The sequence below is a fragment of the Bacillus sp. FSL K6-3312 genome (assembly GCF_038007485.1).
GTDB lineage: Bacteria > Bacillota > Bacilli > Bacillales > Bacillaceae > Bacillus > Bacillus pumilus.
This window is the reverse complement of the sequence record NZ_JBBOXI010000001.1, coordinates 2,645,488-2,703,158: the sequence shown is the minus strand read 5'-3', so window position 1 is coordinate 2,703,158 and position 57,671 is coordinate 2,645,488. Positions and strand designations below refer to the sequence as shown.

57 protein-coding genes, 1 tRNA gene and 3 other annotated features (2 of these 61 only partly in view) are annotated in these 57,671 nt (G+C 42.0%); of the genes, 54 read left to right on the top strand and 4 right to left on the bottom strand.

All coding sequences use genetic code 11. The features are described 5' to 3' along the window. The 7 genes from MHI11_RS14080 to MHI11_RS14050 all read left to right on the top strand — a co-directional run. Nucleotides 1-268: the 3' portion of a MarR family winged helix-turn-helix transcriptional regulator gene (locus tag MHI11_RS14080; RefSeq protein ID WP_003216546.1), read on the top strand. Its footprint begins 173 nt before the window's first position; only the last 268 of its 441 coding nucleotides appear in the window; its start codon lies beyond the left edge, outside the window; the stop codon is at nt 266-268. 7 nt (nt 269-275) lie between these two features. Then, nucleotides 276-1,094, top strand: a complete 819-nt coding sequence (racE, locus tag MHI11_RS14075) for a glutamate racemase (RefSeq protein WP_340961251.1) — start codon at nt 276-278, stop codon at nt 1,092-1,094. 101 nt (nt 1,095-1,195) lie between these two features. Further along, complete coding sequence (locus MHI11_RS14070) at nt 1,196-2,257, top strand: GerMN domain-containing protein (RefSeq protein WP_106065712.1); 1,062 nt, start codon at nt 1,196-1,198, stop codon at nt 2,255-2,257. Between the two features lie 151 nt (nt 2,258-2,408). Beyond that, a complete protein-coding gene (gene rph, locus MHI11_RS14065; protein WP_044139960.1) occupies nt 2,409-3,137 on the top strand; it encodes a ribonuclease PH in 729 nt (242 codons plus the stop codon). 10 nt (nt 3,138-3,147) lie between these two features. Beyond that, nucleotides 3,148-3,750: an XTP/dITP diphosphatase gene (locus MHI11_RS14060; protein ID WP_268453021.1), complete on the top strand. Its 603-nt coding sequence runs from the start codon at nt 3,148-3,150 to the stop codon at nt 3,748-3,750. Nucleotides 3,751-3,764: 14 nt separating this feature from the next. After that, nucleotides 3,765-4,289 (top strand): YfcE family phosphodiesterase, encoded by a 525-nt coding sequence (locus MHI11_RS14055; RefSeq protein WP_126740787.1) that lies wholly within the window; start codon nt 3,765-3,767, stop codon nt 4,287-4,289. 120 nt (nt 4,290-4,409) lie between these two features. Further along, nucleotides 4,410-4,483: transfer RNA gene (locus MHI11_RS14050), tRNA-Arg, on the top strand. Between the two features lie 151 nt (nt 4,484-4,634). On the opposite strand, the gene MHI11_RS14045 is transcribed toward MHI11_RS14050, so the two are convergent. Continuing rightward, nucleotides 4,635-4,817 carry a hypothetical protein gene (locus MHI11_RS14045; RefSeq protein ID WP_113767524.1) on the bottom strand — a complete coding sequence of 61 codons (183 nt, stop codon included), beginning with the start codon at nt 4,815-4,817 and terminating at the stop codon, nt 4,635-4,637. A 234-nt stretch (nt 4,818-5,051) separates the two neighbouring features. Here MHI11_RS14045 and MHI11_RS14040 point away from each other — a divergent pair, with 234 nt between their 5' ends. The 9 genes from MHI11_RS14040 to MHI11_RS14000 all read left to right on the top strand — a co-directional run bounded on the left by MHI11_RS14040 (nt 5,052) and on the right by MHI11_RS14000 (nt 12,988). Further along, a complete protein-coding gene (locus MHI11_RS14040; RefSeq protein ID WP_340961247.1) occupies nt 5,052-5,231 on the top strand; it encodes a hypothetical protein in 180 nt (59 codons plus the stop codon). Nucleotides 5,232-5,746: 515 nt separating this feature from the next. Beyond that, the gene (locus MHI11_RS14035) at nt 5,747-6,388 is read left to right on the top strand and encodes a DUF4241 domain-containing protein (RefSeq protein ID WP_340961246.1); all 642 of its coding nucleotides are present in this window, start codon (nt 5,747-5,749) and stop codon (nt 6,386-6,388) included. A 237-nt stretch (nt 6,389-6,625) separates the two neighbouring features. Next, on the top strand, nt 6,626-7,942 hold the full coding sequence (locus MHI11_RS14030; RefSeq protein WP_340961245.1) for a Kelch repeat-containing protein: 1,317 nt from the start codon (nt 6,626-6,628) through the stop codon (nt 7,940-7,942). Between the two features lie 253 nt (nt 7,943-8,195). Next, nucleotides 8,196-8,345, top strand: coding sequence for a teichoic acid D-Ala incorporation-associated protein DltX (locus MHI11_RS14025; protein WP_024427820.1), 150 nt, complete (start codon nt 8,196-8,198; stop codon nt 8,343-8,345). 14 nt (nt 8,346-8,359) lie between these two features. Further along, complete coding sequence (gene dltA, locus MHI11_RS14020) at nt 8,360-9,865, top strand: D-alanine--poly(phosphoribitol) ligase subunit DltA (RefSeq protein ID WP_340961244.1); 1,506 nt, start codon at nt 8,360-8,362, stop codon at nt 9,863-9,865. Then, entirely contained in the window at nt 9,862-11,046 is a 1,185-nt protein-coding gene (dltB, locus tag MHI11_RS14015; RefSeq protein WP_065098549.1) for a D-alanyl-lipoteichoic acid biosynthesis protein DltB, read from the top strand. The genes dltA and dltB overlap by 4 nt, the downstream gene beginning before the upstream one ends. A gap of 21 nt (nt 11,047-11,067) precedes the next feature. Beyond that, on the top strand, nt 11,068-11,304 hold the full coding sequence (gene dltC / locus MHI11_RS14010; protein WP_003216498.1) for a D-alanine--poly(phosphoribitol) ligase subunit 2: 237 nt from the start codon (nt 11,068-11,070) through the stop codon (nt 11,302-11,304). After that, nucleotides 11,304-12,470 (top strand): D-alanyl-lipoteichoic acid biosynthesis protein DltD, encoded by a 1,167-nt coding sequence (gene dltD / locus MHI11_RS14005; RefSeq protein ID WP_340961243.1) that lies wholly within the window; start codon nt 11,304-11,306, stop codon nt 12,468-12,470. The genes dltC and dltD overlap by 1 nt, the downstream gene beginning before the upstream one ends. Nucleotides 12,471-12,565: 95 nt before the next feature. Next, nucleotides 12,566-12,988 carry a YkvA family protein gene (locus tag MHI11_RS14000; RefSeq protein WP_044139973.1) on the top strand — a complete coding sequence of 141 codons (423 nt, stop codon included), beginning with the start codon at nt 12,566-12,568 and terminating at the stop codon, nt 12,986-12,988. A gap of 83 nt (nt 12,989-13,071) precedes the next feature. Here MHI11_RS14000 and MHI11_RS13995 read toward each other — a convergent pair whose 3' ends face one another. Beyond that, on the bottom strand, nt 13,072-14,115 hold the full coding sequence (locus tag MHI11_RS13995; RefSeq protein WP_340961242.1) for a lactonase family protein: 1,044 nt from the start codon (nt 14,113-14,115) through the stop codon (nt 13,072-13,074). Nucleotides 14,116-14,547: 432 nt separating this feature from the next. Between MHI11_RS13995 and ilvE the strand changes: the two genes are divergently transcribed. The 14 genes from ilvE (at nt 14,548) to yihA (ending at nt 32,892) form a co-directional block, all read left to right on the top strand. Further along, a complete protein-coding gene (gene ilvE / locus MHI11_RS13990) occupies nt 14,548-15,462 on the top strand; it encodes a branched-chain-amino-acid transaminase (RefSeq protein ID WP_044139975.1) in 915 nt (304 codons plus the stop codon). Between the two features lie 8 nt (nt 15,463-15,470). Continuing rightward, nucleotides 15,471-15,717 (top strand) — a binding site (T-box leader). Nucleotides 15,718-15,838: 121 nt separating this feature from the next. Beyond that, nucleotides 15,839-17,563: an acetolactate synthase large subunit gene (gene ilvB, locus MHI11_RS13985; protein WP_340961240.1), complete on the top strand. Its 1,725-nt coding sequence runs from the start codon at nt 15,839-15,841 to the stop codon at nt 17,561-17,563. Further along, entirely contained in the window at nt 17,560-18,078 is a 519-nt protein-coding gene (ilvN, locus tag MHI11_RS13980) for an acetolactate synthase small subunit (RefSeq protein ID WP_340961239.1), read from the top strand. The genes ilvB and ilvN overlap by 4 nt, the downstream gene beginning before the upstream one ends. 18 nt (nt 18,079-18,096) lie before the next feature. Further along, nucleotides 18,097-19,125 carry a ketol-acid reductoisomerase gene (gene ilvC, locus MHI11_RS13975; protein WP_113767515.1) on the top strand — a complete coding sequence of 343 codons (1,029 nt, stop codon included), beginning with the start codon at nt 18,097-18,099 and terminating at the stop codon, nt 19,123-19,125. Continuing rightward, nucleotides 19,112-20,665: a 2-isopropylmalate synthase gene (locus tag MHI11_RS13970; protein ID WP_113767514.1), complete on the top strand. Its 1,554-nt coding sequence runs from the start codon at nt 19,112-19,114 to the stop codon at nt 20,663-20,665. Before ilvC ends, MHI11_RS13970 begins: the two co-directional genes overlap by 14 nt. Before the next feature lie 18 nt (nt 20,666-20,683). Next, nucleotides 20,684-21,781 carry a 3-isopropylmalate dehydrogenase gene (gene leuB, locus MHI11_RS13965; RefSeq protein WP_044139979.1) on the top strand — a complete coding sequence of 366 codons (1,098 nt, stop codon included), beginning with the start codon at nt 20,684-20,686 and terminating at the stop codon, nt 21,779-21,781. Nucleotides 21,782-21,821: 40 nt separating this feature from the next. After that, nucleotides 21,822-23,237, top strand: a complete 1,416-nt coding sequence (gene leuC / locus MHI11_RS13960) for a 3-isopropylmalate dehydratase large subunit (protein ID WP_044139980.1) — start codon at nt 21,822-21,824, stop codon at nt 23,235-23,237. 13 nt (nt 23,238-23,250) lie between these two features. Next, nucleotides 23,251-23,850 (top strand): 3-isopropylmalate dehydratase small subunit, encoded by a 600-nt coding sequence (leuD, locus tag MHI11_RS13955; protein WP_044139981.1) that lies wholly within the window; start codon nt 23,251-23,253, stop codon nt 23,848-23,850. A 125-nt stretch (nt 23,851-23,975) separates the two neighbouring features. Beyond that, nucleotides 23,976-24,983, top strand: a complete 1,008-nt coding sequence (gene ddcA, locus MHI11_RS13950) for a DNA damage checkpoint antagonist DdcA (protein ID WP_044139982.1) — start codon at nt 23,976-23,978, stop codon at nt 24,981-24,983. A 239-nt stretch (nt 24,984-25,222) separates the two neighbouring features. Beyond that, nucleotides 25,223-26,497 (top strand): trigger factor, encoded by a 1,275-nt coding sequence (gene tig, locus MHI11_RS13945; protein WP_044139983.1) that lies wholly within the window; start codon nt 25,223-25,225, stop codon nt 26,495-26,497. Nucleotides 26,498-26,748: 251 nt separating this feature from the next. Further along, on the top strand, nt 26,749-28,014 hold the full coding sequence (clpX, locus tag MHI11_RS13940; protein ID WP_044139984.1) for an ATP-dependent protease ATP-binding subunit ClpX: 1,266 nt from the start codon (nt 26,749-26,751) through the stop codon (nt 28,012-28,014). Nucleotides 28,015-28,150: 136 nt separating this feature from the next. Next, nucleotides 28,151-29,812, top strand: a complete 1,662-nt coding sequence (gene lonB, locus MHI11_RS13935) for an ATP-dependent protease LonB (RefSeq protein ID WP_340961238.1) — start codon at nt 28,151-28,153, stop codon at nt 29,810-29,812. Nucleotides 29,813-29,983: 171 nt separating this feature from the next. Next, entirely contained in the window at nt 29,984-32,308 is a 2,325-nt protein-coding gene (lon, locus tag MHI11_RS13930; RefSeq protein WP_106065699.1) for an endopeptidase La, read from the top strand. Further along, entirely contained in the window at nt 32,305-32,892 is a 588-nt protein-coding gene (gene yihA, locus MHI11_RS13925; RefSeq protein ID WP_003216344.1) for a ribosome biogenesis GTP-binding protein YihA/YsxC, read from the top strand. Before lon ends, yihA begins: the two co-directional genes overlap by 4 nt. 243 nt (nt 32,893-33,135) lie before the next feature. On the opposite strand, the gene MHI11_RS13920 is transcribed toward yihA, so the two are convergent. After that, entirely contained in the window at nt 33,136-33,621 is a 486-nt protein-coding gene (locus MHI11_RS13920; protein WP_044139987.1) for a hypothetical protein, read from the bottom strand. A gap of 242 nt (nt 33,622-33,863) precedes the next feature. On the opposite strand from MHI11_RS13920, the gene hemA reads away from it, so the two are divergent. The 8 genes from hemA to ysxE all read left to right on the top strand — a co-directional run bounded on the left by hemA (nt 33,864) and on the right by ysxE (nt 42,590). Then, a complete protein-coding gene (hemA, locus tag MHI11_RS13915) occupies nt 33,864-35,231 on the top strand; it encodes a glutamyl-tRNA reductase (protein ID WP_003216303.1) in 1,368 nt (455 codons plus the stop codon). Between the two features lie 7 nt (nt 35,232-35,238). Beyond that, nucleotides 35,239-36,069: a cytochrome c biogenesis protein gene (locus MHI11_RS13910; protein WP_044139988.1), complete on the top strand. Its 831-nt coding sequence runs from the start codon at nt 35,239-35,241 to the stop codon at nt 36,067-36,069. 41 nt (nt 36,070-36,110) lie between these two features. Then, a complete protein-coding gene (gene hemC, locus MHI11_RS13905) occupies nt 36,111-37,046 on the top strand; it encodes a hydroxymethylbilane synthase (protein ID WP_044139989.1) in 936 nt (311 codons plus the stop codon). Continuing rightward, nucleotides 37,043-37,834 (top strand): uroporphyrinogen-III synthase, encoded by a 792-nt coding sequence (locus tag MHI11_RS13900; RefSeq protein WP_044139990.1) that lies wholly within the window; start codon nt 37,043-37,045, stop codon nt 37,832-37,834. Before hemC ends, MHI11_RS13900 begins: the two co-directional genes overlap by 4 nt. Next, on the top strand, nt 37,831-38,802 hold the full coding sequence (gene hemB, locus MHI11_RS13895; RefSeq protein WP_034661673.1) for a porphobilinogen synthase: 972 nt from the start codon (nt 37,831-37,833) through the stop codon (nt 38,800-38,802). The genes MHI11_RS13900 and hemB overlap by 4 nt, the downstream gene beginning before the upstream one ends. A gap of 27 nt (nt 38,803-38,829) precedes the next feature. Next, entirely contained in the window at nt 38,830-40,122 is a 1,293-nt protein-coding gene (gene hemL, locus MHI11_RS13890; protein WP_044139991.1) for a glutamate-1-semialdehyde 2,1-aminomutase, read from the top strand. 133 nt (nt 40,123-40,255) lie between these two features. Next, nucleotides 40,256-41,521 carry a LysM peptidoglycan-binding domain-containing protein gene (locus MHI11_RS13885; protein ID WP_044139992.1) on the top strand — a complete coding sequence of 422 codons (1,266 nt, stop codon included), beginning with the start codon at nt 40,256-40,258 and terminating at the stop codon, nt 41,519-41,521. Nucleotides 41,522-41,558: 37 nt separating this feature from the next. Further along, complete coding sequence (gene ysxE / locus MHI11_RS13880; protein ID WP_044139993.1) at nt 41,559-42,590, top strand: spore coat protein YsxE; 1,032 nt, start codon at nt 41,559-41,561, stop codon at nt 42,588-42,590. Nucleotides 42,591-42,636: 46 nt separating this feature from the next. On the opposite strand, the gene MHI11_RS13875 is transcribed toward ysxE, so the two are convergent. Continuing rightward, nucleotides 42,637-42,825 (bottom strand): hypothetical protein, encoded by a 189-nt coding sequence (locus tag MHI11_RS13875; protein ID WP_003216497.1) that lies wholly within the window; start codon nt 42,823-42,825, stop codon nt 42,637-42,639. A 168-nt stretch (nt 42,826-42,993) separates the two neighbouring features. Continuing rightward, nucleotides 42,994-43,223: a binding site (T-box leader), on the top strand. A 59-nt stretch (nt 43,224-43,282) separates the two neighbouring features. Here MHI11_RS13875 and MHI11_RS13870 point away from each other — a divergent pair. The 16 genes from MHI11_RS13870 to rpmA all read left to right on the top strand — a co-directional run. Further along, nucleotides 43,283-45,925: a valine--tRNA ligase gene (locus tag MHI11_RS13870; protein ID WP_340961237.1), complete on the top strand. Its 2,643-nt coding sequence runs from the start codon at nt 43,283-43,285 to the stop codon at nt 45,923-45,925. A 71-nt stretch (nt 45,926-45,996) separates the two neighbouring features. Further along, nucleotides 45,997-47,295 (top strand): bifunctional folylpolyglutamate synthase/dihydrofolate synthase, encoded by a 1,299-nt coding sequence (locus tag MHI11_RS13865; RefSeq protein WP_340962328.1) that lies wholly within the window; start codon nt 45,997-45,999, stop codon nt 47,293-47,295. 147 nt (nt 47,296-47,442) lie between these two features. Further along, on the top strand, nt 47,443-48,162 hold the full coding sequence (locus MHI11_RS13860) for a prepilin peptidase (protein ID WP_340961236.1): 720 nt from the start codon (nt 47,443-47,445) through the stop codon (nt 48,160-48,162). Between the two features lie 168 nt (nt 48,163-48,330). Continuing rightward, nucleotides 48,331-49,350 (top strand): SPOR domain-containing protein, encoded by a 1,020-nt coding sequence (locus MHI11_RS13855; RefSeq protein ID WP_106065691.1) that lies wholly within the window; start codon nt 48,331-48,333, stop codon nt 49,348-49,350. A 177-nt stretch (nt 49,351-49,527) separates the two neighbouring features. Next, complete coding sequence (locus tag MHI11_RS13850) at nt 49,528-50,097, top strand: Maf family protein (protein ID WP_044139997.1); 570 nt, start codon at nt 49,528-49,530, stop codon at nt 50,095-50,097. 48 nt (nt 50,098-50,145) lie between these two features. Then, the gene (gene radC, locus MHI11_RS13845; protein WP_044139998.1) at nt 50,146-50,820 is read left to right on the top strand and encodes a RadC family protein; all 675 of its coding nucleotides are present in this window, start codon (nt 50,146-50,148) and stop codon (nt 50,818-50,820) included. A gap of 90 nt (nt 50,821-50,910) precedes the next feature. Continuing rightward, nucleotides 50,911-51,930 (top strand): rod shape-determining protein, encoded by a 1,020-nt coding sequence (locus MHI11_RS13840; protein WP_003216532.1) that lies wholly within the window; start codon nt 50,911-50,913, stop codon nt 51,928-51,930. Nucleotides 51,931-51,957: 27 nt separating this feature from the next. Then, the gene (mreC, locus tag MHI11_RS13835; protein ID WP_003216396.1) at nt 51,958-52,857 is read left to right on the top strand and encodes a rod shape-determining protein MreC; all 900 of its coding nucleotides are present in this window, start codon (nt 51,958-51,960) and stop codon (nt 52,855-52,857) included. Beyond that, entirely contained in the window at nt 52,854-53,372 is a 519-nt protein-coding gene (mreD, locus tag MHI11_RS13830; RefSeq protein ID WP_340961235.1) for a rod shape-determining protein MreD, read from the top strand. Before mreC ends, mreD begins: the two co-directional genes overlap by 4 nt. Nucleotides 53,373-53,426: 54 nt before the next feature. Beyond that, nucleotides 53,427-54,110: a septum site-determining protein MinC gene (minC, locus tag MHI11_RS13825; RefSeq protein ID WP_003216790.1), complete on the top strand. Its 684-nt coding sequence runs from the start codon at nt 53,427-53,429 to the stop codon at nt 54,108-54,110. Nucleotides 54,111-54,112: 2 nt separating this feature from the next. Then, on the top strand, nt 54,113-54,916 hold the full coding sequence (gene minD / locus MHI11_RS13820; RefSeq protein ID WP_003216504.1) for a septum site-determining protein MinD: 804 nt from the start codon (nt 54,113-54,115) through the stop codon (nt 54,914-54,916). A gap of 112 nt (nt 54,917-55,028) precedes the next feature. Next, nucleotides 55,029-55,820, top strand: coding sequence for a M23 family metallopeptidase (locus tag MHI11_RS13815; protein WP_044139999.1), 792 nt, complete (start codon nt 55,029-55,031; stop codon nt 55,818-55,820). Continuing rightward, nucleotides 55,813-56,682, top strand: coding sequence for a M50 family metallopeptidase (locus MHI11_RS13810; RefSeq protein WP_106066912.1), 870 nt, complete (start codon nt 55,813-55,815; stop codon nt 56,680-56,682). Before MHI11_RS13815 ends, MHI11_RS13810 begins: the two co-directional genes overlap by 8 nt. Before the next feature lie 66 nt (nt 56,683-56,748). Then, nucleotides 56,749-56,821 (top strand) — a sequence feature (ribosomal protein L21 leader region). Nucleotides 56,822-56,833: 12 nt separating this feature from the next. Next, nucleotides 56,834-57,142, top strand: coding sequence for a 50S ribosomal protein L21 (gene rplU, locus MHI11_RS13805; protein WP_003216781.1), 309 nt, complete (start codon nt 56,834-56,836; stop codon nt 57,140-57,142). A gap of 14 nt (nt 57,143-57,156) precedes the next feature. After that, on the top strand, nt 57,157-57,495 hold the full coding sequence (locus MHI11_RS13800; RefSeq protein ID WP_003216478.1) for a ribosomal-processing cysteine protease Prp: 339 nt from the start codon (nt 57,157-57,159) through the stop codon (nt 57,493-57,495). Nucleotides 57,496-57,507: 12 nt separating this feature from the next. Beyond that, nucleotides 57,508-57,671, top strand: partial view of a 50S ribosomal protein L27 gene (rpmA, locus tag MHI11_RS13795; RefSeq protein WP_003216586.1) — the 5' portion only. It continues 121 nt past the right edge of the window; the window shows 164 of its 285 coding nt (coding positions 1-164); the start codon lies at nt 57,508-57,510; its stop codon lies beyond the right edge, outside the window.

Sequence of the window (57,671 nt, the reverse complement as noted above, 5' to 3'; positions counted from 1 at the left end):
ATCACAAAAGATGTATTTGGCTTGCAGTACAACCACCGACTTAATTGATCGAATGGAAAAAAGTGAACTTGTCGAACGAGTAAAAGATCCTTCTGACCGCCGCGTGGTTCGCATTCATTTATTGCCTGAAGGCGAGCGGATCATTCAAGAAGTGATTGTTAAACGCCAAGAATACGTCAGTGAACTTCTAGGGGCTTTCTCAGAAGAAGAAGCCATCGTTTTCAATCAATCCTTAACGAAACTACAGCAGCAAATGAAAAGAAAATGAGGCGATTTTGTTGGATCAACCAATCGGCGTCATTGATTCCGGCGTCGGCGGTTTAACCGTTGCAAAGGAAATCATGAGACAACTGCCAAAAGAAAAAATCATTTACGTAGGCGATACAAAACGGTGCCCGTATGGCCCGCGGAAAGAAGAAGAAGTTCTTCAATATACTTGGGAAATGGCACACTACTTATTAAGACATCACCATATTAAAATGCTCGTCATCGCATGCAACACAGCGACGGCAATTGCCCTTGATGAAATCAAAGCAACACTCGATATCCCGGTCATTGGTGTGATTCAGCCCGGTGCTCGCACAGCGATCAAGGTGACAAACAACCAGCAGATTGGTGTCATCGGTACAGCCAATACGATCAAAAGTGAGGCTTACAAAGAAGCTCTGCTATCTTTAAAAGCAGGACTAGCGGTTCAAAGTCTGGCATGTCCGCTGCTTGTTCCCTTTGTGGAAAGCGGTACATTTTTAGATCAGACAGCAGATGAAGTGGTGAAAGATTCCCTTGAACCGATGAAAGAAACAGGAATTGATACACTCATTCTTGGCTGCACACACTATCCGATTTTAAAAGAGTCGATTCAGCGCTTTATGGGCAGTGATGTAAGGATCATTTCATCAGGGGATGAGACCGCTAGGGAAGCGAGTACAATTCTTTCCTATAAAGGACTGTTAAACACTTCTAAGGAAGCGCCTGTTCATACATTCTATACAACAGGGCAGCAGCAAAATTTTGAAAACATCGCTCGTGACTGGTTTGGCTACCTGCCAGGGAAGGTCGAAACCGTATCACTCGAACATGTCTATCAGCAATAACCCGCTTCTTCTTGAGGTGGGTTATTTTTTTATGAAAAGGGTCTAATCCGCAGAGGGAGCTCGTATACATAGTAGTACAAACTACTAGAGGAGGGTGAAGTATGCTGAAAAAAGGATCTACAGCAGCTGTGACGTGTATTGCGTCAGCCATGCTTTTGTCAGGATGCGGATTGTTTCAAACAGACCAAGCGAAAACAGAGATTGACCCGCCACAAAACGTCACATATGTGAAAGATAATAAAGAAGATAAACAAACAGCCAAAGAAGGAAAAGAAGAGAAGCAGGCAGATACAGTCATGAGAGAATTATATTTAATTGATAAAAACGGGTATGTCGTCTCTCAATCCATGCCACTGCCGAAAAATGAAGGAAGTGCCAAACAAACCCTTGAATACCTTGTGGACGGAGGACCGATTTCTAACCTCATGCCAAATGGATTCCGGGCTGTTTTGCCGGCCGACACGAGCGTATCTGTCGATATTAAAGACGGAACGGCCGTAGTGGATTTTTCAAATGAATTCAAAAACTATAAAAAAGAAGATGAACAGCGAATCCTGCAATCTGTCACTTGGACGTTAACGCAGTTTGATTCTGTCGCCAAAGTCAAATTGAAAATGAATGGTCATGAACTAAAAGAAATGCCTGTGAACGGTACACCGATTTCAGATGATTTAAGCAGAGAAGACGGTATTAATATTCAGCACGAGGCTGCCGCTGATATGACATCGACAAAGCCAGTGACGGTTTATTACTTAGCTGAATCTGATGAACAGACGTACTATGTTCCTGTCACCAAAAGAACGCCAAAAGACGAGGATGATCCGATTACAGCAGCCATTGATGAGCTCGTCTCTGGACCGAGCAAAAAAAGCCATTTGCTCACAGACTTTGATCAAGATGTAAAGCTGAATGATATCCCGAAAGTAAAAGACGGACATGTGACACTTGATTTCAACGAATCCATTTTCGGCAGCGCAGATGAAAAGAAAAAGGTCATTTCACAAAAAGTTCTTGATAGCATTGTGCTCACATTAACAGAGCTGCCGGACGTCAAAAGCGTCTCCGTTAAGGTAAACGGCAAGGCTGAGCTTGTGAACGAAAAAGGAACAGAGCTGACAAAGCCGGTTTCAAGACCAGAACAAGTGAATACAGGTAGTTTTTAACGGCACACATTGATATAATGGAGAAAAAGAGGCATGCATATTCGCTGCCTCTTTTTTATTCCAAGCGATTAGAACGAGCCGAGGTTGTCAAAGTTAGTAGGAGAACCCCGCTGGCACCCGCGCGGAATGTATATTGTAACGGAGGTAAATCATGAGATTAGATGAAAGACACTATGACGAATTAAGAAAAGTTGAAATAGAGGCAGGCTACATTACGCATCCAGAAGGCTCTGTCTTAATCTCAGCGGGCAATACGAAGGTGATTTGTAACGCATCCATCGAAGACCGCGTACCTCCTTTTTTAAGAGGAGAAGGAAAAGGCTGGATTACAGCAGAATATAGCATGCTTCCAAGAGCAACTGCTCAAAGAACCATTAGAGAATCATCTAAAGGAAAAGTGACTGGACGTACAATGGAAATTCAGCGATTAATTGGACGAGCACTCCGTGCAGTCGTTGACTTAGAAAAGCTTGGCGAACGCACGATTTGGATTGACTGTGATGTCATTCAAGCAGACGGCGGCACACGCACAGCATCCATTACAGGTGCTTTTGTCGCCATGACACTTGCGATTCAAAAGCTTCGAGCAGAAGGAGTCATCAAACAAAACCCGATCACTGATTATTTAGCGGCGATATCCGTCGGAATTGATTCTCAGCAGGGTCTTCTGTTAGATTTAAATTATGAAGAAGATTCTTCAGCTGAAGTAGATATGAATGTTATCATGACAGGCGCTGGACGCTTTGTTGAACTTCAAGGCACAGGCGAAGAAGCGACATTCTCAAGAGAACAGCTAAACGGACTGCTTGATTTAGCCGAAAAGGGCATCAAAGAATTAATCGAAAAGCAAAAAGCAGTGACAGGAGAAGTCATCGAATAAAAAGAAGGGTTTGATCAGGATGAAAACAGCCATCATTGCAACGCACAATGCGGGCAAAGCGAAAGAATTCAAAGCCATTCTTGAGCCAAAAGGATTCACGGTCAAAACACTAGCAGACATCGGCTTTACTGAAGAAATTGAAGAAACAGGACATACCTTCGAAGAAAATGCCATTATCAAAGCCGAGGCGATTCAAGCCAAAGCGGGTGAAATGGTCATTGCAGACGATTCCGGTTTGTCGATTGACTATCTTGGCGGAAAACCTGGCGTCTATTCAGCGAGATACGCTGGTGAACATAAAAACGATGCTGGGAATGTAGAAAAAGTGCTGAGCGAGCTTCAAGGCATTGAAAAAGAAGACCGTACAGCTAGATTCAGATGTGCCCTTGCTGTCAGCATACCGGGTAAAGAAACAAAGACGGTAGAAGGATCAGTAGAAGGCTTCATCGCCGAGGAACCAATCGGCGAAAACGGCTTCGGATACGACCCCATTTTCATCGTCAAAGACAAAGACCAGACGATGGCCGAGTTATCACCAGAGGAGAAAAACAAGATCAGCCATCGAGCGGTCGCGCTTCAAAAGCTTTCATCACTGCTAGACGCAAATGAATAAGGGGGAATGAAGCCATGAAGATACTCATCATTAGTGACAGTCATGGACTCACAGACGAACTTCAAACCATTGCCAAACGGCATGCGGCTGAAGTCGACATGATGATTCACTGCGGAGATTCAGAACTCGAAACGAACCACCCAGCTCTCGAAGGATACAAAGTCGTCAAAGGAAATTGTGACTTTATGGGCGATTTTGCAGAAGAGCTCCTGCTTTCACTTGATGGAGGCGGAAAACTATTTCTCACTCACGGACATCTGCATGGCATCAAACAATCCTTGCTTCAAGTCTACTACCGTGCAGAAGAGCTAGGCGCAGATATCATCTGCTTTGGCCACTCGCACATCCCAGGCAGTGAGCTGCTAAGAGGTAAACTACTCATTAACCCAGGCAGTGTGCACCTGCCAAGAGTGCGTAAAGAGCGCAGCTACGCTATACTGACACTAGATGGAAGCGAAGCGAACGTACAGTTTTTCACAGACGAAGGTCAGGTCATACAAGACCTCGAAAACACGGTCACATTGGAAGGTATTTCATAAGGGTGCAGCATTTGCCCCTTGTGAAAAAACTTTCGAAAAACCGTTGACTTTAAAGAACAATAGTAATATAATAAATCTTGTCGGTGAGGTACTCACCAACAGAACACTACATAACAACATGTCCCAGTAGCTCAGCTGGATAGAGCAACGCCCTTCTAAGGCGTCGGTCGGGAGTTCGAATCTCTCCTGGGACGTACTAATGTAAAAGCCTGAAACCCTTTATTATCAAGGATTTCAGGCTTTTTTTGTTTTGAAATTTAAGTTTAGCTTTTGCTATAAATTAGAATGTTGAAAGTGTATACAAAAAAAGGGAGCTGCATAAACAACAGTTCCCTAGAGGATGAGTTAATTTTTCTTGTAGTCCTTTATTAAGCTTGAAACAACTAAACCCATAACACTAAAAGCCACAATATAAAATAAAACATTTGTTACAGGTGTATCAATTTTCCCTAAGATCATCACAAGGGCAATAATAGCGCCGGGTAAAGTAATTAATAACATTTTGGATGGTTTACTTTGCTGTGTCACTGAATGACCTCCTGATTGATCCATTATCTAGATATTTTAGTTAATTTTAGCATATAGAGATTATATCAACAATATAAGGGAGGGAAGCAACCCTCTTATAGAGCGAAACAAAGGAAACCCACTTCTGCTTGTGATCGAAATCAATCTAGACTTGCGTATATCTGATTTTGTGGAAATTATTTCAATAGAACCTTTTGTGTAATAAAATGTATATGATGTATACAAAGGGGTGAGATGGCGGTGAAGCATTTTTTAACGGCAATCGTAGTGGCTATCATTGTGGGGATCATTGTTTATGTTGCAGATGATCGTTTAAGTATGTTTCCGTTGATGCTGATTTTAGCGGTTGCGATCTATATCGTAAGCAGGATTAGCGAATCATTGATAAAAAGATATTCCAAAGAAAATAGATAATAATACAGTCCCTCCATTGAAAGGGCGTTTTTTAATGAACCTTCCATTTATATTTAACTAATGAAAAAGACACCGCAAAAGGATAATTAAATATTATTCGTTTTGAGAATGAAGATGAACGTATTGCATATGCAATCATAAAGTTTAGCAGCAAAAGTAGTGTTAAGTAGGATCCTGCATTATCAAATGGGCAGATAGAAAGCGATTTACAGGGGGAATTCTTTTCAGGGTATGGAATTGATATTGGAAATGGATGTTCTATGGATGATCATGCTTTGAAATATATACTTTCTGAACGAAGTCAAAACGGTGAAGATGACATATATGATGAACTTGAAGAGGCATTAGAGTATGAGGATACAAGAAGCTGAGATGAGAATGGTGATGAAGCTTGTCTTGTTACAGATTTTTTATTGACGGATTAAAAGGGAGAAAATAAAACAGAAATAAAAGACAAAACAGAGAAAAATACATAATCTCAAACGTCTCAGAAAAATAATGAAAGGAATGATCCCTTGTACAACATCGATCCAACAAACTTAATTTTTGAAAATGGAGAGAACAAAAGCAGCCCTGAAGGTGATCAATTATTTGCGAAACAGTTAGGCCATATCGAGATCACGAGCGGTCATATCGTTGCATGTGATCCTTTTGTTTCAGAAGGGGACCAGTCTTTTACGAGGAAGGTGGCTCTGGGGAAATATCCTATTCTACTTGTAGTAAAGCGATTAGAAAGTGGTGACGAACGCGTCGCCTATGCAATGATCAAGTTTACAAACGAGCAAGCAATAGAATGGGAGCTTGCCACACGAGCAGGGCAGGAGCTCAAACATCTAAAAGAAAACGAGTTTTTCGGTTACGGTGTGAATACGGGAATGGGTTGTTTCATGGATGCGGAGGCAGCACTATATTTACAAGCTTATGAGGATAAGCGATATAAAGAGGACAATGATTTTTATTTTTATGAGGAATTTGCAGAAGCGCTTGAGCAAAACTACAAGCACACATGGGACTGGCTCGTCGCCCGTTTTCATGACAAGGTGGACATTGCCATGTATACAACAGGCTTCGGTGACGGGATGTATCCAAGCTTTTGGGGGCTAGATCAAAACGGAGAGCCCGCTTGCCTTGTGACGGATTTTTTAATAATGGACTGAGAAGAAACCCATGAATCATGGGTTTTTTTGATGGAGATATAGAAAAATATGAGTAATGCCTGCAATTAATTAACATAAATATGAAATAATTCTAATGCGGAAGTCTAATTTTAGAAATTTATAGGCGCATTGGGGAGACGGTAAGTAAATAAATATATATAAGTAACAAAAACATGGAAAAAATAAATAACTATCCTTCAATTTGTTATGTAAACAAATTGAAGGAGTGTGTTTATCTTGAAAAAATGGTTTTTTATTTTCATTTTATTAATTTCTGCATTAATTTATCCATTACAATCAATAAAAGCAGAAAAGGCAGATATTCTTGAATGGGAAAAACGAGCAGAATTGCCAGCTGCAAGAGTAGGAGCTGTAAGCGAAGTATATGATGGGAAAATCTATGTAATAGGTGGAATAGGTTCAGGTAAAGCCAATTCTAATACTACTTATGTATATGATCCGAAGTTAGATAAATGGTCAGAAAAAGCTAGTATGAAAACAGGCCGTATGGGTGCTGCTAGTGTTATTGTAGGGGATCATATATATGTAATGGGTGGGAGAACAGATCAAGGGTTTTCAAATAGCGTAGAAGTTTATAACATCAAAATGGATAAATGGGAAGAGGCAGAAGACCTCCCATTTGAATTGAAAATATCTGCTTTCGATTTATACGCAGGTGCTATAGATAATAAAATCTATGTTTTGGGTTATAATAAACCGTTAAAGCACGAGAATTACAGCAGTAACACGTATAGTTACGATATAAAAACAAAAGAATGGACAAAGAAGAAAAAATTTGAAAAAGACGCTCCTGCTGGAAATGCTGTAGTTATAAAAAATAAACTCTATGTTTTATCTGGACAAGCAACGTTTGAATATGATCCATCAATAGATCAGTGGACAAGTGTAGGGTCTGGGGGAATTGGGCGTTATTATAGTGCATTAAATTTTGAAGATTATATTATAAGAACAGGTGGAGTTTCTAAAGTTACACTCTATGATAAGCAAACTAAGACATCAAGAACTGTCCCTAATTCTTCTGCTCCTTATCGTATGGGGCATGTATCCGCCATTATTGATGATACACTTTATGTAATTGGAGGTATTCCACAGAGTAATGATGCTCCTAACTACGCTAGGGACGATTTCAAATCTAATTTATCTATTTCATTAAAAAGTCTTAAAAACAGTGACACTACAGCTCCTCCAGGTGACAAAGACCCGGATCCAGCAACACCACCAAAAGACGATTCAACTAATCCAGGCGACAAAGACTCAGATCCAGCAACACCACCAAAAGACGGTGCAACCGATGAAGACGGCGATGCCCTTCTCATCATCACAATGGTCAATGGCTTGCAAAAAGAGTATGACCTCTCCATGAAAGAAGTCAACGCTTTCCTATCCTGGTACAAGAAGCGTGATGCCGGAGAAGGACCAGGGGTTTATGAAATTGATGAGCATGACAACAATAAAGGTCCCTTTGAAAGTAAAAAGGATTATGTGGTGTTCAAAAACATTCTCATGTTCGAAGTCAATAAATATAAGAAGTAATTGAAATCAAAGCCATCTAGGCAAACTAGGTGGCTTTTGTGTTTATTCGACAGCTTTCACCAATTTTAAGGCAAATTTAAGCTCGGATTTCATTTCAAATACATTAAATCTTTGTTACAATAAGACAGCTTTGCGCAAAAGTGGCGTTCAAAGGTTCGACAGCTTTTTTATCATTTCTTAAAAATTTTATGTTTTGATATGAAACTCTTTGAATGATTCATGCGTCTCTATAAGTGTCAAAAGAAAAGAGGTTATCAATATGCTATTCAAAAAACTATCAGAAAATAAGTCTGTAAAATGGATAGGATATACAAGCTTTTACTTACTTATTTTACTATTATTGTTCTTTATTTACGGATTCCATACAGCAAATACGGGATCATTCATTTACAACGATTTTTAATTGGAGATTAAACTATGAAACTATTACACACGATTCATGAATACCAACAAACGAAACCAACACAGCCAGCATTTGTTTCTCAACAGGCTTCGATCACATATGATGAGCTTTGGCATCTATCAGACCAAATGGCTGGTGCGATCGATGCAGTCGCAAAAGGCAGTGCACCTGTCATTGTATACGGTCATATGGAGCCAGAGATGCTCATTTCTTTCTTAGGCAGTGTGAAATCAGGTAGACCATACATTCCGGTCGACATCTCAATCCCTGCAGAGCGTATCGTCTCAATTATTGAAAGCTCAAAAGCCAGTCTGTTGATTTGTGCAAATGAGCAGAATGTACTGGATGTAGAAGAACATATTGAGGTGAAAAGTGCGGCATCGCTTTTAGCTCTTGAAAAAGAAGCACCGCCATCCACGCAGTGGGTTCAACAGGATGATGTTTTTTACATCATTTATACGTCTGGCAGTACCGGAAAACCGAAAGGCGTTCAGGTAACAGCCAATAATTTAGAAAGCTTTACAGAATGGATGTGCCGAGACTTCCCAATTGGTGAGGGACGCACGTTCTTAAACCAAGCACCCTTTTCTTTTGACTTATCAGTGATGGATTTGTATCCAGCGCTTCAATCAGGCGGCACGCTTTACTGTTTAGTGAAAGATCTAGTGAATAAGCCGAAGGATATGTTTGCAGCACTTGGTCAATCTGACGTTGAAGTGTGGACATCAACACCTTCCTTTGTGCAAATGTGCTTAATGGACCCTTCCTTTACAGGGGAGCTTTTACCAGAGCTGAAAGTTTTCATGTTCTGCGGAGAGGCACTTCCTGTATCTGTAGCAAGTGCACTCCTTGAGCGTTTTCCAAAAGCGCAGATCTTTAATACGTATGGTCCGACTGAAGCAACTGTTGCGATCACATCGATTGAAGTCACGCAAGCCATTCTTGATCAGCACGATTCTTTACCAGTCGGCTATGCCAAACCGGATACAGATATCGTCATTTTAGATGAAGAAGGCAAGACCCTTCCTGATGGTGAAAAAGGGGAAATTGTCATCGTGGGGCCAAGCGTCACGAGAGGCTACTTAGGTGAACAAGCCTTAACGGATAAAGTGTTCTTTGAATACGAAGGGCGCCCTGCTTACCGCACAGGTGATGCAGGTGTGGCGCAGGATGGTTTGATTACGTGCCACGGTCGTCTGGACTATCAAATTAAGCTGCACGGATACCGAATGGAGCTTGAAGAAATTGAATATCATGTGAGCGAGACAACGTATGTCAATGCTTGTGTGATTGTGCCGTTCCAGCCAAACGGTCATGTGGAGTACTTAATTGCAGCCATTGTTCCAGCAGCACATTCTTTTGAAAAAGATTATCAGCTGACAAGTGCAATTAAGAAAGAAATGGCGGATTCACTGCCTGCGTACATGATTCCAAGAAAGTTTATCTATCTTGAGCAGCTGTACATGACGCCAAACGGGAAGGTTGACCGTAAAAGAATCGCGAAAGAGGTTCTTCTATGATTCCGTTTAGTTCATTCTTTTTCTTCATTCTAATTGCTGTTCTTCTTTTGCCGACGATCATTCTTGGTCTTCGCGGCAAAAGAATGCAGGGCTACAACATGTTTGCAACGGTTGTGGCACTCGCGCTTATTTTCTCAAAGGATGCACATGGCGCGCTGCTGCTCTTCTTGTTTACAGTGTGGCAAGTCTTGATCATCCGCTTGTACCTTTCGTACCGGTTGAAAGCAAATCAAGCGTCTGTCTTCTATATGGCAGTGGTGGCATCGATTTTGCCGCTTGTACTATCAAAGGTTTTACCGTTCTTTTTAACTCATCAGCCGCATCAACCGCCGCCAATGAACTGGCTGAGCTTTTTAGGGATCTCGTACTTAACATTTAAAGGTGTTCAGTTAATCATCGAGACAAGAGACGGCTTGATTAAGAAGAAAATTCCGATTCACCGTTTGGTCTATTTCATTGTCTTTTTCCCGACGATTTCATCAGGTCCGATTGATCGTTACCGCCGGTTTGAAAAGGATATGGATACGCCGCCTGAAAAGGAAGCGTACAGTGATCTTCTATACGCCGGTATGCATAAAATTTTTATCGGCTTCTTATATAAGTTCATTATTGGTTATCTGATTCACACGTATATTCTGATGAATATTCATCACATTAGCAGCAGTCACTTTGTTCAACAGTTAACGTATATGTACGCATACAGTATGTATTTGTTCTTTGACTTTGCTGGCTATACAGCATTTGCTGTTGGTGTGAGTTATATGATGGGCATTAAATCACCAGAAAACTTTAACAAACCGTTTATCAGCCGGAACATTAAAGACTTCTGGAATCGCTGGCACATGTCCTTGTCCTTCTGGTTCAGAGACTACGTGTTTATGAGATTTGTGTTCTTTATGACAAAAAAGAAGTGGATCAAGAACCGTATGGCTGTATCAAATATTGGGTACTTTGTCCTCTTTCTATTGATGGGTGCTTGGCATGGTCTCGCACTTCAATATATTATTTACGGACTATATCACGCAGTTGTGATGTCCGGTTACAATTTATTCGAGAAATGGAATAAAAAACACAAGTGGTGGCCGGATAATAAGGTCACAATGGTTGTGTCGATCATTATTACATTCCATGTGATTTGTTTCGGATTTTATATTTTTTCAGGAAAACCATTTCATCATTAATGATTAAGGGAGTAGAAAATTATGGAATTTAAAAATCAAGTATACGGTATTATTGCAGAGGTTTGTCAGGACGACGTTGTGAAAGAAAATCCAGAGATTGCAATTTTTGACGAGGGTCTTCTCGATTCATTTGGTACAGTAGAACTGCTTATGGCCATCGAAAGTCAACTTGGAATTACTGTTCCGATTACAGAGTTTGATCGTGATGTGTGGGATACACCGAATCACATTGCTGAGCAGCTGGCAGAGATGAAGTAATGAAAAAGCGTTTTTTTGGGCCGCTTATTTTAGCGGCTGTTCTATTCATTGGTGTTCTTCTTGTACCAAATGCATGGCTCTCACATCTGATCCCAAAAGACAAATTACAAAAGTCAGCCACAGAATTAGATCCGGGGATGTTCCAAGGGCTATATTTACAAGATGAAATGCTAAAAGATCCAACTTATTTGCCGATCTATGGATCTTCTGAACTATCACGTTTTGATCCATATCACCCTTCGAATTTCTTTCATGAGAACCCTCAAGGGTTTACACCTTATCTTATTGGAAAAGGTGGATCGCAATCATTAATTCATGCGATGAACTTTGCTGCTCATATGGATGAGTTAAAAGGGAAGAAGCTTGTATTTATCGTGTCCCCGCAGTGGTTTGTAAAATGGGGATCTGACGAAAATCACTTTGCACCGAACTATTCAGCGCTTCAAGCGCTGAATCTCGCTTATAATAAAGAAATTGATCCAACTGTGAAAAAAGAACTGATCAAGAGAATCATGACGTTTAAAGCAGTTAAGAACGACATGGTCATCACAGAGCTTTTTAAAGCAGAGCTTTCTGGGAACAAATTCGCTTATGGCGCGATTTCTCCTATTGCAAAAATGTATTATGGCATGCTTCAAAAGAAAGACATGTACTATGCAATTGGATCGGGGCATGAACGTAAGCTTCAACCGTCTCCGTCAGTCAAAGGAAAAACATGGACTGAGCTTGAAAAAGAAGCGAGCGTTTTTGGTGCGAAAAGAGCAGGGGACAACCCGTTTTATATTAATCAAAAACTGTTTGAGCGCAAGCTGAAACCGATTATGAAAAAGATGAAAGATTCTCGTGAAGACCACTCTTATGCGGAATCACCAGAATACAAAGATTTTCAAATCATGCTGGATATTTTAAAACAGGCAGGTGCAAAGCCTTTGTTTGTGACGATTCCTGTCAACGGAAAATGGTATGATTATACCGGTTTTCCAAAAGAGGGACGTACAGAGTATTATGAGAAAATCAATCGTCAAATACGTGAGAACGGGTATGAAGTCGCAGATTTGACTAAGCATGAGTATGATCCTTACTTCTTTAAAGATACGATTCACGTGTCTTATAAAGGATGGGTGTACATCGATAAGGCAATCGAAAAGTTTTACAAAGAGCAGTAGAATGCAGCAGCTTTCTGCTGCTTTTTGTTTGTCGAATCGGCGGATATCTTGTATAAAGAAGGGAAAAGGGCTATGCTGTAAATGGAGGCGATATGATGAATCGTTCTGAGAAAAAGGAACTATTAAAGCGTTCGAAAAAGCATTTTAATGATCATGCCTTTTGGAAAAAGTTAAAAAAGACGGCACAAAAAGCTGGTGTCTCTCTTGTCTATGCTGTGCTATTACTTTACTATACATTGCAAAAACCTGAAGTACCTGTCAAAGCGAAGACCCTTATTATTGGGGCGCTTGGATACTTTATCCTTCCAATTGACCTCATTCCTGATACATTGATTGGTGTCGGCTATACAGATGATTTAGGAGCGATCACATTTGCTCTGCTCCAAGTAGCGATGTACATTGATGATGATGTGAAAGGTAGAGCGAGGGACAGGCTGTCAAAATGGTTCGGTGAAAAAACCGATACGTCTCTGATTGATCAAAAACTTGAAGATGGCGGGATGCCGTCTACACACTGAAAAGAAGACAAAGGGCTAAAATCAAGATCATTTTAGCCCTTTGTCAACAATATGAAGCCTCCACAGTTGGAGGCTTTTTTTCATTACCCTAAAAATTTCACGCAAACTGGATGAGGGACTGAGATGTCTGATTGTAAGACAGTAAGTCGTCCTGTTTCTTTGTCGCGTTTGTATAACACTAGGTTGCTAGATTCTTGGTTTGAACCGACGAGGAATTCTTCAGTTGGATCAAGCACAAAGTCTCTAGGCCAGTTTCCTTCAGATGAAGCAATCTCGACAAGACTTAATTGGCCGTCAGCGTCTGCTTTAAAAATCGCAATGCTGTCATGTCCGCGATTTACTGCATAAACAAATTGGCCGTCTGAAGAGACGTGAATGGCACTGCCTTGATTGTTCTCTGTAAAGTCATTTGGAATGGTTGCGATCGTTTGGATCTCTTCGAAATGACCATCTTCAAAGTAACGAAGCACAATCACCTCTGAGCTTAGCTCTGTCATCACATATGCCACAGGTTTCGTTGGATGGAATGTGATATGACGAGGCCCGGTGCCTGGTTTTGTTTCAAATGTATGAGCTAGCTCAAGTTTGCCGTCTTCTTTCTTATACGTATAAATGCCATCTGTCCCAAGGTCAACAGCCACTGCAAATTGTTCATCTGGTGTCAGACCCATAAAGTGAGTGTGCGGTTTTTCCTGACGATCTTCATTAGGGCCAGTTCCTTCATGCTGCGCCTGTGACAGCGTGCGGATTACTGAGCCATTTTCAGCATCGATTTCATACATCTCTGCTGTTCCTTTATGATAGTTTGCTGTAAAAGCTGTTTTTGTTTGACTGTCCACGCTGACGTGACAAGGAGAAGCGCCTTCGGCAAGTTCTTGGTTGATGAAACGAAGTGTGCCGGTTTCTGCATCGATTTGATAAGCAGCTACGCCGCCCTGTGATCCTTCTTTCACAACAGCATACACAAATTTTTGAGAATCTGAGACGGTTAAATATGTAGGATTTTCAAGTTCAGCAGCTACTTCTACTTTCTCAATCTGCTGTTTGTCTGTATTTAATGTAAAAGTATAAATGCCTTTACTGTCTCCCTTTGTATACGTTCCGATATAACCTCTGATGTTAGCCATGTATTGCCCTCCTTCTATAAGATGCTCTCATTCTATCATAAATTCATAGGAAAACGCTTTAGAAAGGCATGACGAAAGAAAATCAAAAGCGTTGGAATCTACCAGTATACATTAAAAAAGATGTGAAAAAATATGACAAACGTTTTCTCAAATGAAAAGCGTTCAGGTAAAGTAAATAAATTGAAGAAAAAATACAAAAAATTTTAAGTTTTTTCATTCCTTGTCTAGCAAAGGTGTAAGCGTATACATTTAATTTTGATTAGTCTAAATTGTCTAATAATTTTAAAAATGCTGTTGACACTGTATGGAAAGCGGCGTAAGATGGGTTCAACAAAAGCTAAACAAACACGCAGAGCAAGCGAGAGACGTTTCAATATAAAATGTCTGAAAATTCAACTACTTTTTGTTTGAAAGAGAGGGTGCTCACTGAAAATGGAAGACCAAAAGGAACAGTGGATCTTTTTAAACGATGAACTCGTGAAAAAAGAGGATGCGAAAATTTCAGTTTATGATCATGGCTTCTTATACGGTGACGGTGTGTTCGAAGGGATACGCGTGTATAACGGAAATATCTTTCGAATGAAAGAACATTTAGACCGCCTGTATGATTCCGCCAGATCGATTATGCTGAACATTCCATATTCACTTGAGGAACTCACGGAAAAAATGATTCATACAGTTGAAAGGAACGGCCTAAAGGATGCCTATATCCGTCTTGTTGTCTCAAGAGGAGCTGGTGATCTTGGTTTAGATCCAAACAACTGCGGGAGAGCCAACACAGTGATCATTGTAGAGCCGCTGGCCATCTTTCCAAAGCACCTATATGAAACAGGGATTGACATTGTGACGGTACCGACGAGACGAAATCGTCCCGATGTACTGAGTCCAAAAGTGAAATCATTAAATTATTTGAATAACATCCTTGTCCGAATCGAAGCCCATATGGCCGGTGTGAGTGAAGCGCTGATGCTGAACGATCAAGGGTACGTGGCAGAAGGTTCTGCAGACAATGTGTTTATTTATAAAAAAGGTAAGCTCTATACACCGCCAGGTTATATCGGCGCTCTTGAAGGCATCACAAGAAATGCCATCATGGAGATTGCAGAAGACTTAGGCTACGAAGTGAAAGAAGAACCATTCACAAGGCACGATGTGTATACAGCAGAAGAAGCTTTTCTAACAGGAACCGCAGCCGAAGTGATCGCCGTTGTAAAGGTTGACGGCCGTACAATCGGTGAAGGAAAACCTGGGATCCACACAAACAAACTTCTTGAACAATTCCGCAAGCGAGTAGTTGAAGAGGGAGAAAAAGTCGTTTTTACAGATGAAAACATTCACGCAAGCTAAATAGATATCGATAAACGTTGAAGAGGACTAGTAGTTTTAGAGTCAGTATCTACAGAGAGCCGGTGGTAGCTGGAAACCGGTGTTACTTTCTAAAATGAACTCACCTCTGAGTGTCTGCTTGAATTGATAGTAGGGCAGACCGAGTGACATTGCTCACTCGTTACCAAAATGGATGAAAGATGTCCATGAGACGGCAGCAGATGTTGCCGTGAACAAGGGTGGTACCGCGAAAAACAAAGCTTTTTCGCCCCTTTGACCTAGTGAAAAGTAGTGTCATTGTGGGGTGAGAAGGCTTTTTTATATGGTTAAAATCACGATCTTGAATAGAAAAGGGTGAAAAAACTTGACTGAAGCAAGACAAAGAGGAGGAAAACAAATGGGGACAAATGTACAAGTGGAGACGGAAACATCTAAAGCACCACAAACGATGAACGGTGCACTCATGCTAATTGAAGCACTTAAAAGAGAAAAAGTAGAAGTCATTTTCGGATATCCAGGCGGAGCGGTTTTACCGATCTACGATAAAATTTATGATTCTGGTTTATTTCATGTCCTGCCAAGACATGAACAGGGAGCGATTCATGCGGCAGAAGGATACGCTAGAGTATCTGGCAAGCCGGGTGTTGTCATTGCAACATCAGGACCTGGAGCGACAAACCTTGTCACAGGAATTGCAGATGCAATGATTGATTCACTTCCTCTTGTTGTCTTCACAGGACAGGTGGCAACCTCAGTTATTGGATCAGACGCTTTCCAGGAAGCAGATGTGCTCGGCATCACAATGCCTATCACAAAGCACAGCTATCAGGTGAGAAATCCAGAGGAATTACCAGGTGTCATTAAAGAAGCGTTCCACATCGCAACGACAGGGAGACCTGGTCCAGTCTTGATTGATATTCCAAAAGATGTGGCAGGTATTGAAGGAACGTTTGAATACGATCAGCCAATCGATTTACCTGGTTATCAGCCAAAAGTGGAGCCGAACTATTTGCAAATTCGCAAATTAGTAGAAGCTGTCAGTAGAGCGAAGAAACCGGTCATTCTAGCAGGAGCTGGCGTTCTTCATGGCAAAGCATCTGAAGAATTAAGGCAGTATGTAGAGCATCAGCAAATCCCAGTCGCTCATACACTGCTAGGACTTGGCGGCTTTCCGGCAAAGCATCCTCTTTTCCTAGGGATGGCTGGTATGCATGGCACATATGCGGCGAACATGGCTCTTCATCAATGTGATTTGCTCATTTCAATCGGTGCGAGATTCGATGACAGGGTAACTGGCAATCTCAATCACTTTGCGAAACATGCGAAGGTAGCACATATCGATATCGACCCAGCAGAAATTGGCAAGAACATTCATACTCATATCCCGGTTGTTGGAGACAGTAAGCTAGTCCTTGAAGAGTTGATTAAGCAAGACGGGAAGCAAGGGGAGTCAGACGAATGGAAAAACCAACTAGATCAGTGGAAGGAAGAATATCCACTCTGGTACGTTGAAAACGAAGCAGAGGGCTTTAAACCTCAAAAGCTGATTGAATACATTCATCAATTCACAAAAGGTGAAGCCATTGTGGCAACTGATGTTGGACAGCATCAAATGTGGGCAGCGCAGTTCTACCCGTTTGAAAATGCAGATAAGTGGGTCACATCTGGCGGCCTCGGTACGATGGGCTTCGGTTTACCGGCAGCCATTGGCGCTCAGCTAGCTGATCAAGAGGCAACGGTTGTCGCGATTTTAGGAGACGGAGGTTTCCAAATGACCTTGCAAGAACTTGCCGTTATCCGTGAGCTGAACCTTCCAGTGAAAGTGATTGTTCTAAATAATCACAGCCTTGGAATGGTAAGACAATGGCAAGAAATTTTCTACGAAGAACGCTACTCATATTCTAAATTTTCAGAGCAGCCAGACTTCGTTAAATTATCTGAAGCTTATGGCATTAAAGGAATCAGAATCTCATCAGACGAAGAGGCGAAAGAAAAGCTTGAAGAAGCGCTAACCTCTAGAGAGCCTGTTTTCATCGATGTCAATGTAGCGAGAGATGAAAAAGTATTCCCGATGGTAGCACCGGGGAAAGGACTTCATGAGATGGTGGGGGTGAAACCTTGAAAAGAATTATTGTGTTGACTGTATTAAATCGATCAGGCGTACTGAACCGAATCACTGGCCTTTTTACCAAACGACACTACAACATTGAAAGCATTACGGTCGGCCATTCTGAGATTCAAGATGTATCACGCATCACGTTCGTCGTCCATGTAGACCAAGAGAAAGACATCGAACAGCTGACAAAACAGTTGAACAAACAAATTGATGTTCTCAAAGTAACAGACATTACAAACCAATCAATCGTCCAGCGAGAGCTGGCTTTGATAAAAGTCGTTTCTGCACCAGCATCTAGAATGGAGATCACAGGGGTCATTGAACCGTTTAGAGCTTCTATTGTAGATGTGAGCAGAGAGAGTGTCGTCATTCAGGTGACAGGTGAGTCTTCAAAAATTGAAGCACTCATTGAATTACTTAAGCCATACGGCATTAAAAAAGTCGCCAGAACTGGCACCACGGCCTTTGCGAGAGATAATCAGCAAAAGCCGCAACAAAATAAAACAATTTCAATTGTCTAAACAAAAGGAGAGAGTCAAATGGTAAAAGTATATTATAACGGTGATATTCAAGAAAACGTATTAAATGGTCAAAAGGTTGCCATCATTGGATATGGATCACAAGGTCATGCACATGCATTGAACTTAAAAGAGAGCGGCGTAGATGTCATCGTCGGCGTGAGAAAAGGCGGATCTTATACAAAAGCACAAGAAGACGGCCATCAAGTATTCACAGTAAAAGAAGCGACAGCACAAGCAGATGTCGTGATGGTACTACTACCAGATGAGCAGCAAAAGAAAGTATATGACGAAGAAATCAAAGATCAATTAGAAGCAGGCAACTCACTTGTTTTCGCACACGGATTCAACGTTCACTTCCATCAAATTGTTCCTCCTAGTGACGTAGATGTGTATCTTGTGGCTCCAAAAGGTCCAGGACATCTTGTGAGAAGAACATATGAGCAAGGCGCTGGTGTACCTGCATTATTTGCTATCTATCAAGATGTATCTGGTCAAGCGAAAGACAAAGCACTTGCTTATGCAAAAGCCATCGGTGGAGCAAGAGCGGGCGTTCTTGAAACAACATTTAAAGAAGAAACGGAAACGGATCTATTCGGTGAGCAAGCAGTCCTTTGCGGGGGTCTTACTTCACTAGTGAAAGCAGGATTTGAAACATTAACAGAAGCAGGTTATCAGCCAGAGCTTGCATACTTCGAGTGTCTACATGAACTGAAACTGATCGTTGACCTTATGTACGAAGAAGGATTAGAAGGCATGAGATATTCAATCTCTGATACAGCACAATGGGGTGACTTCGTATCAGGACCGCGCGTTGTGGATGCAAACGTAAAAGAATCGATGAAAGCTGTCTTGACTGATATCCAAAACGGAACATTTGCAAAAGAATGGATTGTTGAAAACCAAGTGAATCGTCCACGTTTCAATGCGATCAATGCTAATGAAAATGAGCACCAAATTGAAATCGTCGGAAGAAAGCTTCGTGAAATGATGCCTTTCGTCAAACAAGGAAAGAAAAAGGAAGCGGTGAGCGTCGGTGCGGAAAATTAATTTTTTTGACACAACACTTCGAGATGGAGAACAATCACCAGGAGTGAACTTAAATGCACAAGAAAAGCTAATCATTGCAAAGCAGCTTGAGCGCCTTGGGGTTAATATCATTGAAGCGGGTTTTCCCGCTTCATCCCGAGGGGATTTCTTAGGCGTACAAGAAATTGCTAGAACGATCAAAAACTGTTCAGTTGCTGGTCTTGCGAGATGCGTAAAAGGTGACATTGATGCTGCATGGGAAGCATTAAAAGATGGAGTGGAACCAAGAATTCATATCTTTATTGCTACTTCTGATATTCACTTGGAGCATAAACTAAAGAAAACACGTGAAGAAGTCGTAGAACAGGCTGTCTCCATGGTGAAATACGCGAAAGAACGTTTTCCAGTTGTCCAGTGGTCAGCAGAAGATGCGTGCCGTACAGATCTTGCTTTCTTAGCAGAAATTGTAGAGAAGGTCATCGACGCTGGAGCGAGTGTCATTAACTTGCCAGATACAGTTGGATATCTAGCGCCAAAAGAGTATGGCAATATTTTTAAATATATGAAGGAACACGTTCCAAATATCGACCGCGTCAACTTGTCTGCTCACTGTCATGATGATCTAGGAATGGCTGTAGCAAACTCACTTGCAGCCATTGAAAATGGAGCAAATCAAATTGAAACAGCTGTTAACGGAATTGGAGAACGTGCAGGAAATGCCGCATTAGAAGAAATTGCAGTCGCTCTTCATATTCGAAAAGACTTCTACAAGGTCGAATCAACGATTCAATTGAATGAAATTAAGCGTACAAGTGATGTAGTGAGCAAATACTCAGGCATGATTGTACCGCGTAATAAAGCAGTCGTTGGTAACAACGCTTTTGCACATGAATCAGGTATTCACCAAGATGGTTTCCTCAAAGAAAAAACAACCTATGAAATCATTTCTCCAGAGCTTGTCGGTGTGACAACAGACGTACTTGTCCTTGGGAAACACTCCGGAAGACATGCGTTTAAAGACCGTATGAAAACGCTAGGTTTTAAACTAACAGAAGAAGAAATCAATAAGTTCTTCGAAACCTTCAAGAACTTGACGGAGAAGAAAAAAGAAATCACTGATGATGATTTGATCTCTATTATATTAGAAGAAAAAGTAGCAGACCGAAAAATTGGCTACGAATTTGAAAGTCTTCAAGTGCACTATGGGACAGAACAAATGCCAACAGCAACGGTCTCTCTGAAAAATCAAGAAACGCAGGAAGTCATTCAAGAAGCAGCTACAGGCGCAGGCAGTGTAGAAGCTGTGTACAACACGCTGGAGCGCTGTATGGAGGAAAGAATTCATTTGCTAGACTACCGTATTCAATCAAATGGAAAAGGCAGAGATGCACTAGCCGAAGTATATGTGACTGTTTCAATAGAAGGAAAAGAAACAGCAGGACGCGGTGTGGCGCAAGATGTGCTGGAAGCATCAGCGAAAGCCTACGTCAATGCAGTAAACAGGCATTTAATCTTTAAATCAAATCTCATTGAAATTGAGAAACATCACGCGATCTCATAGGAAAGGAGGTAGGTCCTCATGAAAAAGAAAATTGCACTTTTGCCCGGCGATGGAATCGGACCGGAAGTTGTGACATCAGCGGTCGCTGTCCTCAAAGAGACAGCGGCTCAATTTAGGCACGAATTCGAATTCGAAACGGCGCTCATTGGTGGTATCGCAATAGATGAAAAAAACAATCCACTCCCAACAGAAACGGTTGATGTATGTAAGAGCGCTGATGCGATTTTATTAGGAGCAGTCGGCGGACCAAAATGGGATCAAAACCCACCAGAGCTTCGTCCGGAAAAAGGCTTGCTCGCCATTCGTAAACAATTGGACTTATTTGCCAACATCCGTCCTGTTAAAGTGTTCGATAGCTTAAGCGAGGCGTCACCGCTAAAACAGGATCACATTAACGGAGTCGATTTTGTCATCGTTCGTGAATTAACAGGCGGGCTCTATTTTGGTGAACCAAGCGAGCGCTACACAGATGAAGAAGGAAAAGAAGCTGCGGTTGATACGCTTCTTTATACAAAGGAAGAGATTGTCCGTGTACTAAAAGAAGCATTCGACATGGCGTTAACGAGACGGAAAAAAGTAACGTCTGTGGATAAAGCGAATGTTCTGGCTTCTAGTAAACTATGGCGGGATGCGGTAGAAGAAGTGGCTTCTCAATATCCAGACGTTGAATTTGAGCACATGCTCGTTGATAATGCCGCCATGCAGCTGATTTATAAGCCTGCACAATTTGATGTCATTGTGACAGAGAATATGTTTGGTGACATTTTAAGTGACGAGGCTTCAATGATTACTGGATCACTCGGTATGCTGCCATCTGCTAGTCTATCAAGCACCGGCCTCCATTTATATGAGCCGATTCATGGATCAGCACCCGATATTGCGGGGCAAAACGTCGCAAACCCTCTGGCAACTATTTTGTCGGCAGCAAGCTTGCTTAGAACATCCTTTGCGTTAGAAGAAGAAGCGGCTGCCATAGAAGAAGCTGTGGAAGTTGTTCTTGCCTCTGGCAAAAGAACAAAGGATTTATCGACAAAAGAGGGAACGTATCAAACAACTGAAGACATCACTCATGCAGTTGTAGACGCACTTAAGCAGCGCGTGAAAACAATTGTATAAATAGAATCTTGTGGAATTAGGTAGAGGGAGGAAAAGGGTTATGCCTCGAACAATCATCGAAAAAATATGGGATCAGCACGTTGTCAAAAGCGGCGAGGGGAAACCAGACCTTTTGTATATTGATCTGCACTTGGTGCATGAAGTCACATCGCCTCAAGCGTTTGAAGGATTAAGACAAAAAGGGCGCAAGGTGAGAAGACCTCAAAATACGTTTGCAACAATGGATCACAACATCCCGACTGTGAATCGATTTGTGATCAAAGATGAGGTTGCGAAGAAGCAAGTGAGTGCTCTAGAGCGTAACTGTGCTGAATTTGGTGTCCGTCTAGCTGACCTTCACAGTGTAGACCAAGGAATTGTCCATGTCGTTGGACCAGAGCTTGGTTTGACACTTCCAGGAAAAACAATCGTTTGCGGAGATAGTCATACATCCACTCATGGCGCATTTGGCGCACTTGCTTTTGGAATCGGTACAAGTGAGGTTGAACATGTACTTTCCACACAAACACTTTGGCAGCAGCGTCCGAAAACATTAGAAATTAGAGTAGACGGAAAGCTACAAAAAGGGGTAACGGCCAAAGATGTCATTTTAGCAGTCATTGGTGCGCATGGCGTGAAGTTCGGATCAGGTTATGTCATTGAATACACTGGGGAAGTATTCAGAAACATGACGATGGATGAACGTATGACCGTTTGTAATATGTCGATTGAAGCAGGCGCAAGAGCAGGATTGATTGCACCTGATGAAGTCACCTTTGAATATTGCCGCGGCCGCAAATATGCACCGCAGGGAGAAGACTTCGAAGCAGCGATTAAAGAATGGGAAGAACTTAAAACAGATCCGGGTGCAACCTATGATAAAACGATTGTTTTAGATGGGAATGAGATTTCACCAATGGTCACATGGGGAATTAACCCAGGAATGGTGCTGCCTGTAGATGCATCCATCCCAGGACCTGAAGATTTTGCGCAAGAGGATGACCAAAAAGAAGCGATTCGTGCGTACGAATACATGGGTGTTCATCCGCATCAGCGTATTGAAGATATTACGATTGAGCATGTGTTTATTGGCTCATGTACGAACTCAAGAATGACTGACTTACGCCAAGCAGCTTCTATGATAGAAGGACAAAAGGTAGCTGAACATGTCAGAGCGATTGTCGTGCCTGGCTCTCAAAGCGTCAAATTGCAAGCAGAAGAAGAAGGTCTTCATGAAATCTTCCTTGAAGCAGGATTTGAATGGAGAGAATCTGGCTGCAGTATGTGTCTAAGCATGAATAACGATGTGGTACCAGAAGGCGAACGCTGCGCATCCACATCAAACCGTAACTTTGAGGGTCGTCAAGGAAAAGGTGCGAGAACGCATCTTGTCAGCCCGGCAATGGCTGCAATGGCTGCAATACATGGCCGATTTGTCGATGTCAGGAAGTTTAATCAAGAGAAAACAGTCGTGTAAGGAGTTGTCATAAATGGAGCCTTTAGTCACACACAAAGGAAAAGCCGCTGTGCTTAACCGTATCAACGTAGATACAGATCAAATTATTCCGAAGCAATTTTTAAAAAGAATTGAACGAACAGGTTATGGCCGGTTTGCCTTTTTCGACTGGCGGTATTTAGCTGATGGCAGCCTAAATCCTGATTTCGAACTGAATCAGCCAATTTATGAAGGTTCATCCATTTTGATCGCAGGAGAAAACTTTGGCTGCGGATCATCAAGGGAACATGCCCCTTGGGCACTTGATGATTATGGTTTCAAAATTGTCATCGCACCATCATTCGCAGATATTTTTCACCAAAACTGTTTTAAAAATGGGATGCTTCCGATTCGTCTTGATTATGATGTGTGGAAAACATTCGCTGCGTCATATGAGAACAAAGGGTATGAGATGACGGTTGATCTTGAAAAACAGCAAATAGAAGATCACGAAGGGAATATCACTCCTTTTGATGTGGATCCTCACTGGAGAGAAATGCTCCTGAATGGCTATGATGAGATCTCATTAACTTTACTACTAGAAGATGACATTCAAGCATTTGAAGATAAGCGCAGCAACTGGCTGCGTGCGTAAACAACAAGAAGCCGTCCACCCGAGGTGTGACGGCTTCTTTTTTGCATGAAAACCTCTCGTTACTTGTGTTTACTAACCTTCGTTGGTAAACTGATAAAAAATATGCGCCCGAAAGGAAAGTAAGCATGAAACATGACAAGAAGAAAGATAATGTCATTTTGTTTCCTGGTCTGAAAGAAAGACTGATTGAAAAAGGAATGGCAGCATTAAAAGATAAACAGTATCAAGAGGCGCTTCACTTGTTTTCAGAAGCAAAATCTTATGATGACGATGAAGAATCCGATATTCATCTCGGTATGGCGATTTGTTTTCTGGAGCTGGGCGAGCTGCAGGATGCAAAACGTGTGTGTGAAAAGATGCTGAATGAGGGATATGGTCATTACTTCACCGTGCTTCAAGTGTATATGACAATCTTAATTCAGCTGAAAGAATATGAAGAAGTGAAGCAGACAATTGAGGCAGTACTTGAGGAAAACCACCTTCCAGCAGAAAGCGCAGAGCATTTTTACAAACTGCTCGAATTTAGTAGAAAAATGATCGAATCGCCTGAACAGATTTTAGATGAAGACGATGATGACTGCGGCGAAATCAATATAGATGATATGCTCGAGCGGCCAGAAGAGCAGGTGCAGTTCATCCATTCGCTGAAAGACCGAAACATTACGCCGCATATGGGTCTATTAAATACGATCCTACAAAAGCCTGATGGAAACCCTTTGGTCAAATCATTGATCCTGCAGCTCCTGTCAGATCATGATGTGGCAAAGCCGGTTCATGTGACGAAGTTCGGTGATTCGTTAACGCTTATTCCTTCTGAGGCTGTCAAGCCAGAGCAAATGCCGCTGCTTCAGCAAGTTCTTCGTAAGCTCGATGACACACTCGGCAATGAGAACCCAACCCTTTATCAAGGCGTGGAAGAGTTATGGCGCCGGCACTTATTTGTGCTATATCCATTTCTTCCTAAATACACAGATCCGAATCTTTGGGCAGCAGCACTTCATAAAGTCGGCTATGAAATGCATGGGATCGAGATTGACCTCGAAGAATTACATCTATTGTATGAATTTGATGAACGAGAGCTGAGAGAAGCTTGCACAATGCTGAAAGATATTGAAGAAATTTCTTATTTGTAATTTGTCGATTTAGTTGAAAGACGGACTTGTTATGTTATAATATAATGGTTGTATTTGTGCATATATCGTGCAGTTGTCGATTCCAATGGTTGAAAGACGATATGTATAATCAAGTCAAATGTTGTATACATAATACCGCTTCTTTAGCGGCGTGCGTGGTTTTTAATTGGACGAAGTCTTTATGATGCTTTAGAATGTAACAACGCACAATCTGAATAGATTTTTGGAGGGAAACACACATGTCAGTAAAATGGGAAAAACAAGAAGGTAACGAAGGCATCTTAACGGTAGAAGTTGATGCTGAAACATTTAACAAAGCACTTGATGATGCGTTTAAGAAAGTTGTTAAGCAAGTATCGATCCCTGGATTCCGTAAAGGGAAAGTACCACGTGGTCTTTTCGAACAGCGTTTTGGTGTAGAATCTCTTTATCAAGATGCATTAGATATTCTTCTTCCAGTTGAGTATCCAAAAGCAATCGACGAAGCTGGTATCGAGCCAGTTGACCGCCCTGAAATCGATGTTGAGAAAATCGAAAAAGGCGAAAGCTTAATCTTCACTGCAAAAGTAACAGTGAAGCCTGAAGTGAAACTTGGTGACTACAAAGGTCTTAACGTAGAAAAAGACGACGCTACTGTCACTGATGAAGATGTACAAGAAGAGTTAAAAGGCATGCAAAACCGTCAAGCTGAGCTTGTTGTCAAAGAAGAAGGCGCAATCGAAAACGGCGATACAGTTGTTCTTGATTTCGAAGGATTCGTTGATGGAGAAGCATTCGAAGGCGGAAAAGCTGAGAACTACTCTCTTGAAGTAGGTTCTAATTCATTCATCCCTGGTTTTGAAGAGCAGTTAGTTGGTCTTGAAACTGGAGCTGAAAAAGACGTAGAAGTCACTTTCCCAGAAGAATACCATGCTGAAGACCTTGCAGGTAAACCAGCTGTATTCAAAGTGAAAATTCACGAAATCAAAGCAAAAGAACTTCCAGCACTTGACGATGAGTTCGCGAAAGATGTTGATGAAGAAGTAGAAACTCTTGCTGAACTAACTGAAAAAACAAAGAAACGTCTTGAAGAAGCGAAAGAAAACGAAGCAGAAGGTAAACTTCGTGAAGAGCTAGTTGAGAAAGCTTCTGAAAATGCGGAAGCTGACATCCCACAAGCGATGGTTGACACAGAGCTAGACCGTATGATGAAAGAATTCGAACAACGCCTTCAAATGCAAGGAATGAACCTTGAGCTTTACTTCCAATTCTCAGGACAAGATGAAAATGCGCTGAAAGAGCAAATGAAAGAAGATGCTGCTAAACGCGTAAAATCTAACCTAACACTTGAAGCGATTGCTGCTGCAGAAAACTTACAAGTGTCTGATGAAGAAGTAGAAGAAGAGCTTTCAAAAATGGCTGAAGCATACAACATGCCAATTGAAAATATCAAACAAGCGATCGGATCTACTGACGCAATGAAAGAAGATTTAAAAGTTCGTAAAGCAATTGATTTTCTTGTAGAAAACCGTTAATATGGTGCATAATAATAAAACAGGGCGCGAGTGACTCGTGCCTTGTTTTGTACAATTTTTGACTTATCATCGCTTCTTTTGGAAACGATAGTGTAAGTCGCATCTTTCTGTTATACATATCTCGATGTGCAGTGTTAGAAACACATCATTACCGTCTTTTAGGAAAGTATGGTAAAATGCATACATACTGGACCCAGAAAGGTAGCTGACTGTTAGCTACAGGCAAGTGAAGAAGAATAAGGGGTGAAAGAATGTTTAAATTCAACGAGGAAAAAGGTCAATTAAAATGCTCGTTTTGCGGAAAAACGCAAGATCAAGTGCGTAAACTGGTCGCAGGACCTGGCGTATATATATGTGATGAATGTATCGAGCTTTGCACGGAAATAGTTGAAGAAGAGCTCGGCACTGAGGAAGAAGTTGAATTCAAGGATGTTCCGAAGCCTCATGAAGTTCGGGAGATTCTTGATGAATATGTCATCGGCCAAGAAAATGCGAAGAAATCCTTAGCTGTAGCGGTTTATAATCACTACAAACGGATCAATTCCAACAGCAAGATTGATGATGTTGAGCTTTCGAAAAGTAATATCTCTATGATTGGGCCAACAGGAAGCGGTAAAACATTACTTGCTCAAACGCTTGCTCGTATTTTAAATGTGCCATTTGCGATTGCAGATGCAACATCACTAACTGAAGCAGGTTATGTTGGTGAAGACGTAGAGAATATTTTACTAAAGCTGATCCAAGCAGCCGATTATGATGTAGAAAAAGCGGAAAAAGGCATTATCTACATCGATGAGATCGATAAAGTAGCAAGAAAATCAGAAAACCCTTCTATCACTCGTGATGTATCTGGGGAAGGTGTTCAGCAAGCACTATTGAAAATTCTTGAAGGAACTGTCGCTAGTGTACCGCCTCAAGGTGGACGTAAGCATCCTCATCAAGAATTCATTCAAATCGATACCACAAATATCCTCTTTATTTGTGGTGGAGCCTTTGACGGCATTGAGCAAATCATCAAACGCCGCCTTGGTCAAAAAGTCATTGGATTCGGTGCGGAAAATAAAATCGAAGATCTTGAAAAAGAAGTTCTTCTATCAAAAGTACTCCCAGAAGACTTGCTTCGCTTCGGTTTAATCCCAGAATTCATCGGTCGTCTACCGGTTATTGCAAGCCTAGAGCCGTTAGATGAAAAAGCACTTGTAGAGATCTTGACGAAGCCTAAAAATGCACTCGTTAAGCAGTATACAAAAATGCTTGAGCTTGATGATGTAGAGCTAGAATTTGAAGAAGATGCTCTTAGCGAAATTGCGAAAAAAGCAATTGAGCGTAAAACAGGAGCTCGTGGTCTACGTTCAATCATTGAAGGCATCATGCTTGATGTGATGTTTGACCTTCCGTCACGTGATGATATTGAAAAATGTGTCATCACTGGTGCAACAGTTGCTGATGGCGAGTCGCCGCGTCTTGTGTTAAAGGACGGCACAGTTGTCAATAAAGATACGAAAACATCTGCATAAGAGTAGTCTCACTCCTGAATCTTTTTGATTCAGGAGTTTTTTATTTATCGATGAAGTTGTGTTTATTCCGTCCAGCTCTAGGAAATACTAGCAGACAGAAACCAATACATACGAAAGATAAAGGAGGGAGCACCGATTGAGCTGGACAGGAATCGTACTATTCATACAGCTGTTCTTTGGTATCGTCATCGGGCTGTACTTTTGGAACTTACTGCGAAATCAGCGCACACAAAAGGTGACGATAGACAAAGAGTCAAAGAAAGAAATGGAAGCACTCAGAAAGATGCGATCAATCAAGCTGAGTGAACCTTTATCAGAGAGAGTCCGGCCAAAGGGGTTTCAGGATATTGTAGGGCAGGAAGACGGCATTCGTGCACTAAAAGCGGCACTATGTGGGCCGAACCCACAGCATGTCATCGTCTACGGACCACCGGGAGTCGGTAAAACAGCCGCTGCCCGTCTTGTGATGGAAGAAGCAAAGCGTCACGCTGATTCACCGTTTAAAAAAGATGCGGTCTTTGTAGAGCTCGATGCCACAACCGCGAGATTCGATGAACGAGGCATTGCAGACCCGCTTATAGGTTCAGTGCATGACCCAATTTACCAAGGGGCAGGGGCAATGGGACAGGCAGGCATTCCGCAGCCAAAACAAGGAGCCGTCACACATGCTCATGGCGGGGTTCTGTTTATCGATGAAATTGGCGAGATGCATCCGATCCAAATGAACAAAATGCTCAAAGTGCTGGAAGATCGAAAAGTCTTTTTAGACAGTGCCTACTACAGTGAAGAAAATACCCAAATCCCGAATCACATTCATGATATTTTCCAAAATGGACTTCCGGCTGATTTTCGATTGATTGGTGCCACGACAAGAACACCTGACGAAATTCCACCAGCGATCCGGTCAAGATGTCTGGAAATCTTCTTTAAAGACCTTGACCAGCATGATCTGAAAATCGTCGCTGCCAAGGCTGTCCAAAAAATTCAAAAGGAATTAAGTGATGAAGGGCTGAACCTGTTAACCTCCTATGTGAAAAATGGACGTGAAGCGGTCAACATGGTGCAGATTGCCGCTGGCATGGCGGTCACGGAAAACCGAAAAGACATCACAATCGAAGATGTGGAATGGGTCATTCATTCGAGCCAGCTGACACCAAGATATGAACAAAAAGTACCGGAAAAGCCAAAAGTGGGGGTAGTCAATGGACTGGCCGTTTATGGACCAAACAGCGGTGCCTTGCTTGAGATTGAAGTGAACATCTGTAAGGCGCTTGAAAAAGGCAGTATCAACATTACAGGCATTGCAGAAGAAGAAAGCATTGGCAATCAATCGAAATCCATTAGACGAAAAAGTATGGCCAAAGGGTCAGTCGAAAATGTATTAACTGTGCTACGAAATTTAGGTATTCGGACAAATGAATATGACATTCATATTAATTTTCCAGGCGGTGCCCCTATTGATGGGCCGTCTGCTGGGATTGCCATGGCGACCGCAATCTTCTCAGCCATACATCAAATCCCGATTGATCATCTAACAGCCATGACGGGTGAAATTGGATTGCAAGGTCAGGTGAAGCCGATCGGTGGTGTGATACCGAAGATTAAGGCAGCGAAGCAGGCTGGTGCCACAACCGTCATTATTCCTTATGACAACCAACAGTCAATCTTAAAAGAGATTGAAGGGGTCACCATTGTGCCTGTGAAGCACTTCCAAGAAGTGCTGGATCAGTGTCTGGTTAACCCGCCAGACGAGAAGAATGATGGACTAGAAGACGAAATGAAAAGAAAATCTGTTTAATCCCCATCACATATGGGGATTTTTTAGTGAAATAGATCTTTTTTTCTTTTTCAAGATAAAAAGAAAGGGTATACTACGGTAAGATCAACATTTCTTAAGTCTTTTACATTGTACAAGACTGAAACAGGTATATTATAATGATTCATACTAGTGACGGAGGTGTCAATCAACATGGCAGATGAAATCAAAAAGAATGTTCCGCTCCTTCCATTGCGAGGTTTGCTTGTTTATCCAACAATGGTCTTGCATTTGGACGTTGGACGCGAAAAGTCTGTTCAAGCATTAGAACAGGCGATGATGAACGATCATATGATTTTTCTAGCAACACAGCGGGAAATTTCAATAGATGAACCAGGTGAAGAGGAAATTTTCAAAGTCGGCACCTACACAAAAATTAAACAAATGCTGAAGCTGCCAAATGGAACGATTCGTGTACTCGTTGAAGGCTTAAATCGAGCACAGATCGAATCATATGTCGAGCTGGAGGACTATACGTCTGTCGACATTAAAGAATTGGCAGAAGAAGAATTAAAGGACGCAGAAGCAGAAGCACTCATGCGTACATTGTTAGATCACTTTGATCAATACATAAAAATTTCAAAAAAAATCTCAGCTGAAACATATGCAACAGTGACGGATATTGAGGAACCGGGGAGAATGGCAGATATCGTTGCTTCTCACCTGCCGCTCAAACTAAAGGACAAACAAGAAGTACTGGAAACAGTGGATGTCAAAAAACGGCTGAACCGGGTCATCAGTTTAATTCACAATGAAAAAGAAGTACTCGAGATTGAAAAGAAAATCGGGCAGCGCGTGAAACGTTCAATGGAACGGACGCAAAAAGAATATTATTTACGTGAACAAATGAAAGCCATTCAAAAGGAGCTTGGAGACAAAGAAGGGAAAACGGGCGAAGTCAGTTCTTTAATGTCTAAAATCGAAGAGTCGAGCATGCCGGATTCTGTTCGTGAAACGGCGCTCAAAGAATTGAACCGTTATGAAAAAATTCCTTCAAGCTCTGCTGAGAGCTCTGTGATTCGAAATTATATTGATTGGCTGATCGGTCTCCCGTGGGGCATCTATACAGAAGATCGCCTCGATTTAAAGCTTGCAAGTGAAATTTTAGATGATGAGCATCACGGGCTGGAAAAGGTCAAAGAACGGGTGCTTGAATATCTTGCTGTACAGAAGCTGACCAATTCATTAAAAGGACCGATTCTTTGCTTAGCAGGACCTCCTGGAGTAGGGAAAACATCACTTGCCAAATCGATTGCCAAATCACTTGACCGAAAGTTTATCCGTATCTCCCTTGGCGGTGTGCGTGATGAATCCGAGATTCGTGGACATAGAAGAACGTATGTAGGTGCGATGCCAGGCCGTATCATTCGCGGAATGAGCAAGGCAGGAACGATGAATCCGGTCTTCCTTTTAGATGAAATTGATAAAATGTCCTCTGATTTTAGAGGCGATCCATCTTCTGCGATGCTCGAAGTCTTAGACCCAGAGCAAAATCATAACTTTAGCGATCACTATATTGAAGAAACATTTGATTTGTCTCAGGTGTTATTTATTGCCACTGCCAACAATTTAGCAACCATTCCAGGTCCACTTCGTGATAGAATGGAGATTATCACGATTGCAGGGTATACAGAGGTTGAAAAAGCAGAAATTGTGAAAGATCATCTTCTGCCGAAGCAGCTAAAGGAGCACGGATTAAAGAAAGGGAACTTGCAGCTTCGTGAAGCAGCGATTTATGATACGATTCGCTATTACACAAGAGAAGCTGGTGTTCGTGGATTAGAGCGTCAGCTTGCGGCGATATGCCGTAAAGCGGCAAGAGCGATTGTGGCTGAAGACCGCAAACGCATCACGGTGACAGAAAAGAACTTATCTGAATTTCTCGGAAAAAGACTTTACCGTTATGGTCAGGCTGAAACGACAGACCAAGTGGGAGTTGTCACAGGACTTGCGTATACCACTGTTGGCGGAGACACCTTGTCAATTGAGGTATCACTTTCTCCGGGTAAAGGCAAGCTGTTGTTAACAGGTAAGCTTGGTGATGTCATGAGAGAATCTGCACAGGCGGCATTCAGTTATATTCGTTCCAAAGCAGATGAACTGAACATTGATCCTAATTTTAATGAAAAGCATGATATTCATATCCATGTTCCAGAGGGTGCGGTTCCAAAGGACGGGCCATCAGCTGGTATCACCATTGCGACGGCTCTTGTATCAGCCCTCACAGGACGACCTGTGTCAAAAGAGGTTGGTATGACAGGAGAGATCACGTTAAGAGGAAGAGTGCTTCCAATTGGCGGACTAAAAGAAAAAGCATTAGGCGCACATCGTGCAGGACTGAAAACCATTATTCTTCCAAAGGACAATGAGAAGGATATTGATGATATTCCTGAAAGTGTGAGAGAAGGACTAACCTTTATTCCGGTCTCGCATTTAGATGAGGTGCTTGAGAAAGCGTTGGTAGGAGAGGGAAGATGAAAGTAACAAAATCAGATATCGTCATTAGTGCGGTAAAACCAGAGCAGTACCCAAGCGGGGGACTGCCTGAAATCGCTCTTGCTGGACGATCAAATGTTGGGAAGTCCTCGTTCATCAACTCATTGATTAATCGTAAAAATTTAGCACGTACGTCTTCTAAACCAGGTAAGACTCAAACGCTTAATTTCTACATTATTAATGATATGCTCCATTTTGTGGACGTTCCAGGTTACGGCTTTGCTAAAGTATCAAAGACAGAGCGTGAAGCTTGGGGTAGAATGATCGAAACGTATATTACAATGCGTGAAGAATTAAAAGCAGTCGTCCAAATTGTGGACCTGCGTCATAAGCCATCAGTAGATGATGTGAACATGTATGAATTCCTGAAATATTACGGAGTTCCTGTGATTGTCATCGCAACAAAGGCGGACAAAATTCCAAAAGGCAAATGGGAAAAACATGCGAAAGTCGTCAAACAGACACTCGACATTGCCCCATCAGATGAACTAGTCCTATTCTCTTCTGAAACAAAAAAGGGAAAAGACGAAGCCTGGAATGCCATCCTTGCGAAGATTAATAACTAAAAAAAGGCATCTGTCATGAGCAGATGCCTCAGCGTGTAGACAAACCCTCGCATTCGTTGTCAGGTCTGCGCGCTGGTGCTCACGAATGTTCAATTCGCTCCGCGCCAGTGCTCGCCCTTCCTAGACTTCAAAGGTTTTCTATCACGCTGAAAAGAAGACAAAGTGCTAAAATAAACATCATTTTAGCACTTTGTCAACAATCTAAGGCATCTGTCATAAGCAGATGCCTTTTTATTGTATAAGTTATTTCCTTTTTAAAAATAATAAGAGGAGACTGACAGCAATCAGTACATAAGGCCAGTACAATTCAAAACCGGAAGTAGGGATCGAAAGGGAACTTAGCTGTTTTGTAATTTGCTGAAAGAAATAAAGGAACAGACCGAGTGCAATGAGAACAACACTTTCAATACGATATTCTTTTTTCTGAGATGATTTCACAAAAAGAGCAAGTCCAACGATGAATACGATCATCGTAAATGTGTCTGGCCAGTAGTCCAATTTTGGCTGAAGAATAAAGTGTAGCGAAAGGCCCGTCATCAGCATACCGATAAACACATGAGCGCTTTCTTGCTCCTTCTTTCCTTGATATAAGAAAGCAAGGCCAAAAAGCAGTACGAGTGTATACCATTTCTCTTGATCCTTCCAAATGTCAAATTGACCTCCTGAGAGAATGGCATATAGCGCTACAGCCAGCAAAGTGAGCGGCAGCAAAATGGATTTCTTCTTCAAAGATGTCACCTTCTTTTAAGCAGATCATTTGTCCGCACGCGCCAAATCTGGTAAATTGCTTGAAGTGATGATATGGCATAATGGGTGTCGAACATTTTTCTACTATATCACAACATTTTTGAAATCTGTTCACAATTTTCATCCAGTTAAAAATGAATATATGTTATAATCACTATAAATAATAAATTCTATATTGTAATTATTATAAATTAGACAGGGCGTTGGGGGTGCAAGCTGAAGTTATGCATATTCTTGTTGTGGGTTTAGATTATAAAACAGCCCCTGTTGAGATACGGGAACAGCTGAGCTTTGAACCGAGCGAGCTCGGAACAGCGATGTCCAAGCTTAAAGAAGAAAAAAGCATTCTAGAGAATATCGTCATCTCAACATGTAATCGAACAGAGATCTACGCAGTGGTAGATCAGCTTCATACTGGACGGTTTTATATAAAAAGATTTTTAGCTGATTGGTTCGGTTTAGAAAAGGAAGATGTCTCGCCATATTTGAAGTTCTATGAAAATGATGGAGCGGTCGAGCATTTATTCCGTGTGGCCTGTGGACTTGATTCCATGGTGATTGGCGAAACACAAATACTTGGTCAAGTGCGCTCTAGCTTTAAAGTAGCTCAAGAGGAGAAGACCATTGGTACCGTTTTCAATTATTTATTCAAACAGGCGGTCACCGTTGCAAAACGGTCTCATGCGGAAACAGACATTGCGTCTAATGCCGTGTCTGTCAGCTATGCAGCTGTCGAGCTTGCGAAAAAAATCTTTGGACGTCTTTCTGATAAACATGTCCTGATTCTTGGTGCGGGTAAAATGGGCGAACTAGCGGCTCAAAACCTTCAAGGTCAAGGGATTGGTCAAGTAACGGTTATCAATCGAACGTATGAGAAAGCAAAAGAATTGGCAGGCCGTTTTTCAGGAGAGCCTAAAAGCTTAAACCAATTGGAAAAAACATTATCCGAAGCTGACATTTTAATTAGTTCCACTGGTGCGAAACAATTTGTCATTACAAAAGAAATGGTCGAAAGTGCGAATAAAAAGCGGAAGGGCAGACCTCTATTTATGGTGGATATTGCTGTCCCTCGTGATTTAGATCCAGCCATTTCTGAAGTAGAAGGTGCTTTTTTGTATGACATTGATGATCTTGAGGGCATCGTGGCAGCTAACTTAAAAGAGCGTCGTGCGGTGGCTGAGCAGGTTGAGCTTCTCATTGAAGCAGAAATTGTGGAATTTAAGCAATGGCTGAATACGCTTGGTGTGGTTCCTGTCATTTCTGCACTTAGAGAAAAGGCGCTGACGATTCAAGCGGATACGATGCAGAGTATTGAGCGAAAGCTTCCGAATCTCACACATCGTGAAATGAAGCTATTAAATAAACATACGAAAAGCATTATCAATCAAATGCTGAAAGATCCTATCTTAAAGGCAAAAGAAATTGCCGCGGAGCCGAATGCAGAAGAAAAACTTTTACTGTTCAAAGAAATCTTTGATTTACAGGTTGAAGATGAAGAGCAAAAGGTGGAGCCGATGCAGGTGGAGCAAGGGTCATTTCAGCTGTTTAAACCAAATATGGCACAAGGCTTTGCTACAGTTGCCAGTGAGTGATTAAGCGATGATGGAATCCATTGTAGCGAGACTAGGCGAAGCGACGACCTTGATCTATGCACTAAGTGTCTTGTTCTATTTCATAGATTTTCTTCAACACAACCGGAAGGCTGGAAAAATGGCTTTCTGGTTGCTTTCTATTGTCTGGCTGCTGCAAACAGTCTACATGTTCTATATTATGATGGAAACAGACCGATTCCCTGTGTTGAATGTAGCAGAGGGGTTATATTTTTATACGTGGGTGCTTGTGACACTTTCACTTGTTCTCACAAAAATATTGCGTGTTGAATTTATCGTCTTTTTTACAAATGTCATCGGTTTTTCCTTGATGGCGATTCACACCTTTACACCATCTGATCTCCACTCAGCAGAACTAACTGGGAAGCTGACGAGTGAATTGCTTGTGATTCATATTACGATGGCGATTTTATCATACGGTGCCTTTTCACTTTCATTTGCTTTCTCTCTACTCTATCTCTTTCAATATCGTTTGCTGAAAAAGAAAAAATGGGGAAAATGGCTTCTGAGAATTGAAGATTTATCGAAGCTTGATCATATGGCATACGTATTAAACATTATTGGCGTGCCGATGCTCTTACTTAGTTTGATTCTTGGCATCATTTGGGCATACATTTCGTATGATACGTTGTACTGGACAGATACAAAGGTGCTTGGTTCGTTTATTATGCTGTTTTTATATGGTGTTTACTTATATATCAGATTGGTGAGAAATATGCAGGGCAAAGTCGTGGCACTGTGGAATGTCGGTTCATTCTTTGTGCTGATGATCAATTATTTTCTGCTTGGTAGCTTATCAACCTTTCATTGGTTTCAATAAATAATGATGAGTCTTAAGGGCATTGTCGGGAGGAAGACGAATTGCGTACAATTAAAGTAGGTTCTAGAAGAAGTAAGCTTGCAATTACACAAACAAAATGGGTCATTCAAAAGCTGTCTGAACTAAACCCTTCTTATTCTTTTGAAATAAAAGAGATTGTGACAAAGGGTGATCAAATTTTAGATGTGACCTTATCAAAGGTTGGCGGAAAAGGACTGTTTGTCAAAGAAATTGAACAGGCGATGCTGAATCACGACATCGATATGGCAGTTCACAGTATGAAGGATATGCCGGCTGCTCTTCCTGAAGGATTAGTCATTGGCTGTATTCCTGAGCGTGAAGATGTAAGGGACGCTCTAATTTCGAAGGATCATCTGCGTCTTCATGAGCTGCCGAAGGGTGCTATTGTGGGAACGAGCAGCTTACGGCGCAGTGCCCAGCTTCTTCAGGAAAGACCAGATCTGAACATTAAATGGATTCGAGGAAACATTGATACACGATTGGAAAAGCTGAAAAATGAAGAATATGATGCCATTATTCTAGCGGCTGCCGGTCTGTCCAGAATGGGATGGAGCAAAGAGGTCGTGTCTGAATTTTTATCTCCTGAGACTTGCCTGCCGGCCGTTGGCCAAGGCGCTTTGTCAATTGAGTGCCGCGGAGATGATGAAGAGCTATTGCAGCTCCTCGCTCAATTTACGAATGAATACACAAAGAAAACGGTTCTCGCTGAACGAGCCTTCCTCAAACAAATGGATGGCAGCTGTCAGGTGCCGATCGCTGGCTATGCAACGATGAATGAGCGCGATGAAATTGAACTGACGGGTCTTGTGGCATCTGCTGACGGACACACGATTATTCGAGAAACTGTATCAGGCATTGACCCTGAGGCAATTGGAACAGCATGTGCGAAGCAGATGGCTGATAAGGGAGCAAAGGATTTAATCGACAAGGTGAAAAAGGATCTGTCCTCCCAATGACCATAGGGCAATCGCTTCACGGACAGACGGTGCTTGTCACTCGAAATGAACGTCAAGCGGGTGTGTTTCAGCAGAAGATTGAAGAGCTGAACGGCCATGCTGTTTTAACCTCTCTTATTCGGTTTGAGCCTACGCTCACAAATGAAAAAGCGCAGGCCTTTTTAAAGGACTTAGAAAATAGCCAATGGCTTGTTTTCACGAGTGTAAATGGCGCGTCTTTTTTTCTGAGCTACATAGAGGACCATCATTTACATAAGAGTGTATCCCATTTGAAAGTGGCTGCGGTAGGTGAGAAAACCTCTGCCTATCTTGAGCAGCACGGCTTGAAGGTAGATGTAGTTCCAGAACGATTCATAGCGGAAGAACTCGCAGATGCGCTGCTTGACCATGTGCGTCCGGGAGAGCGTGTGTTTGTAGCAAAAGGACACCTGTCTCGAGATGTCGTGAAGAAAACGCTTGTTCCACTTGGCATAGAAGTAAAGGAATGGATTTTATATGAAACGGTCAAGGATGAGGAAGGAATTGCCGCTCTCAAAACGGCAATGACGAAGCAATCATTTGATTTTATTACATTTACGAGCTCATCCACTGTCCATTCATTTATGCATGCCATGGAGGCAGATGCAGCGAAGCTGGCTGCTTCTGACACCTGTTTTGTGACGATCGGTCCTCTGACAAAAGAGGCACTGCTTCAATACGGGATTTCTTCTGAAACCCCAGATACTTATACGATAGACGGAATGCTTGAATTGATGTGCCGTTTATCTGAAAGGAAGTTGAACCAATGATGAAATTTAACAGACACCGCAGACTGCGGACAAGTGCAGGAATGAGAGAATTAGTCAGAGAAACCTTTTTAAGACCATCTGATTTCATTTATCCGATCTTTTTTGTAGAGGGAGAAAATGTCCGAAAAGAAGTCCCTTCAATGCCGGGTGTTTATCACATTTCAGTGGACCTTGTAAAAGAAGAAGTCCAAGAGCTTGTTGATCTTGGCATCAAATCAATTATTGTATTTGGTGTTCCAGATCATAAAGACCATGTGGGCAGTGAGGCGTATCACGATCATGGCATTGTGCAAAGAGCGACGCTTGAGATCAAAAAGCATTTCCCAGAGCTTGTGGTCATTGCAGACACTTGCTTATGCCAATATACAGATCATGGACATTGCGGGATTGTTGAAGATGGTGAAATTTTAAATGATGAATCTCTTCAGCTTTTAGCGAAAACAGCTGTGAGTCAAGCGCGCGCAGGTGCAGATATTATTGCTCCTTCAAATATGATGGACGGATTTGTGGTTGCCATTCGTGAGGCGCTTGATGAAGCTGGCTTTATTCATGTACCTGTCATGTCATATGCTGTGAAATATGCAAGTGCGTTTTACGGTCCGTTTCGTGACGCAGCGCATAGCACACCACAGTTTGGAGATCGTAAAACATACCAAATGGACCCTGCAAACCGTTTAGAGGCACTAAGAGAAGCGCAGTCTGACGTAGAAGAGGGAGCTGACTTCCTCATTGTGAAACCATCTCTTTCTTATTTAGATATTATGCGTGATGTCAAAAATGAATTTACACTCCCAGTTGTTGCATACAATGTGAGCGGAGAATATGCAATGGTCAAAGCCGCTGCTCAAAATGGGTGGATTTCTGAAAAAGAGCTTGTTCTTGAAATGCTGACAAGCATGAAACGTGCAGGAGCAGAACTCATCATTACGTATCATGCAAAAGATGCAGCAAAATGGCTCTCAGAATAAAGAACGGATAGATAGGAGGACATTGAAATGGGACGTAGCTATGAAAAATCAAAGCAAGCATTTGAAGAAGCGCAGCATTTAATGCCTGGCGGTGTCAACAGCCCTGTGCGTGCATTTAAATCAGTGAACACAGACCCGATTTTTATGGAGCGAGGCAAAGGCGCCAAAATCTATGATATTGATGGAAATGAATACATCGATTATGTCTTATCATGGGGACCACTTATTTTAGGGCATACGAATGACCGTGTGGTTGAAAGCATTCAGCGAGTGGCAGAAAAGGGGACAAGCTTTGGTGCTTCCACATTAGTTGAAAATGAATTAGCTAAGCTTGTATCAGAGCGGGTTCCTTCTATCGAAGTCATTCGTATGGTCAGCTCTGGTACAGAGGCAACTATGAGTGCACTTCGTCTAGCTCGAGGCTTTACAGGCAGAAATAAAATTGTGAAATTTGAAGGCTGCTATCATGGACACGGCGATTCCTTGCTCATTAAAGCAGGTTCAGGCGTCGCAACGCTTGGGCTTCCAGATAGCCCAGGTGTACCTGAAGGGACTGCAAGCAATACGATCACAGTGCCTTACAATGATTTAGAAAGCATTCAAGTTGCATTTCAGGAATTTGGAGACGATATTGCAGGTGTCATTGTCGAGCCGGTTGCAGGAAATATGGGGGTTGTCCCTCCGCAAGACGGTTTCTTACAAGGGCTGAGAGACATCACAGAGCAATACGGAGCTTTACTCATTTTTGATGAGGTCATGACCGGCTTCCGTGTGGACTATCACTGCGCGCAAGGTTATTTTGGCATCACACCTGATCTGACGTGTCTTGGTAAAGTGATTGGTGGCGGCCTCCCGGTTGGCGCTTATGGCGGAAGAGCGGATATTATGAGACAAATTGCGCCAAGCGGTCCAATTTATCAAGCAGGAACGTTATCTGGTAACCCACTTGCGATGACAGCAGGCTTAGAAACCTTAAAACAGCTGACACCTGAGTCTTATGAAGAGTTTAGACGAAAAGGAGACCGGCTGGAAGAAGGCATTTCAAACGCGGCGAAAACACACGGAATTCCATTAACATTTAACCGTGCGGGTTCGATGATTGGATTCTTCTTTACAAATGAAGAAGTGGTCAATTATGACAAAGCCAAAACAGCTGATCTCGCTTTATTTGCTGAATTTTACAAGGAAATGGCCGACCACGGCATCTTCCTTCCCCCTTCTCAATTCGAAGGACTATTCCTGTCAACAGCTCACACAGATGAAGACATCGAATATACGATTGAGACAGTGGAAAAAGTATTTCAAAAACTACGTCGATAAACGAAAGCTGATATGGAGACATATCGGCTTTTTTGTGTTGCTGAAAACCAATCATATTTTCACTGCCTCTCACATACATCTGTATTGACATCTAATTTTATTTTGAAGGATTAGATGAAAGGAGGACACCGACTTGTCTCAAAACAATCGATTACAGTTTTCAGTAGAAGAATCCATCTATTTCAAAAGCGGACAGGAAGTCAGTGAGCTGCTGTCTATTTCTCTCGATCCTGACATTCTCGTTCAAGAAGTGAATGATTATGTTTCGATTAGAGGTTCACTCGAGCTAACAGGAGAATACAACATAAATCAAGAGGAGCTATTGGGTGAATTGAGTTCCTATGCATCATACAGAGAAGCTGATGAGGTGAAGGTCAGAGAAGACGGGACGGCGGAGCTTCTGCATCAATTCCCAGTCGATATCACGATTCCTAAAAACAAAATCAGTCATTTAAATGATGTGTTTGTGTTTATTGATGCGTTTGATTACCAGCTGACAGAAAATCGTTTGCTGACCATTCAAGCTGATCTAGCGATTGAGGGTCTTTTAGACGAGGAAACGCCTCAAGCGCCTGTAGAGGAACCGTATGAATTTGTTCATCGTTCTGAAGAAGAATATGGCGACGTGACCTACGATTATCAGCTGCAGCCAGAAGATGAAGAGCAAGAAGAGCTACAAAACTATGAACGTGAGATTGATGAGGATCAGGCTGTATTACAGCATGACACACGCGCCGAAGAAGAAAAGCAGGAAGAAGAAATTGAGATAGAGCTGGTGAGTAGGGAAGAAGAAACCGAAGAACTGGAAGAATCGGAAGAACGGGAGGAAACGGAGAGCCAAGAAGAAGTGGCGCTTGGTTATCGCTCCTTACCTGATGCTCAGGTGCAAGAACCACCATTTTTTGAACCGCCTAAGCTCTTAGAAGAAGAGAAACGGGAGGATACATTCTTTGAGTTGGAAGTGAGAAAAGATCCCGAAGCAGCTGAAGAGCTGGAAGAAACGGTTCAGCCGTATCCAGTATTTGAATCACCCGCTTATCACGTGGAAGAGGAAGAGGCGCAGGATGATACGTACCAGCTCGGACGGTTATATGAACGAGAAGCACCAAAAGTATATGAGTCAGCTCAAGAAGAAGAGGAGTTTGAAGAAGACGTGAGAGAAACGTCTGGCAGTGAAAACTCTCTTTATTTAACAAAGCTGTTTGCTAAGCAGGAGGAGGAAGATTTTTCTCGCATGAAAATATGTATAGTTCAACAAGAAGATACGGTCGATCGTATTTGTGAGCGATATCAGTTGAATGTGCAGCAGCTCCTTCGCACAAACTCATTATCGATGGATGCGGAGCTTGAAGAAGGGCAGCTTCTTTATATTCCTGAATATCAAAAAAGCAATGCCTAACAAGAGATGACCGATCGAGAAAATGTGGTGAGTGAACGTGGATGAGATCCAATCTGTCCTATACGAATACGGGCTTGAGGCGGAATACGTTGAACCTGTCAGTCCTGCTGTCGTCAAAGTGTATACAAAGCAGGGCGTATTTGCCTTAAAGCGAGTAAAAGCTAACAGGCATATGCAGTTTACAGAGCAAATGCTTGAACTAGAATCAAAGGGCTATCGCTCTTTTGTGCCGATTTATCGGACGAAGAGCGGTTCTTTTTTCTCAAGTCATCGTGAAAGCCAGTACGCATACTATCTCATGCCTTGGCTGACGAATGAAAAGAGAGAAGAGCAGGACGATAAACATGAATATTTATTTCAAGAAATTGCAAGACTTCATAAGCGGACTGAAGTGATGATGGATATCACAGAGCAAGAGATCGAAGCGCACTACACACAAATCAAGACCAAATGGGAAACAGAGAAAGACATGTATGAACGATTCATAGAGCGGGCAGAGCAAACTTGGTATATGTCGCCATTTGAACTGGCTGCTGCGATGTATTTTTCAGAGGCGATGTCTGCCAGCGAATTTGCCCTTGAACGACTAGAAGACTGGCATGAAGAAATGAAAGATAAAGAAACAACACGTGTTGTGTTAAATCATGGGCAGCTGTCGATTCATCACTTTTTGTATAATGATGTGGGTACAGGACATTTCACCAATTTTGAGCGGTCTAAAAAAGCCGCCCCGATTTATGACCTTCTGACCTTTTACTTTCGGACATTCAAAACCTATCCCACATCTTGTCCTGAATGCACTTCCTTGTTTTATACGTACCAAAAAGGAAATCCTCTTCGGGAGGAAGAGCTTCATTTGTTTCTTAGTTACCTTGCTTATCCGCAAGGTCTGTTTGATACAGTTAAAACCTATGAAGCAGGCGGGCAGGATGAGATGGAAAGCTGCCAACAGCTGTTAAGAGCGTATTGGCAGATGAAAAATTCAGAGCCGACCGTCATGAAAATTCACGAGATTGAGCAGGCTAGACGGCTTGAAGAAGAACAGAGTGCCTCGTCATCAACGGAATGACGAGGTTATTTTGTGTTCATATTGGCCGGTACATAAGCGCGAGTGTTTAAAACCAATCAAGGTGAAAGGCGCAGGCGAGAAAAATGAGAATACCTAGGATGAGGACGTCAAATGTTGTGGGAAAAATGATCGTACGAAACCCTTGAAATATTGCAATCGGGAGAACGACTTGGGAGGCCACTGCCCGAATTTGTCTCAGCCAGGGGGGAAGTGTGTAAGGATTGATCTTTTTCAAAGCAAACGCCCTCCTTCTTTATTTTGTTATTATCATATGGGCAAAAAGGCAAAGGGTGCTTGCCCAATTTGTATAAAGAAGAAGAAAAGCGGAAAAGATGATTGACGAAAACAAAAGGCATTTAGTAATATAAATAAAAGATGAGTATGTGCTGATGAACGTGATATATCGTAAGCGTGGATCAGGAAGAGTACAAGCAAGACCCTAAAGAGAGGGAGACCATGAGCTGAAAGGTTTCCTAGGATGTACTTGTTTGGAAGGTCGCCTGTGAGCTTAATTTCTTGAATGAACAAGTAGAGAAATTCGGGAGAACCCCGTTATCCTTTAGAGTGTATGGGACACGTCTATGTGTTCCATGAAAAAAGGTGGTACCGCGAAAAAGCTTTTTCGTCCTTTTATAAGGATGAAAAGGCTTTTTTTATGTTTCATCAGCCGAAAAAATGTGGAGGTTACATAAATGGAAACAAATAATCAAGAAATGCCAACAAAGTACGACCCAAATGCGATTGAAAAAGACCGCTATACGTACTGGCTTGAAGGAAAATTCTTTGAAGCACAAAATGACAAAACGAAAGATCCATATACAGTCGTCATTCCTCCACCAAACGTGACAGGAAAACTGCACCTTGGGCATGCGTGGGATTCTACACTTCAAGACATCGTGACACGTATGAAGCGGATGCAGGGCTATGACGTTCTATGGCTTCCAGGAATGGATCATGCCGGTATTGCGACCCAAGCAAAGGTTGAGGCAAAGCTTCGCGAAGAAGGCGTAAGCCGTTATGACCTTGGCCGGGAGAAATTTGTGGAAGAAACGTGGAAATGGAAAGAAGAATATGCGGACTTTATTCGCAGTCAGTGGGCGAAAATGGGACTTGGTCTTGATTACTCACGTGAACGTTTTACATTAGATGAAGGTCTGAATAAAGCGGTACGCCAAGTGTTTGTTCAATTGTATGAAAAAGGGCTTATCTATCGTGGAGAGTACATCATTAACTGGGATCCAGCGACGAAAACGGCACTTTCTGATATTGAAGTCATTTATAAAGATGTTCAAGGCGCGTTTTATCACTTAAGATACCCACTTTCAGATGGCACGGGTTCAATTGAAATTGCGACGACAAGACCTGAAACAATGCTCGGAGATACAGCCGTTGCCGTGCATCCTGATGACGAACGTTATCAGCATTTGATTGGAAAAACAGTGGTCTTGCCAATTACAGGACGCGAGATTCCAATCGTTGCTGATGACTATGTCGATATGGAATTTGGCTCAGGAGCTGTGAAAATTACACCTGCTCATGACCCGAATGACTTTGAGCTTGGAAATCGCCATGATCTAGAGCGTATTCTTGTCATGAATGAAGATGGCACAATGAATGTAAATGCACTGCAATACAAAGGAATGGACCGCTTTGAATGCCGTAAACAGCTTGTTAAAGATTTGCAAGAAGAGGGTATTTTGTTCAAAATTGAGGACCATATGCATTCAATTGGTCATAGTGAGCGAAGCGGAGCTGTCGTTGAACCTTATTTATCTACTCAATGGTTTGTAAAAATGCAGCCGCTGGCAGACGAAGCCATCAACCTTCAAAATGGGGACGACCAAGTTCAATTTGTTCCAGACCGCTTTGAAAAGACGTATTTACACTGGATGGAAAATATCCGTGACTGGTGTATTTCTCGTCAGTTATGGTGGGGACACCGCATACCAGCTTGGTATCATAAAGAAACGAAAGAAGTATATGTTGGACTGGAAGCACCAGAAGATTTAGAGAACTGGGAACAGGATAACGATGTGCTTGATACATGGTTTAGTTCAGCGCTTTGGCCTTTCTCTACAATGGGCTGGCCGGATGCAGATAGTGAAGACTTCAAACGCTACTATCCAACAAACCTGCTTGTTACAGGCTATGACATCATTTTCTTCTGGGTCTCTCGCATGATCTTCCAAGGTCTTGAATTCACAGGAGAAAAACCGTTTAAAGACGTTCTGATTCATGGGCTGATCCGTGACGAGCAAGGACGGAAAATGAGTAAGTCGCTAGGTAACGGAATTGATCCAATGGAGGTCATCGACAAGTACGGTGCAGATTCATTAAGATATTTCTTAGCAACTGGAAGCTCACCAGGTCAGGATCTTCGCTTTAGCTTTGAAAAGGTTGAATCCACTTGGAACTTTGCGAACAAAATTTGGAACGCATCACGTTTTGCTTTAATGAACATGGATGGCTTAACGTATGATGAGCTTGATTTAACTGGAGAAAAATCAGTTGCTGACCAATGGATTTTAACTCGCTTAAATGAAACGATTGAAAGTGTCACACAGCTAGCTGACAAGTATGAATTTGGTGAAGTGGGCAGACATTTATACAACTTCATTTGGGATGATTTCTGTGATTGGTACATTGAGATGGCGAAGCTTCCGCTTTATGGAGAAGATGAAGCAGCGAAGAAAACGACTCGTTCGATCCTTGCGTACGTATTAGATCAGACGATGAGACTTCTTCATCCGTTCATGCCATTCTTAACAGAAGAAATCTGGCAGCATCTTCCGCACGAAGGTGAATCGATTACTGTAGCGTCTTGGCCTAAGGTGAAACCGGAGCTTTCAAACGAACAAGCGTCTGCTGATATGAAACTGCTTGTGGAACTCATCCGCTCTGTTCGTAACATCCGCAGTGAAGTGAATACGCCAATGAGCAAACAGGTGGAGCTTTACATTAAAGCTTCTACATCTGATGTGCAGGAACGCTTAGAGAAAAACCGTTCATATATTGAACGCTTTACGAACCCAAGTGTACTTGAAATTGGTACAGATGTTCCAGCTAGTGATAAAGCGATGACGGCTGTTATTTCTGGAGCAGAGCTCATTCTGCCGCTTGAAGGCTTAATCAACTTAGATGAGGAAATCGCTCGTCTGCAAAAAGAACTTGATAAGCTGACAAAAGAAGTAGAGCGCGTCCAGAAAAAGCTTGGCAACGAAGGCTTTATGAAAAAAGCGCCTGAAAGTGTCGTAGAAGAAGAGCGTGCGAAAGAACGTGACTATGTCGCAAAACGCGAAGCTGTTCAAAAGCGTATTGAAGAGCTGAAAGCATAAGGTTGAAAAGACGGCTCCTAACAAAATGGAGTCGTCTTTTTTGAAAATTTCGGATGAAATGAGAGATGACATTGTTTACAACCTATCATGAAGCCATTGAGTGGATTCACAGTAGACTGGCCTTTGGTGTAAAACCGGGTCTTGAAAGAATGAAGTGGCTGATGAACAAACTAAGCCATCCGGAACAACGCATAAAAGCGGTACATGTTGCAGGTACAAATGGAAAAGGTTCAACGATTGCGTTTACTCGTTCCGTTTTACAGGTAGCAGGCTATTCAGTCGGCACCTTCACCTCCCCGTTTATTTTAACGTTCAATGAACGAATCAGCGTGAACGGAGCACCTATACAGGATGAAGAATGGCTGAGTTTGGTGAATAAAATCAAGCCGTTTGTTGATGAGTTAGATCAAACAGAGCTTGGCGCAGCAACAGAGTTTGAAATCATTACCGCATGTGCATTTGCTTATTTTGCCGATGTGCAGCAAGTAGACTTTGTCCTATTAGAGACAGGACTTGGTGGAAGACTTGATTCAACAAATGTTGCCGTACCTATCTTAACAGCGATTACATCGATTGGTCATGATCATATGGCGATTCTAGGTGACACACTTGAACAAATTGCATCTGAAAAAGCGGGCATTATCAAAGAGGGTATTCCGATGATCACCGCAGTTCATCAACCGGAAGCACTTGCTGTCATTCAAAACATCGCAAAAGAAACGAAGGCGGAATGCATTTCATTACAGGATACTTGTACCTTCAGTCATCAGCAGCCAACAGAAACAGGAGAACGATTTACGTTAAGCACATCAAAAAGGCAGTATCCGCAGCTTGAAACAGGGTTAATTGGAACGCATCAACAGCAAAATGCTTCCCTTGCTGTTCTACTCATTGAATGGCTGGAGCAAGAAGGCTATATTAGCGTGACAGAAGAGCAGGTATATGAAGGTATTCGGCATGCTGTTTGGGCTGGGCGATTTGAAAAAGTCAAAGATCATCCACCAGTGTATATAGACGGCGCTCATAATGAAGAAGGAATCGACCGTTTAATTGAAACCGTGCAAGCCCATTTTTCTAGTAAACAAGTACATGTCTGTTTTAGTGCTTTAAAAGATAAGCCGTACAAGCAAATGATTCAAAAGCTTGAAACAGTTAGTTCCTCTATCCATTTTGTTTCATTTGATTTTCCAAGAGCTGAATCAGCGGAAAAGCTTTATGCGTGCAGTCAGTTAGAGGCAAAATCGTATGATGATGACCCTCGTGCAGTGATTGAATGGATTCAGAAAAAGAGTGATGATCCTTCAGCGGTGATTATAGTGACAGGCTCTCTTTATTTTATTTCAGATATACGAAATCGTATGTTCGGGTAACGAAAAGACGCAAATGGCTTTGATGCCTCCTGCGTCTTTTTCTTTTTATATGTAGAATAGGGGGAAAATCATATTTTCACTAGATGCTTTAGTGGGTAGGGTCATGGTAAAATCCAATCTATCTTATTACCGGAAGGAGCACCACATATGATTGAGATTTTTCTGTTTCTTGCAGGCATCACGATGGGGTCGTTCTTTCATCTCGTTGGCGAAAGACTGCCAGTGAAGCGATCTATTATCTTCCCTCGATCTCACTGCACAGCCTGTAAACAGCCGCTATCCCTGCACGAGATGGTTCCGCTCGTTTCTTATGCTGTATGGAAGGGGTCTTGTAAACATTGCGGCATTCGGCTGCCTAAGCTATATCCAATGGTTGAGCTGCTGACAGGCGGTCTTTTTTTGTTCATTTATAGGATCGCTGGTTTTTCGTTTGAAGGTCTTTTTCTTGTGATTCTTTGTAGTTTATTCGTGATTGCTGTCGTGAGTGATCTTCTCTATATGAGGGTTCCGAACGAGCTGTTTCTCTTCTTTTTCCCTCTTTTCGTCATATACCGCACGCTGGAACCGCTTCTTATTTGGTGGGAAGGGGCGGCTTCTCTGATTTTTAGCATTCTTTTGTTTTCTAGTTTAGATTATTTTAAGCCGAATAGTATGGGCGGAGCTGATATGAAGCTATTCAGTGTGCTTGCGTTTTGCTTTGGCTTCAAGCCGTTCCTTCTCATGCTTTTTCTCTCATGTATCGCTGGAATGGTTTATGCAAGGGTCTTTTCCTTTCGAGTAAACGAGCCATTCCCTTTTGTTCCTTCGATCACTATTTCTTTTTTGATGTATCTCTGTGGTGCTCCTGTCTTGTTTTTATTTGGCTAGTCGAAGGGGTGAAAAAATTGGCGAACACTTTTTTGCCCTGCCGACAAAAGTCTTGTTCTTTTTTTTTACTGCTATGGTAAAGTGTGAAACAGAAAGAAGGACGGGTTAAATTCGCGCTGATTCATTGGACAGAAAGGTCTTTCTTACAAACATGTCAGAAAGCGGGGAATGACAGTGAAAAAGAGGCAGGCAAAAAAACAAGGGCTAAAGGTCAATATTAATGGCAAGGAAGAAATGGTGCATGAAGATGATCATCAGCCTCCAAAACAGCAAGAGGATCAAGTGACGTTTTCGAATTGGGAGGAAAAGAGACATTCGGAACAGGAGACAGCGGCTTCTCAGGAAGATTCGTCTAAACCGAAAGAAGAAGATTTCCAGTGGGATGATGCTGCTGATCATATTTATCATTCTGATCCAAAAGTCGTCACACCTTATCAAAAGAAAAAAAGCTCCTTTGATCAGAAGTTCGGTAAAAATCGCGGTCCCTTCAAGAGAGTGATGACAACGATTGTGTTTGCGGTCGTTCTTGGGACAGGCCTTGGGGTGTTTGCGCTTAGTTTAAGTCAAGATGGTACACCAAATCCTTCAGGTGGAGATATCAGTGTCTCGGCATCTGGTTCTGAAAATCAATCATCGATGAAAGCTGGCGGGGATGCGCCGAATGCAGGTACTACAGATGAATCAAAAGAGAACAAAGATGAAAAAAGTGCCTCTGGCAGTTTATCAACCTTTGTTGTACAGGCTGGGAAATTCTCTTCTGAAAAAGGAGCAGATGACTTAGTTGGCAGTTTAAAAGATGCAGGGTATGCAGGGAAAAAGATTTCCATGGATGATGGATATTATGTCATTGCCGGGCTTGCGACAGAGCAAGGGATGACAAGCGCTGTAGGGAAGAAATTGATTGATCAGCACTTTGAGGCGTGGGGAGGAAAGGAGCTCTCATTTCAAGTACCGGATGAGCTGACTAGTTTAATAGAAAAGGCATCTGTATTATCATCCAAAGTAATTGCAGGCGATGAAGTGGATCAAAAGGAAGTCACGCAGCTAATTTCTGAGCTTGAAAGTGCCAAAACAGAGGATGCACCGGCTAAAAGCAGTTTGCTGAAAGCTGTGCAGCTATTAAATGACCCAACCGCTGAAAACGGCTGGAAATCTCAGCAAGCATTGCTTGATCAATTAAATACGTAAAATCATTTTTTAAGAAACGAAACTAGTCAAAAAATGACTAGTTTTTTTCTTTTGCATCCAACATAATGATGAAGGTACATGAAAAATGAATTTTCGTAAATTGTCGGTAAGATGTACATTTGCTAGGATGAATGGGTATCTTACTTCTTAGGCTAAACCCTGAAAGGATGAACAAACATGAACCAATTGATTCTCGCATCGCAATCACCTAGAAGAAAAGAATTGCTTGATCTAGCAGGGTTTTCTTATGACATTCAAGCAAGTCATTTAAAAGAAGAAATAAATCGAAACCTTTCCCCTGCTGAGAACGTCCAATGGTTGGCAGAACAAAAAGCAAATGATATTCAAAGATTAAATCCCAAAGCTGTGGTCATTGGTGCAGATACAATTGTTGCAATTGACGGCAAATATCTTGGGAAACCAAAAGATAAGAAAGAAGCGGCTTTTATGCTTCAATTATTATCAGGAAAGACACATCAAGTCTTGACGGGTGTCACGGTTCAGTCAGAGAATAGAAAAGAAACATTTTATGAACAGACAGAAGTGACATTTTGGACGCTGACTCAAAATGAAATAGACCGCTATATTGATACGGACGAACCCCTTGATAAAGCGGGAAGCTATGGCATTCAAGGGAAAGGCGCACTGTTCGTTCAAAAAATAGATGGTGATTATTTTTCCGTTGTTGGTCTACCTATTGCGAAAACAGTCAGAGTGCTTGAAACCTTTGGAATCACCCCTTTTTGAAGACAGGAAGGAATTCTAAAAGGAGTGGTCACCCTGAACGATTTCCCTATGCTGCTAAAGCATCTCCCTCATGATGAAAAACCGAGAGAACGATTTATCAAATACGGGCCCAGCAGTTTGTCAAATCATGAACTTGTTGCGATCCTTCTAAGAACAGGCACAAAAAAAGAATCAGTTCTCCAAATTTCTGCAAGACTTCTGCAAACATTTGGCGGGCTTCGCTCTGTAAAAGAAGCCTCAATTGAAGAAATGTCGAAGATTCGAGGAGTTGGAAAGGCGAAGGCGATTTCTCTTTTAGCTGCTTTAGAACTCGGCACTAGATTACACCATCAAACGACGGATAACCGCTATGTGATCCGCACACCAGAAGACGGAGCGAATTTTGTGATGGAAGATATGAGGTTTTTGCAACAGGAGAATTTTGTTTGTTTATATCTGAATACTAAAAATCAAGTTCTTCATAAACATACTGTGTTTATTGGAAGTCTGAACTCATCCATCGTTCACCCGCGTGAAATTTTCAAAGAGGCCTTTAAACGTTCGGCCGCTTCATTTATATGTGTGCACAACCATCCATCTGGAGATCCGACGCCCAGCAGGGAAGATATTGAAGTTACACAACGACTTTTTGAATGTGGAAAGCTGATTGGAATACAGCTGCTTGATCATCTGGTCATAGGTGATCAAAAATTTGTGAGTTTGAAGGAAAAAGGGTATTTGTAACACTTTTTTTTTCAATGTTTTACGATATAATAGAGTTTATGAGTTTTTCCCTAAAGGGAATTTTGGTTTAAGAAAGGAAGATACATACATATGTTTGGAATTGGTACAAAAGACCTTGGAATAGATCTTGGAACAGCGAATACGCTTGTTTTTATTAAAGGGAAAGGCATTGTTGTAAGAGAACCTTCGGTCGTAGCTTTGGAAACTGATACGAAGTCTATAGTGGCGGTTGGAAATGACGCGAGAAACATGATTGGCCGTACACCTGGTAATATTGTGGCACTTCGCCCAATGAAAGACGGAGTCATTGCAGATTACGAGACGACAGCAACAATGATGAAATATTACATTAATCAAGCATTAAAAGGCAAAGGGCTTTTTGCTCGTAAACCTTACGTGATGGTATGTGTACCATCTGGTATTACAGCTGTAGAAGAGCGTGCAGTTATTGATGCAACAAGACAAGCTGGTGCACGTGACGCATACCCGATTGAAGAGCCATTTGCTGCGGCGATCGGTGCTAACCTGCCTGTATGGGAGCCAACAGGAAGTATGGTTGTTGACATTGGCGGCGGTACAACAGAGGTAGCCATTATTTCTCTTGGCGGTATTGTGACATCACAATCAATTCGCGTGGCAGGAGATGAAATGGATGATGCGATCAGCAGCTACATCCGTAAAACGTATAACCTGATGATCGGTGATCGTACGTCAGAAGCTATTAAAATGGAAATCGGTTCTGCGCAGCCTGATGTACATGATGAAATGGATATTCGGGGCCGTGACCTTTTAACTGGTCTGCCAAAAACAATCTCGATTACAGCAGATGAGATTGCAAAAGCGCTTCGCGATACAGTGGAAACAATTGTTGATGCGGTGAAAATGACACTTGAAAAAACTCCGCCTGAGCTGGCAGCAGATATTATGGACCGTGGAATCGTCTTAACTGGCGGCGGTGCATTGCTTCGTAATCTTGACAAAGTCATTAGTGATGAAACGAAGATGCCAGTCATTATTGCCGAAGACCCGCTTGACTGTGTGGCAATCGGAACAGGAAAAGCACTAGAGCATATTCATTTGTTCAAAGGAAAATCAAAAGATAATCGATAATCGGGCGTAAATAAAGAGGTGTAAGACATGCCGCAGTTTTTTATGAATAAAAGATTAATGTTGCTCCTTGTCTGTGTCATCGTACTGGTGGCCATGATTGGTTTTTCAGTGAAAAGCGGCAGAGGTGCTTCATGGCCGGAAAAATTAGTGGGGGATACGACAGGCTTTTTTCAAGGTGTCTTTCATAAACCATCACAATTTATCGCCGGTATTTATGGGAACGTACAAGATTTAAAGAACACATACGATGAAAACGAACGTCTTCGAAAAAAACTTGATGGACAAACCCAATACGAGGCGAAACTTCAAGAACTAGAAGATGAGAACAAAAAGCTTCGCAAGCAGCTCGGTTATGTGAACTCTATTCGTGATTATACGCCAATTCTATCAACGGTTATCGCTAGAAACCCGTCCCTTTGGGATAGCTTTGTCATGATTGATAAAGGGAAAAAACAAGGCGTTGACAAAGATATGGCGGTCACAAATGAGAGTGGTGCGTTAATTGGGAAAATTGAAAGTGATAAGCTCAACAATTTTACTTCGACTGTAAGGTTGCTAAGCTCTACTGACCAAAATAATAGAATTTCAACGAAAATTTTTGCGAAAAAGGGCAAAGAAGAACTCAACGGAATTATTAACGGCTACGACAGTAAGAAAAAAATGCTGACAATGAATATTCTGAAATCTGATGCAGATGGAGATGTCAAAAAAGGAGATCTTGTTGAAACATCTGGAGCAGGGGGCGTATTCCCTCAAGGCTTGACGATTGGTAAGGTGAGTGAAATCGAGCCAGATCATTACGGCCTGACAAAAATCATTTATGTAGAACCAGCGGCTGAACTCAACAATTTAGACCGCGTGATTGTGGTGAATCGCAGCTCAAGTACGGCAGATGCATCTGAATTGACGAAGGAGGAAGGCTCGTGAGACGTGTCCTTCTTGCTTTCGTCATGTTGTTTATCTTCGTATTTGACAGTATTTTTGTCGATCTAGTGAAGCTCCCATTTGTTTCAGACAATCAAATTTTAGCTCCTCATTTCATCTTACTCGCACTTGTATTTATGACGGCTTATGTGAATCAAAAATATGGTGTGATTTTCGGTTTTATCTTTGGACTTTTATATGATATTTCGTATACAGGCATACTTGGTGTTCATATGTTTGGCTTTGGAGCGCTCTGCTATTTGCTAGCGAAAGCCTTTAAAGTTTTGCAAACGAATATGTTAGTGGTCGTCTTTCTGTCGATTATTGCTGTTTCCGTGATGGAGTTTTATGTATACGGCGTTCAAGCGACAATTCAACCAGGTATTATGCCGTTTAATACGTATGTCATCGAACGCTTTATTCCAACGATTCTTTTAAATACTGCTGCGTCTCTCATACTTGTTGTGCCGCTTAGGCTCTTTTTCATCAATATGAAACAAGGACTGATCGACGAATAAAAGCAGGAGTTTGTCCAAATACGGCGAAATGAGTATGTTGTTGAGGTGAGCATCTTGAAAACTCAAAAACAGCAATATGTGACAATAAAAGGTACAAAAAACGGATTAACATTACAGTTAAATGATGACTGTTCGTTTGATGACCTTCTTTCTGGCTTGCGAGAGGTTCTTTTACTTGAGCAATATACAGATGGAAGGGAAGGTCATAAGGTTAATGTGCATATTAAGCTTGGTTTTCGGTATTTAACAGAGGATCAGGAAATGCGTTTGACTGAAGCAGTCTCTGAAAATGAACATCTCGTCATTCACTCTATTGAAAGTGACGTCATGTCAACTGAAGAGGCGAGACGATTAAAAGCAGAGGCCGAAATTACCTCTGTAGCCAAAATTGTGCGCTCTGGACAGGTACTGTATGTTGAAGGAGATCTCTTATTAGTAGGAGATGTCAATCCTGGCGGAACGATTCGTGCAGGGGGAAATATTTTTGTGCTCGGCGCTTTAAAAGGCGTGGCACATGCTGGATGTAATGGGAATAAACAAGCTGTCATTGCGGCATCTCGTATGATTCCGACACAGCTTCGCATCGCACAAGTGTTTAACCGTGCACCAGATCAAAAAGAAGATGGAAATGAAATGGAATGTGCTTATTTAGATATAGATGGCAACATGATCATTGAACGCCTGCAGCAATTGGCTCATATAAGACCTAATCTGACAAGGCTTGAGGGAGGAATGTGAAATTGGGCGAGGCTATTGTGATTACCTCAGGAAAAGGCGGCGTTGGCAAAACAACAACATCTGCAAACTTAGGCACAGCACTAGCAATTCAAGGGAAAAAGGTGTGTCTAGTTGATACCGATATTGGCCTTCGGAATTTAGATGTCGTGATGGGGCTTGAGAACCGCATTATTTATGATCTAGTCGACGTAGTAGAAGGAAGATGTAAAATTCACCAAGCGCTTGTAAAAGATAAGCGTTTCGAGGATCTTTTGTATCTTTTACCCGCTGCTCAAACAAGTGATAAAACGGCTGTAGAACCAGAGCAGATCAAAGAATTAATTCAATCATTGAAACAAGACTTTGATTATGTCGTCATTGATTGCCCTGCTGGAATTGAGCAAGGCTTTAAAAATGCTGTATCTGGTGCAGATAAGGCAATTGTCGTGACGACGCCTGAGATCTCAGCTGTGAGAGATGCCGACCGTATCATCGGCTTGTTAGAACAAGAAGATATCGAACCACCTCGTTTGATTGTCAACCGTATTCGTACACACATGGCGAAAAGTGGCGATTCAATGGATGTGGATGAAGTTGTCCATCACTTATCGATTGATCTTCTTGGCATTGTCGCTGATGATGACGACGTGATTAAGGCTTCAAACAATGGTGAACCGATTGTCATGGATGCTAAAAATAAAGTCTCGATTGCATATCGTAATATCGCCCGCCGCGTACTAGGCGAATCTGTTCCACTTCAATCATTTGAAGATGAAAACAAAGGAATGTTTGCTAAGCTGAAAGCATTTTTTGGTGTAAGAGCTTAATAAGCATTCAGGTAAGATGAGACCGATTCGATCAGAATCGGTCTTTTTGTTGCATATCAGATGAGGTCGTCACATAAAATGTACAAACTGTTTGTATGTAAAGGGTGATCTCATGAAAAGAGTGGACGAGTACCGAAAGAAAATCGCGCAGCGCCGCAAAACGAAGCAGTCAGCTGCTCCATCTAAGAAGACGACTTTTAAGAAAAAAGAAGATATCCCTCCATGGGTCATGCTGACAGAGGAAGAAAAGCATTCAGGGTCATCTTCCTTTGAATCGTCGTCTCATCAGCCGAAGAAATATCAGCATCCGCTATTTAACCCCAATGCCTTTGTGCTGAAATGTTTATTATCTGCGTCTCTTGTGTTGATTGCAGCCATTTCATTTAAAGGTCAGGCAGGGCCGTTTCAGCAGCTGAAGCCGATCATTACGCAGACCTTTGAGCAAGATTTTCAATTTGCTGCTGCCAATCGCTGGTTTGAGAAAACAGTTGGAAACCCCCTTGCCTTTTTAACAGACAAAAAGGAAGACCAAAAAGATGTACAAGCGAACCAAGAACTGGCCGTACCTGCTTCTGGAAAAGTGCAGGAATCCTTTACGCAAAATGGAGCAGGTGTCAAAGTCGAAACATCGGCTGAAGCGATTGACAGTATGAAGGAAGGCTATGTAGTAGAAGTGAAAAAGAAAAGTGACACAGGGCTGACAGTGGTCGTGCAGCATGCGGATAACAGCTATAGCTGGTACGGTCAATTAAAGGAAGCCAATGTGGCCTTATACGATTTTGTCGATAAGGGTGAGAAAATTGGCCAGATCTCACTTGATGATCAAGGAAAGGGCACATATTACTTTGCCATTAAGCAAAATGAACAGTTTATCGATCCTATTCAGGTGATGACCTTTGAATAGATGGCTGATCATGCTGACGAAAATTCACATTCATCCGCTGCTGTGGATTGTGATGGCGTTTGCGATTCTCTCTGGTCAAATCAAGCCGCTGCTTTGTCTGCTCATTATCGTCTTTGTCCATGAGCTTGGACATGCAGCGGCTGCTTGCTATTATCATTGGCGCATTCGGCGGATTTTTCTACTCCCGTTTGGCGGAGCGGTAGAAGTAGAAGAGCATGGGAACCGCCCGCTAAAGGAAGAGCTGGCGGTCATTTTATGTGGGCCGTTCCAGCATGTACCGCTCCAGCTTATGGCATGGTTTTTCATGGAAGCTTCTTTTATTTCACACGACATTTTTACGATGTTCACTTTTTATAATATGGCGATTTTCCTTGTGAATCTTTTGCCGATTTGGCCACTAGATGGCGGAAAATTATTCTTTTTGCTCTTATCAGCATATTACCCGTTCCAACGTGCACATGCCCTTGCCATAAAAGGCTCCCTTGTCTTTTTCATTCTATTGACAGGTGGATTACTTTTGTTTGCGCCGCTTCAATTGAACGGCTGGGTGCTGCTTACCTTTTTAGCCTATTCACTCGTGATGGAGCACCGGCAGCGGCATTATGTCAGGGTTCGTTTTTTACTAGAACGCTATTACGGTAAAAAAGAGCAAAAGGTAGAAAAGCTGATTCCGCTGAGAGTGAGCGCTGAGGAAAAAGTATATGAAGTCATGGCGCGATTCCAAAGAGGCTGCAAGCATCCGATTATTATTGAAAGAGATGGCGTGAAAATGAGCCAGCTTGACGAAAATGAACTGCTTCATGCGTATTTTTCAGAACGAAGAACCACCTCCTCAATGGAAGAGCTTCTTTTGCCGTACTAGTGATGAAAATACATTGACATTCTGCGTCTAATTTGATATATTTTTTAATGTTATGGATATGTAGCACCCGTGCTACAACCGCGCGAAGCAGGAGTAAAGAGCCTAAGGCCCCCTGTATTCGGCGAGTCTGAGTTTATTAGGAGGTGCAGAGATGTACGCAATTATCGAAACTGGTGGTAAACAAGTAAAAGTTGAAGAAGGTCAAACTGTTTATGTTGAAAAACTAGCTGCTGAAGCAGGTGAAACAGTAACTTTTGAAAACGTATTGTTTGTCGGCGGAGACACTGTCAAAGTGGGTAACCCTTCAGTTGCTGGAGCAACAGTAACGGCTAAAGTTGAAAAACAAGGTCGCGGTAAGAAAATTACTGTGTTCAAGTACAAACCGAAGAAAAACAACCACAAGAAACAAGGTCATCGTCAACCTTACACTAAAGTTGTTATCGAAAAAATCAACGCTTAAGGCGTGTGAGTGATATGATCAAAGCAACCATTACTCGGTCGGCAGCAGATGAAAGCATTACGTCTTTTCAGATGACTGGACATGCCGAGTTTGCTGAAAAAGGTCAGGATCTCGTTTGTGCAGGAGTATCTGCTGTTGTTTTCGGCTCAGTCAATTCAATTATTGCACTGACAGGATTGGACCCTTTGCTCGATATTGGCGAGGAAGGCGGCTATTTCTCTTTTGAATTGCCGGCTGATACAGATCCAGTATCCTTTGAAAAAGCCCAGCTGCTTTTAGAAGGCATGGTCGTTTCCTTAGAAACAATCGAACGAGATTATCACGATTATGTGAGAATATCTACAAAAAAATAGGAGGTGAACTTCATGCTTAGATTAGATCTTCAATTTTTCGCATCTAAAAAAGGGGTAGGTTCTACAAAGAACGGACGTGACTCTGAGTCTAAACGTTTAGGCGCTAAACGTGCTGATGGTCAATTCGTAACTGGTGGTTCTATCCTTTATCGTCAACGTGGAACGAAAATCTATCC

Coding starts and splice junctions, on each gene's coding strand:
- MHI11_RS14070 (WP_106065712.1), top strand. CDS start 1,196: ATGCTGAAAAAAGGATCTACAGCAGCTGTGACGTGTATTGCGTCAGCC.
- rph (WP_044139960.1), top strand. CDS start 2,409: ATGAGATTAGATGAAAGACACTATGACGAATTAAGAAAAGTTGAAATA.
- MHI11_RS14055 (WP_126740787.1), top strand. CDS start 3,765: ATGAAGATACTCATCATTAGTGACAGTCATGGACTCACAGACGAACTT.
- MHI11_RS14040 (WP_340961247.1), top strand. CDS start 5,052: ATGGCGGTGAAGCATTTTTTAACGGCAATCGTAGTGGCTATCATTGTG.
- dltA (WP_340961244.1), top strand. CDS start 8,360: ATGAAACTATTACACACGATTCATGAATACCAACAAACGAAACCAACA.
- dltB (WP_065098549.1), top strand. CDS start 9,862: ATGATTCCGTTTAGTTCATTCTTTTTCTTCATTCTAATTGCTGTTCTT.
- dltC (WP_003216498.1), top strand. CDS start 11,068: ATGGAATTTAAAAATCAAGTATACGGTATTATTGCAGAGGTTTGTCAG.
- dltD (WP_340961243.1), top strand. CDS start 11,304: ATGAAAAAGCGTTTTTTTGGGCCGCTTATTTTAGCGGCTGTTCTATTC.
- MHI11_RS14000 (WP_044139973.1), top strand. CDS start 12,566: ATGAATCGTTCTGAGAAAAAGGAACTATTAAAGCGTTCGAAAAAGCAT.
- MHI11_RS13995 (WP_340961242.1), bottom strand. CDS start 14,115: ATGGCTAACATCAGAGGTTATATCGGAACGTATACAAAGGGAGACAGT.
- ilvE (WP_044139975.1), top strand. CDS start 14,548: ATGGAAGACCAAAAGGAACAGTGGATCTTTTTAAACGATGAACTCGTG.
- ilvB (WP_340961240.1), top strand. CDS start 15,839: ATGGGGACAAATGTACAAGTGGAGACGGAAACATCTAAAGCACCACAA.
- ilvC (WP_113767515.1), top strand. CDS start 18,097: ATGGTAAAAGTATATTATAACGGTGATATTCAAGAAAACGTATTAAAT.
- leuB (WP_044139979.1), top strand. CDS start 20,684: ATGAAAAAGAAAATTGCACTTTTGCCCGGCGATGGAATCGGACCGGAA.
- leuC (WP_044139980.1), top strand. CDS start 21,822: ATGCCTCGAACAATCATCGAAAAAATATGGGATCAGCACGTTGTCAAA.
- leuD (WP_044139981.1), top strand. CDS start 23,251: ATGGAGCCTTTAGTCACACACAAAGGAAAAGCCGCTGTGCTTAACCGT.
- ddcA (WP_044139982.1), top strand. CDS start 23,976: ATGAAACATGACAAGAAGAAAGATAATGTCATTTTGTTTCCTGGTCTG.
- tig (WP_044139983.1), top strand. CDS start 25,223: ATGTCAGTAAAATGGGAAAAACAAGAAGGTAACGAAGGCATCTTAACG.
- clpX (WP_044139984.1), top strand. CDS start 26,749: ATGTTTAAATTCAACGAGGAAAAAGGTCAATTAAAATGCTCGTTTTGC.
- lon (WP_106065699.1), top strand. CDS start 29,984: ATGGCAGATGAAATCAAAAAGAATGTTCCGCTCCTTCCATTGCGAGGT.
- yihA (WP_003216344.1), top strand. CDS start 32,305: ATGAAAGTAACAAAATCAGATATCGTCATTAGTGCGGTAAAACCAGAG.
- hemA (WP_003216303.1), top strand. CDS start 33,864: ATGCATATTCTTGTTGTGGGTTTAGATTATAAAACAGCCCCTGTTGAG.
- MHI11_RS13910 (WP_044139988.1), top strand. CDS start 35,239: ATGATGGAATCCATTGTAGCGAGACTAGGCGAAGCGACGACCTTGATC.
- MHI11_RS13900 (WP_044139990.1), top strand. CDS start 37,043: ATGACCATAGGGCAATCGCTTCACGGACAGACGGTGCTTGTCACTCGA.
- hemB (WP_034661673.1), top strand. CDS start 37,831: ATGATGAAATTTAACAGACACCGCAGACTGCGGACAAGTGCAGGAATG.
- hemL (WP_044139991.1), top strand. CDS start 38,830: ATGGGACGTAGCTATGAAAAATCAAAGCAAGCATTTGAAGAAGCGCAG.
- MHI11_RS13870 (WP_340961237.1), top strand. CDS start 43,283: ATGGAAACAAATAATCAAGAAATGCCAACAAAGTACGACCCAAATGCG.
- MHI11_RS13860 (WP_340961236.1), top strand. CDS start 47,443: ATGATTGAGATTTTTCTGTTTCTTGCAGGCATCACGATGGGGTCGTTC.
- MHI11_RS13855 (WP_106065691.1), top strand. CDS start 48,331: ATGACAGTGAAAAAGAGGCAGGCAAAAAAACAAGGGCTAAAGGTCAAT.
- MHI11_RS13850 (WP_044139997.1), top strand. CDS start 49,528: ATGAACCAATTGATTCTCGCATCGCAATCACCTAGAAGAAAAGAATTG.
- radC (WP_044139998.1), top strand. CDS start 50,146: ATGCTGCTAAAGCATCTCCCTCATGATGAAAAACCGAGAGAACGATTT.
- MHI11_RS13840 (WP_003216532.1), top strand. CDS start 50,911: ATGTTTGGAATTGGTACAAAAGACCTTGGAATAGATCTTGGAACAGCG.
- mreC (WP_003216396.1), top strand. CDS start 51,958: ATGCCGCAGTTTTTTATGAATAAAAGATTAATGTTGCTCCTTGTCTGT.
- MHI11_RS13815 (WP_044139999.1), top strand. CDS start 55,029: ATGAAAAGAGTGGACGAGTACCGAAAGAAAATCGCGCAGCGCCGCAAA.
- rplU (WP_003216781.1), top strand. CDS start 56,834: ATGTACGCAATTATCGAAACTGGTGGTAAACAAGTAAAAGTTGAAGAA.
- MHI11_RS13800 (WP_003216478.1), top strand. CDS start 57,157: ATGATCAAAGCAACCATTACTCGGTCGGCAGCAGATGAAAGCATTACG.